The organism is Blautia sp. An249, assembly GCF_002159835.1.
GTDB lineage: Bacteria > Bacillota > Clostridia > Lachnospirales > Lachnospiraceae > Blautia_A > Blautia_A avistercoris.
Window position 1 is genome coordinate 112,630 of sequence record NZ_NFJL01000008.1, and the last position, 57,671, is coordinate 170,300.

At 45.8% G+C, this 57,671-nt stretch carries 57 protein-coding genes, 1 tRNA gene and 1 riboswitch (2 of these 59 only partly in view); of the genes, 49 read left to right on the forward strand and 9 right to left on the reverse strand.

What is annotated here, in order from left to right:
• The 6 genes from B5F53_RS09345 to B5F53_RS09370 all read left to right on the forward strand — a co-directional run.
• Positions 1-519: the 3' portion of an amino acid ABC transporter substrate-binding protein gene (locus B5F53_RS09345; protein WP_087222665.1), read on the forward strand. The gene continues 354 nt to the left of window position 1, outside the view; only the last 519 of its 873 coding nucleotides appear in the window; its start codon lies off the left edge, out of view; the stop codon is at positions 517-519.
• Between the two features lie 71 nt (positions 520-590).
• Positions 591-1,241: an amino acid ABC transporter permease gene (locus tag B5F53_RS09350; protein WP_087222667.1), complete on the forward strand. Its 651-nt coding sequence runs from the start codon at positions 591-593 to the stop codon at positions 1,239-1,241.
• An 11-nt stretch (positions 1,242-1,252) separates the two neighbouring features.
• Complete coding sequence (locus B5F53_RS09355; protein WP_087222669.1) at positions 1,253-1,948, forward strand: amino acid ABC transporter ATP-binding protein; 696 nt, start codon at positions 1,253-1,255, stop codon at positions 1,946-1,948.
• Between the two features lie 96 nt (positions 1,949-2,044).
• Positions 2,045-3,478, forward strand: coding sequence for an adenylosuccinate lyase (gene purB, locus B5F53_RS09360; RefSeq protein WP_087222671.1), 1,434 nt, complete (start codon positions 2,045-2,047; stop codon positions 3,476-3,478).
• A gap of 52 nt (positions 3,479-3,530) precedes the next feature.
• Positions 3,531-4,805: an adenylosuccinate synthase gene (locus B5F53_RS09365; protein WP_087222673.1), complete on the forward strand. Its 1,275-nt coding sequence runs from the start codon at positions 3,531-3,533 to the stop codon at positions 4,803-4,805.
• A 67-nt stretch (positions 4,806-4,872) separates the two neighbouring features.
• Positions 4,873-5,697: an HAD family hydrolase gene (locus B5F53_RS09370; protein WP_242970284.1), complete on the forward strand. Its 825-nt coding sequence runs from the start codon at positions 4,873-4,875 to the stop codon at positions 5,695-5,697.
• Between the two features lie 8 nt (positions 5,698-5,705).
• Here the strand turns inward: B5F53_RS09370 and B5F53_RS09375 are convergent, their stop codons facing one another.
• Positions 5,706-6,848 carry an ROK family transcriptional regulator gene (locus B5F53_RS09375; RefSeq protein WP_087222675.1) on the reverse strand — a complete coding sequence of 381 codons (1,143 nt, stop codon included), beginning with the start codon at positions 6,846-6,848 and terminating at the stop codon, positions 5,706-5,708.
• A gap of 154 nt (positions 6,849-7,002) precedes the next feature.
• On the opposite strand from B5F53_RS09375, the gene B5F53_RS09380 reads away from it, so the two are divergent.
• Together B5F53_RS09380 and xylB are read left to right on the forward strand one after the other, a co-directional pair.
• Complete coding sequence (locus B5F53_RS09380) at positions 7,003-8,469, forward strand: L-fucose/L-arabinose isomerase family protein (protein ID WP_087222677.1); 1,467 nt, start codon at positions 7,003-7,005, stop codon at positions 8,467-8,469.
• A gap of 17 nt (positions 8,470-8,486) precedes the next feature.
• The gene (gene xylB, locus B5F53_RS09385) at positions 8,487-9,944 is read left to right on the forward strand and encodes a xylulokinase (RefSeq protein WP_087222679.1); all 1,458 of its coding nucleotides are present in this window, start codon (positions 8,487-8,489) and stop codon (positions 9,942-9,944) included.
• 83 nt (positions 9,945-10,027) lie between these two features.
• On the opposite strand, the gene B5F53_RS09390 is transcribed toward xylB, so the two are convergent.
• Positions 10,028-10,240, reverse strand: coding sequence for a helix-turn-helix domain-containing protein (locus tag B5F53_RS09390; RefSeq protein ID WP_087222681.1), 213 nt, complete (start codon positions 10,238-10,240; stop codon positions 10,028-10,030).
• 94 nt (positions 10,241-10,334) lie between these two features.
• On the opposite strand from B5F53_RS09390, the gene B5F53_RS19835 reads away from it, so the two are divergent.
• The 13 genes from B5F53_RS19835 to B5F53_RS09450 all read left to right on the forward strand — a co-directional run bounded on the left by B5F53_RS19835 (position 10,335) and on the right by B5F53_RS09450 (position 24,547).
• Positions 10,335-10,511: a hypothetical protein gene (locus B5F53_RS19835; RefSeq protein ID WP_162610566.1), complete on the forward strand. Its 177-nt coding sequence runs from the start codon at positions 10,335-10,337 to the stop codon at positions 10,509-10,511.
• 95 nt (positions 10,512-10,606) lie between these two features.
• Complete coding sequence (locus B5F53_RS09395; RefSeq protein WP_087222683.1) at positions 10,607-12,127, forward strand: YifB family Mg chelatase-like AAA ATPase; 1,521 nt, start codon at positions 10,607-10,609, stop codon at positions 12,125-12,127.
• Between the two features lie 22 nt (positions 12,128-12,149).
• On the forward strand, positions 12,150-13,034 hold the full coding sequence (dprA, locus tag B5F53_RS09400) for a DNA-processing protein DprA (protein ID WP_087222685.1): 885 nt from the start codon (positions 12,150-12,152) through the stop codon (positions 13,032-13,034).
• A gap of 58 nt (positions 13,035-13,092) precedes the next feature.
• Positions 13,093-15,165: a type I DNA topoisomerase gene (topA, locus tag B5F53_RS09405; RefSeq protein ID WP_087222687.1), complete on the forward strand. Its 2,073-nt coding sequence runs from the start codon at positions 13,093-13,095 to the stop codon at positions 15,163-15,165.
• A 183-nt stretch (positions 15,166-15,348) separates the two neighbouring features.
• Complete coding sequence (gene codY, locus B5F53_RS09410; protein ID WP_087222689.1) at positions 15,349-16,134, forward strand: GTP-sensing pleiotropic transcriptional regulator CodY; 786 nt, start codon at positions 15,349-15,351, stop codon at positions 16,132-16,134.
• Positions 16,135-16,402: 268 nt separating this feature from the next.
• Positions 16,403-16,687, forward strand: coding sequence for a co-chaperone GroES (groES, locus tag B5F53_RS09415; protein WP_087222691.1), 285 nt, complete (start codon positions 16,403-16,405; stop codon positions 16,685-16,687).
• Positions 16,688-16,710: 23 nt separating this feature from the next.
• Complete coding sequence (groL, locus tag B5F53_RS09420; RefSeq protein ID WP_087222693.1) at positions 16,711-18,333, forward strand: chaperonin GroEL; 1,623 nt, start codon at positions 16,711-16,713, stop codon at positions 18,331-18,333.
• A 106-nt stretch (positions 18,334-18,439) separates the two neighbouring features.
• A complete protein-coding gene (locus B5F53_RS09425; RefSeq protein WP_087222695.1) occupies positions 18,440-18,940 on the forward strand; it encodes a DUF6106 family protein in 501 nt (166 codons plus the stop codon).
• Between the two features lie 79 nt (positions 18,941-19,019).
• A complete protein-coding gene (gene guaB, locus B5F53_RS09430; protein ID WP_087222697.1) occupies positions 19,020-20,474 on the forward strand; it encodes an IMP dehydrogenase in 1,455 nt (484 codons plus the stop codon).
• 63 nt (positions 20,475-20,537) lie between these two features.
• Positions 20,538-21,305 carry a peptidoglycan recognition protein family protein gene (locus B5F53_RS09435; RefSeq protein ID WP_242970285.1) on the forward strand — a complete coding sequence of 256 codons (768 nt, stop codon included), beginning with the start codon at positions 20,538-20,540 and terminating at the stop codon, positions 21,303-21,305.
• Positions 21,306-21,341: 36 nt separating this feature from the next.
• A riboswitch (ZMP/ZTP riboswitch) is annotated at positions 21,342-21,423 on the forward strand.
• Positions 21,424-21,485: 62 nt separating this feature from the next.
• Entirely contained in the window at positions 21,486-22,199 is a 714-nt protein-coding gene (locus tag B5F53_RS09440; protein ID WP_087222699.1) for an IMP cyclohydrolase, read from the forward strand.
• Positions 22,200-22,221: 22 nt separating this feature from the next.
• Positions 22,222-23,406, forward strand: a complete 1,185-nt coding sequence (locus B5F53_RS09445; protein ID WP_087222701.1) for a phosphoribosylaminoimidazolecarboxamide formyltransferase — start codon at positions 22,222-22,224, stop codon at positions 23,404-23,406.
• A 10-nt stretch (positions 23,407-23,416) separates the two neighbouring features.
• A complete protein-coding gene (locus B5F53_RS09450) occupies positions 23,417-24,547 on the forward strand; it encodes a phosphonoacetaldehyde reductase (RefSeq protein ID WP_087222703.1) in 1,131 nt (376 codons plus the stop codon).
• 68 nt (positions 24,548-24,615) lie between these two features.
• On the opposite strand, the gene B5F53_RS09455 is transcribed toward B5F53_RS09450, so the two are convergent.
• From B5F53_RS09455 to B5F53_RS09470, 4 genes are read right to left on the reverse strand one after another with little or no spacing between them, the layout of a single operon-like run.
• Entirely contained in the window at positions 24,616-24,927 is a 312-nt protein-coding gene (locus B5F53_RS09455; protein ID WP_087222705.1) for a YbjQ family protein, read from the reverse strand.
• A 57-nt stretch (positions 24,928-24,984) separates the two neighbouring features.
• On the reverse strand, positions 24,985-25,797 hold the full coding sequence (locus tag B5F53_RS09460) for a hypothetical protein (RefSeq protein WP_087222707.1): 813 nt from the start codon (positions 25,795-25,797) through the stop codon (positions 24,985-24,987).
• Positions 25,791-26,489, reverse strand: coding sequence for an ABC transporter ATP-binding protein (locus tag B5F53_RS09465; protein ID WP_087222709.1), 699 nt, complete (start codon positions 26,487-26,489; stop codon positions 25,791-25,793). The genes B5F53_RS09460 and B5F53_RS09465 overlap by 7 nt, the downstream gene beginning before the upstream one ends.
• Entirely contained in the window at positions 26,486-26,857 is a 372-nt protein-coding gene (locus B5F53_RS09470; RefSeq protein ID WP_087222711.1) for a GntR family transcriptional regulator, read from the reverse strand. The genes B5F53_RS09465 and B5F53_RS09470 overlap by 4 nt, the downstream gene beginning before the upstream one ends.
• A 135-nt stretch (positions 26,858-26,992) precedes the next feature.
• Between B5F53_RS09470 and B5F53_RS09475 the strand changes: the two genes are divergently transcribed.
• The 5 genes from B5F53_RS09475 to B5F53_RS19840 all read left to right on the forward strand — a co-directional run bounded on the left by B5F53_RS09475 (position 26,993) and on the right by B5F53_RS19840 (position 30,071).
• Positions 26,993-27,715, forward strand: a complete 723-nt coding sequence (locus B5F53_RS09475) for a lysozyme family protein (protein ID WP_087222713.1) — start codon at positions 26,993-26,995, stop codon at positions 27,713-27,715.
• Between the two features lie 65 nt (positions 27,716-27,780).
• Entirely contained in the window at positions 27,781-28,542 is a 762-nt protein-coding gene (locus B5F53_RS09480) for a nitroreductase family protein (protein ID WP_087222715.1), read from the forward strand.
• A gap of 14 nt (positions 28,543-28,556) precedes the next feature.
• Positions 28,557-29,618 (forward strand): DUF5067 domain-containing protein, encoded by a 1,062-nt coding sequence (locus B5F53_RS09485; protein ID WP_087222717.1) that lies wholly within the window; start codon positions 28,557-28,559, stop codon positions 29,616-29,618.
• 55 nt (positions 29,619-29,673) lie between these two features.
• Positions 29,674-29,892: a DUF378 domain-containing protein gene (locus B5F53_RS09490; protein ID WP_087222719.1), complete on the forward strand. Its 219-nt coding sequence runs from the start codon at positions 29,674-29,676 to the stop codon at positions 29,890-29,892.
• Between the two features lie 14 nt (positions 29,893-29,906).
• Positions 29,907-30,071, forward strand: a complete 165-nt coding sequence (locus tag B5F53_RS19840; RefSeq protein ID WP_162610567.1) for a hypothetical protein — start codon at positions 29,907-29,909, stop codon at positions 30,069-30,071.
• Between the two features lie 63 nt (positions 30,072-30,134).
• On the opposite strand, the gene B5F53_RS09495 is transcribed toward B5F53_RS19840, so the two are convergent.
• A tRNA-Gly gene (locus B5F53_RS09495) sits at positions 30,135-30,207 on the reverse strand.
• 86 nt (positions 30,208-30,293) lie between these two features.
• Between B5F53_RS09495 and B5F53_RS09500 the strand changes: the two genes are divergently transcribed.
• The 17 genes from B5F53_RS09500 to B5F53_RS09575 all read left to right on the forward strand — a co-directional run bounded on the left by B5F53_RS09500 (position 30,294) and on the right by B5F53_RS09575 (position 47,332).
• Positions 30,294-31,160 (forward strand): DMT family transporter, encoded by an 867-nt coding sequence (locus B5F53_RS09500; RefSeq protein ID WP_087222721.1) that lies wholly within the window; start codon positions 30,294-30,296, stop codon positions 31,158-31,160.
• A gap of 17 nt (positions 31,161-31,177) precedes the next feature.
• On the forward strand, positions 31,178-32,116 hold the full coding sequence (locus tag B5F53_RS09505) for an alpha/beta fold hydrolase (protein WP_087222723.1): 939 nt from the start codon (positions 31,178-31,180) through the stop codon (positions 32,114-32,116).
• A gap of 57 nt (positions 32,117-32,173) precedes the next feature.
• Complete coding sequence (locus B5F53_RS19845) at positions 32,174-32,329, forward strand: hypothetical protein (RefSeq protein WP_162610568.1); 156 nt, start codon at positions 32,174-32,176, stop codon at positions 32,327-32,329.
• Between the two features lie 59 nt (positions 32,330-32,388).
• Complete coding sequence (malQ, locus tag B5F53_RS09510) at positions 32,389-33,870, forward strand: 4-alpha-glucanotransferase (RefSeq protein WP_087222725.1); 1,482 nt, start codon at positions 32,389-32,391, stop codon at positions 33,868-33,870.
• A 5-nt stretch (positions 33,871-33,875) separates the two neighbouring features.
• Positions 33,876-35,618, forward strand: coding sequence for an ABC transporter ATP-binding protein (locus B5F53_RS09515; protein ID WP_087222727.1), 1,743 nt, complete (start codon positions 33,876-33,878; stop codon positions 35,616-35,618).
• Entirely contained in the window at positions 35,615-37,354 is a 1,740-nt protein-coding gene (locus B5F53_RS09520; RefSeq protein ID WP_242970286.1) for an ABC transporter ATP-binding protein, read from the forward strand. The genes B5F53_RS09515 and B5F53_RS09520 overlap by 4 nt, the downstream gene beginning before the upstream one ends.
• Before the next feature lie 29 nt (positions 37,355-37,383).
• Positions 37,384-37,764: a hypothetical protein gene (locus B5F53_RS09525; protein WP_087222729.1), complete on the forward strand. Its 381-nt coding sequence runs from the start codon at positions 37,384-37,386 to the stop codon at positions 37,762-37,764.
• 234 nt (positions 37,765-37,998) lie between these two features.
• Positions 37,999-38,823 (forward strand): transketolase, encoded by an 825-nt coding sequence (locus B5F53_RS09530; protein WP_087222731.1) that lies wholly within the window; start codon positions 37,999-38,001, stop codon positions 38,821-38,823.
• A 17-nt stretch (positions 38,824-38,840) separates the two neighbouring features.
• A complete protein-coding gene (locus tag B5F53_RS09535; RefSeq protein WP_087222733.1) occupies positions 38,841-39,794 on the forward strand; it encodes a transketolase family protein in 954 nt (317 codons plus the stop codon).
• Positions 39,791-40,672, forward strand: coding sequence for a 2-hydroxy-3-oxopropionate reductase (gene garR, locus B5F53_RS09540; protein WP_087222735.1), 882 nt, complete (start codon positions 39,791-39,793; stop codon positions 40,670-40,672). Before B5F53_RS09535 ends, garR begins: the two co-directional genes overlap by 4 nt.
• A gap of 19 nt (positions 40,673-40,691) precedes the next feature.
• Complete coding sequence (locus tag B5F53_RS09545; protein WP_087222737.1) at positions 40,692-41,498, forward strand: sugar phosphate isomerase/epimerase family protein; 807 nt, start codon at positions 40,692-40,694, stop codon at positions 41,496-41,498.
• A 36-nt stretch (positions 41,499-41,534) separates the two neighbouring features.
• The gene (locus tag B5F53_RS09550; RefSeq protein WP_162610569.1) at positions 41,535-42,578 is read left to right on the forward strand and encodes a TRAP transporter substrate-binding protein; all 1,044 of its coding nucleotides are present in this window, start codon (positions 41,535-41,537) and stop codon (positions 42,576-42,578) included.
• Positions 42,579-42,601: 23 nt separating this feature from the next.
• The gene (locus B5F53_RS09555) at positions 42,602-43,129 is read left to right on the forward strand and encodes a TRAP transporter small permease (RefSeq protein WP_162610570.1); all 528 of its coding nucleotides are present in this window, start codon (positions 42,602-42,604) and stop codon (positions 43,127-43,129) included.
• Positions 43,130-43,132: 3 nt separating this feature from the next.
• A complete protein-coding gene (locus tag B5F53_RS09560) occupies positions 43,133-44,410 on the forward strand; it encodes a TRAP transporter large permease (RefSeq protein WP_087222743.1) in 1,278 nt (425 codons plus the stop codon).
• A gap of 23 nt (positions 44,411-44,433) precedes the next feature.
• Positions 44,434-45,714: a hypothetical protein gene (locus B5F53_RS09565; protein ID WP_087222745.1), complete on the forward strand. Its 1,281-nt coding sequence runs from the start codon at positions 44,434-44,436 to the stop codon at positions 45,712-45,714.
• A gap of 22 nt (positions 45,715-45,736) precedes the next feature.
• Positions 45,737-46,546, forward strand: coding sequence for an SDR family NAD(P)-dependent oxidoreductase (locus B5F53_RS09570; protein WP_087222746.1), 810 nt, complete (start codon positions 45,737-45,739; stop codon positions 46,544-46,546).
• A gap of 78 nt (positions 46,547-46,624) precedes the next feature.
• Positions 46,625-47,332 carry a FadR/GntR family transcriptional regulator gene (locus tag B5F53_RS09575; protein ID WP_087222748.1) on the forward strand — a complete coding sequence of 236 codons (708 nt, stop codon included), beginning with the start codon at positions 46,625-46,627 and terminating at the stop codon, positions 47,330-47,332.
• A gap of 51 nt (positions 47,333-47,383) precedes the next feature.
• Here the strand turns inward: B5F53_RS09575 and B5F53_RS09580 are convergent, their stop codons facing one another.
• Positions 47,384-47,902: a VanZ family protein gene (locus tag B5F53_RS09580; RefSeq protein WP_087222750.1), complete on the reverse strand. Its 519-nt coding sequence runs from the start codon at positions 47,900-47,902 to the stop codon at positions 47,384-47,386.
• A gap of 90 nt (positions 47,903-47,992) precedes the next feature.
• Between B5F53_RS09580 and thyA the strand changes: the two genes are divergently transcribed.
• Both thyA and B5F53_RS09590 read left to right on the forward strand, forming a co-directional pair.
• Positions 47,993-48,841: a thymidylate synthase gene (gene thyA / locus B5F53_RS09585; RefSeq protein ID WP_087222752.1), complete on the forward strand. Its 849-nt coding sequence runs from the start codon at positions 47,993-47,995 to the stop codon at positions 48,839-48,841.
• Positions 48,842-48,862: 21 nt separating this feature from the next.
• Positions 48,863-49,357 carry a dihydrofolate reductase gene (locus B5F53_RS09590; protein ID WP_087222754.1) on the forward strand — a complete coding sequence of 165 codons (495 nt, stop codon included), beginning with the start codon at positions 48,863-48,865 and terminating at the stop codon, positions 49,355-49,357.
• 71 nt (positions 49,358-49,428) lie between these two features.
• Here B5F53_RS09590 and B5F53_RS09595 read toward each other — a convergent pair whose 3' ends face one another.
• Positions 49,429-50,454 carry a branched-chain amino acid aminotransferase gene (locus B5F53_RS09595; protein WP_087222756.1) on the reverse strand — a complete coding sequence of 342 codons (1,026 nt, stop codon included), beginning with the start codon at positions 50,452-50,454 and terminating at the stop codon, positions 49,429-49,431.
• Between the two features lie 168 nt (positions 50,455-50,622).
• Here B5F53_RS09595 and B5F53_RS09600 point away from each other — a divergent pair, with 168 nt between their 5' ends.
• The 4 genes in view from B5F53_RS09600 to B5F53_RS09615 are tightly spaced (at most 12 nt apart) and all read left to right on the forward strand, a layout consistent with a single transcriptional unit that may run on beyond the window.
• Positions 50,623-51,762: a 5-bromo-4-chloroindolyl phosphate hydrolysis family protein gene (locus B5F53_RS09600; RefSeq protein ID WP_087222758.1), complete on the forward strand. Its 1,140-nt coding sequence runs from the start codon at positions 50,623-50,625 to the stop codon at positions 51,760-51,762.
• Positions 51,759-52,880, forward strand: coding sequence for a toxic anion resistance protein (locus B5F53_RS09605; protein ID WP_087222760.1), 1,122 nt, complete (start codon positions 51,759-51,761; stop codon positions 52,878-52,880). The genes B5F53_RS09600 and B5F53_RS09605 overlap by 4 nt, the downstream gene beginning before the upstream one ends.
• Complete coding sequence (gene ispG / locus B5F53_RS09610) at positions 52,870-53,952, forward strand: flavodoxin-dependent (E)-4-hydroxy-3-methylbut-2-enyl-diphosphate synthase (protein WP_275532200.1); 1,083 nt, start codon at positions 52,870-52,872, stop codon at positions 53,950-53,952. The genes B5F53_RS09605 and ispG overlap by 11 nt, the downstream gene beginning before the upstream one ends.
• Positions 53,953-53,964: 12 nt before the next feature.
• Positions 53,965-57,671 carry the 5' portion of a PolC-type DNA polymerase III gene (locus B5F53_RS09615; RefSeq protein ID WP_087222764.1) on the forward strand. 736 nt of this gene lie beyond the right edge of the window, so the window shows 3,707 of its 4,443 coding nt (coding positions 1-3,707); it begins with the start codon at positions 53,965-53,967; its stop codon lies beyond the right edge, outside the window.

Sequence of the window (57,671 nt, forward strand, 5' to 3'; positions counted from 1 at the left end):
TGTATCTGGAACGGATTTACCATCAACGGCCGGGAAGACGATTATACCTGGAGCGAGCCTTATCTGAACAATGAACAGGTGATGGTAGTGGGAGCAGATTCCGGAATCGAATCTCTGGCTGATTTAAGTGGTAAGAATGTTGTGGTACAGGCTGCTTCCGCAGCGTTGGACGCATTGAACAGCGATGACAACAAAGAACTGACTGCAAGCTTTGCTTCCCTGACAGAGAACCCGGATTATAATACTGCCTTTATGAATATTGATTCCGGAGCGGCAGATGCAGTTGCTGTGGATATTGGAGTTGCAAACTATCAGTTGGCACAGAGGGAAGAAGGCAAATATGTGATTCTGGACGAGCCGATTCAGAGCGAGCAGTATGGAATTGGATTTAAAAAAGGCAATGAAGAGCTGAGAGATACTGTATGGGCCGAGGTCTTAAAGCTGAATGAAAGCGGAAAAGTAAAAGAGCTGGCTGATAAATATGACATCGACGAGAGCATGCTCTGTATTGAGGAATAATCAAATAAGAGAAAACGGACTGTTACAAATTTTTGCGACAGTCCCTTTCTTTGCGTTTAGGAGGATATAAGATGAACTTAAATGTAATGATTAGCCAGCTGGCGTCCGGAATGGTGGTGTCCATTGAAATTTTCTTTGTTACACTGATTTTTTCCCTCCCTCTGGGACTTCTGATCTGCTTTGGCAGAATGGCAAAGAACCCGGTTATTAAATGGATTACCAGCGCCTATATTTCCATTATGCGCGGAACGCCTCTGATGCTGCAGTTAATGGTAGTTTATTTCGGACCCTATTTTCTCTTTGGAATTCAGATTTCCAAGACCTACAGTCTGATAGCGGTATTTATCGGATTTTCCATCAATTATGCCGCTTATTTTGCGGAAATTTACCGGGGCGGTATTGAATCCATGGCTGTGGGACAGTATGAAGCGGCGAAGATTCTGGGATATAATAAAGTACAGACCTTCGTGCATATTATTCTGCCCCAGGTGATTAAACGGATTCTTCCTTCTGTTACCAATGAGATTATTACTCTGGTGAAGGACACCTCCCTTGCCTTCGTGCTGGCTGTTTCGGAAATGTTTACCATTGCAAAGCAGATTGCAAGTTCCCAGACAACCATGATGCCTTTCGTAGTAGCAGCCATTTTCTACTATGTATTTAATCTGTTGGTGGCAGTGGTTATGGATAAAGTGGAAAAGAAACTGAACTACTACCGTTAGGAGGAAAAAAGATGCAGTTATTTGAAATGAAAGATATTAAGAAAAGCTTTGGAGATCTGGATGTTTTGAAAGGGATTTCCCTGACGGTGGAAGAGGGAGAGGTTCTTAGTATCATCGGCCCTTCCGGTTCAGGAAAATCCACCCTGTTAAGATGCGCCACCCATCTGGAGACGCCGGATTCCGGAGAGATTAAACAATCGGGAGAGGTTGGGCTGGTATTCCAGAATTTCAATCTGTTTCCCCATTTTTCGGTTATGAAAAATCTGACGGACGCCCCCATACGGGTACAGAAAAGAAAGAAAGAAGAAGTCTTTCGGCAGGCCAGAGAACTGTTAAAGAAAATGGGTCTGGAAGATAAGGAGAAAGCATATCCCTACCAGCTTTCCGGAGGACAGCAGCAGAGGGTTTCCATTGCAAGAGCGCTTTGTATGAATCCGAAAATCCTGTTTTTTGACGAGCCTACCAGCGCCCTGGATCCGGAGCTGACCGGAGAAATTCTGAAAGTAATTAAAGATTTGGCTGCAGAGCATATTACCATGGTAATTGTTACCCATGAAATGAACTTTGCAAAAGAAATTTCGGATCGTGTTATTTTCATGGATCAGGGAGTGATTGCCGTAGAGGGAACGCCGGAAGTGGTTTTCTCTTCGGAAAATGCAAGAATGAAAGAATTCCTGGGGAAATTCCATCAGGGAATGTCAGATTAAGAGAAGTTTCGCGTTTTTTATTGCTTTTTATGCAGAGAGTGTTATATAATGCACCTGTAAAAATATGATTAGAAGAAAATGAGATGAGGTGTTTTAATGAGTACAGATAGATACCAGAGTCCCCTGTCAGAGCGTTATGCAAGTGAGGAAATGCAGTACATTTTTTCACCGGATATGAAATTCCGAACCTGGAGAAAACTGTGGATTGCCCTTGCAGAGACGGAGAAGGAGCTGGGACTTCCCATTACCCAGGAACAGATTGACGAACTGAAAGCCCATGCAGAAGACATTAATTATGAAGTGGCCAAAGAGCGGGAACGCCAGGTACGTCATGATGTCATGTCCCATGTATACGCTTACGGAGTGCAGTGCCCCAAGGCGAAGGGAATTATTCATCTGGGAGCGACTTCCTGTTATGTGGGCGATAATACGGATATGATTGTGATGAGAGAGGCTCTGGAGCTGGTTCGCCGGAAACTGGTGAACGTGATTGCCGAACTGGCCAAGTTTGCAGATTCCTATAAGGAACAGCCCACCCTGGCATTTACCCATTTCCAGCCGGCCCAGCCTACAACGGTAGGAAAGAGAGCTACCCTCTGGACCCAGGAATTTTTAATGGATCTGGAAGATCTGGAATATGTGTTAAGTACTCTGAAGCTGTTGGGATCCAAGGGCACAACAGGAACGCAGGCCAGCTTTCTGGAGCTGTTTGACGGGGATCAGGAGACCATTGACAAGATTGATCCGATGATTGCCGAGAAGATGGGATTCAAAGACTGCTATCCGGTATCGGGACAGACATATTCCCGTAAGGTAGATACCAGAGTGCTGAATGTACTGGCAGGAATTGCCGCCAGCGCCCATAAGATGTCCAACGACATCCGCCTTCTGCAGCATTTGAAAGAAGTAGAGGAGCCTTTTGAAAAGAGCCAGATCGGTTCTTCGGCCATGGCTTATAAAAGAAATCCCATGCGGAGCGAGAGAATTGCCTCTCTGTCCCGTTATGTGATGGTAGACGCTTTAAATCCGGCCATTACTTCTGCGACACAGTGGTTCGAGAGAACACTGGATGATTCCGCCAATAAGCGTCTGAGTATTCCGGAAGGGTTCCTGGCCATTGACGGAATTCTGGATCTGTGCCTGAACGTGGTAGACGGACTGGTGGTTTACCCGAAAGTAATTGAGAAACATATGATGGCAGAACTGCCCTTTATGGCAACGGAAAACATTATGATGGATGCGGTAAAGGCAGGGGGCGACCGTCAGGAACTCCATGAGAGAATCCGGGAACTGTCCATGGAAGCAGGAAAGACGGTGAAGGCAGAGGGAAAAGACAATAACCTTCTGGAACTGATTGCACAGGATCCGGCATTTAATCTCACACTCGACGAGCTGAAAAAGGCGATGGATCCTTCCAGATATGTGGGACGTGCCCCCATTCAGGTAGAAAAGTTCCTGAAAAATGTGGTTTCTCCGGTACTGGAGGAGCATAAAGAGCTGTTGGGTGTAAAAGCAGAAATCTTTGTCTGACAGACAAATAGAATACAGTTTGACAGAGTATAAACACAAGGAGGAAAAGTGTATGATTAAAGCAGTAGTTGGAGCAAACTGGGGAGATGAGGGAAAAGGAAAGATTACGGACATGCTGGCACAGGAAGCAGACATTATTGTCCGGTTTCAGGGAGGTGCAAATGCAGGACATACCATCGTCAATGATTATGGGAAGTTCGCACTTCATACTCTGCCGTCCGGTGTGTTTTACAATCATACAACCAGCGTAATCGGAAACGGTGTGGCGCTGAATATCCCTGTGTTTTTTAAAGAGTATCAGGAAGTGGTTGACCGCGGTGTTCCGGCGCCGAAGATTAAAATTTCTGACCGTGCCCAGATTGTAATGCCTTATCACATTCTGTTTGACCAGTATGAAGAGGAACGTCTGGCCGGGAAATCCTTCGGATCCACCAAGTCGGGAATTGCGCCCTTTTATTCTGATAAATATGCGAAAATCGGATTCCAGGTCAGCGAGCTGTTTGAGACAGAAGCTTTAAAAGAGAAAATCAACCGGGTCTGCGAGACTAAGAACGTACTGTTAGAACACTTGTATCATAAACCCCTGTTAAATCCTGATGAGATTTTCCAGGAAATGATGAAATATAAAGAGATGGTGGCTCCTTATGTATGCGACGTTTCTCTGTATCTGTGGAACGCCTTAAAAGAAGGAAAAGAGATCCTGCTGGAAGGCCAGCTCGGCTCTTTAAAAGATCCGGATCACGGTATTTATCCTATGGTTACGTCTTCTTCCACCCTGGCTGCTTATGGGGCTATCGGAGCAGGCGTGCCGCCATATGAAATTAAGAAAATCATTACGGTATGCAAAGCCTATTCCAGCGCAGTGGGAGCCGGAGCTTTTGTATCTGAAATTTTCGGAGAAGAGGCAGACGAGCTTCGCCGCCGGGGAGGCGACGGAGGCGAATACGGCGCTACCACCGGACGTCCCAGACGTATGGGCTGGTTTGACTGTGTAGCATCCAAATACGGCTGCCGTATGCAGGGAACCACAGACGTAGCGTTTACCGTGCTGGATGTGCTGGGCTATCTGGAAGAGATTCCTGTTTGTGTGGGATATGAAATTGACGGAGAAGTTACCACGGAATTCCCGACCACAGGAAAACTGGAGAAAGCGAAACCGGTGCTGGAAGTGCTTCCGGGATGGAAAGAAGACATCCGCGGTATCCGTAAATATGAAGATCTTCCGGAGAACTGCCGTAAGTATGTGGAGTTTGTGGAGAAACAGATTGGTTTCCCGATTACCATGGTATCCAATGGACCGGGAAGAGACGATATTATTTATCGCTAAAGAGCAGACCGCTGCAGAAAAGAAACCTTCTGCAGCGGTTTTATTCAATTCTTAAAGGAGGAAGCAGATGAGAGGAAAACGGGAGCGGATGTTCGCTCTGGCCGGCGTGGTGTTTTTGATCCTGGGGGCTCTTAGCACCCTTATTTTTGCAGTGACTGACGATCCGGCCACTATGACGAAATTTAAAATTTCTCTGGCCTTTATGATTGTGGTGCCGGTGGTGTTTTATGCATTTATTTTAGCCGAGCGCAGATGGGGCAGGAACAGAGAGGAAGCAGTACCCGCAGGAGAAATCCGGTCAGTGATTTTCGATGTGGGGATGGTACTGGTGGATTTTGACTGGAGAGGCTATCTGAAACAGCAGGGCTTTGAAAAAGAGAAAGAAGAGAAGCTGGCTGCGGCAATTTTTGAAAGTCCGGTCTGGGAAGAGCGGGATCAGGGACTGCTGGAAAATGAGGAATACGAGGAGAAATTTGTACAGAATGCCCCCGAGTATGAAAGGGACATACGGCGTATTTTAAGAGAAGACGGAAAGACGATCCGGGTGTTTGACTATGCCCAAAGCTGGGTGAAGTATCTGAAATCGAAAGGGTACCGGCTGTACATTCTGTCTAATTTCAGTGATAATATGTTAAGACAGGTCAGAAAGGATATGACCTTCCTGGAGTATATGGACGGGATTGTTTTTTCCTGTGAAGTAAAAGAAGTAAAACCAAAAGAGGAAATCTACCGGATTCTGCTGGATACTTATGGAATCCGGCCGTCTCAGGCCGTTTTCCTGGATGACCGCAGGGAAAATATCCAGGCGGCAGAAAAACTGGGAATCCACGGCATTTGTTTTAAGAACTTTAAGCAGGCCGTAAAAGAACTGGAGAAATTAGGAGTAAAATAACAGAACGCCTATAAAGGCAGGCGTTCCGTATGTTCCAGGAAATAGTCACGGATCAGAGTAACCCCTCCCAGTAAAATAGCGGTATCCTGCAGTCTGGAGGGAACCAGGCGGCAGTGCTTCTTCATGGAATTGGCCAGACAGTCGGTAATCTGCTGACACAACTGGGGAAAGTACATGGTAAAGGCGCTGTTTATAACAATCATTTCCGGATTTAATATCTGAAGGATATTATTAACGCCCACGGACAGATAGGTAACGAAATCATCGGCAGTGGAAAGGGCGTCAGCATCTTTTTTCTGATAGAGAACGGCAAACTCTTCAATGGAGATCTGCCGTCCTTTTTTTTGGGATAATTCCTTTAAAAGGGCGGTTTCCGAAGCATATTGTTCCAGACATCCCCGATTTCCGCAGGGACACTGCCGTCCCCGGATCTGGATAATGGAATGGCCGAACTCCCCGGCGTAGCCGTCCTGACCCTTTAAAAGCTGACCCTTCATATAAATACCCAGTCCGATTCCTGCATGGACACTGATATTGACCAGGTTCTCACAGGAAAAGGCAAAGGCGTGTTCGCCCAATACAGAGAGATTGGCTTCGTTTTCCAATTGAACCGGGCAGTGAAATTTCTCCTGCAGTGCAGCGGCAAAGTCAATTCCACTGTAGGGAGAATAGGGGATGAAGACGGGACGGTTTTCATGAACCACTCCGTGAAGCCCCAGACTGATTCCCACCAGGCCGTAAGGGGAGGGCGGAAGTACCGCCAGGGACTGAGTAATCAGGGAAATCAGACGGGGGAGAATCGTTTCCCGATCCGTATGGTTTTCCGTGCGTTTTAAAGCGCAGTGCTCCCCGGCCAGATTAGAGGTCAGAAGGGTAATGTATTCCGGAGACAAATCAATGGACAAAATATGCCCGCAGTCGGCGTTCAGCTTCAGCAAGATGGGTTTACGCCCTTTTTTTGTCTGTTCGTTTCCGATTTCTATGAGAAGGCCGGCGTCCAGAAGAGACTGTACAATAGAAGAGATGGTCGCCTTGGTCAGTCCTACCCTGGAGGCAAGAGCCGCCCGGGAAATGGGGCCTTCCTTCAGAACCGTCCGGATCACAAGCCTGGTATTTAAATTGCGGATTAATTCTTTACTTCCTGTAATCATGGTTTTCTCCTTTTCCTGTAGTATACCACAATTAGTTTAATAAATAAACAAATAAAATTGAAAAGGGGTTGAAATATTTGAAATAAGTGGTAAAATAAGCATAAAGTTTAATGACTGAACTAATTAAAAAGTATGAGAAAAAGGAGAAAACGCGATGAGTAATATGCCGGAAATCAAACTGGGAATTGTAGCTGTAAGCAGAGACTGTTTTCCAAAGGAACTGTCCGAAAACAGAAGAAAGGCCGTAGCCGCTGCATACAAAGGAGAACTGTATGAATGTCCTACTGTCGTGGAAAGCGAAGTGGATATGCAGAAAGCTTTAAAAGAAGTTCGTGAAGCCGGATGCAATGCCTTAGTTGTCTATCTTGGAAACTTCGGACCGGAAACAGCAGAAACACTTATGGTGAAATATTTCCATGGTCCCTGCATGGTTGTTGCCGCAGCAGAGGAAACAGGAGACAATCTGGTACAGGGCCGGGGAGACGCTTACTGCGGAATGCTCAATGCCAGCTATAACCTGAAACTGAGAAATCTGAAAGCGTATATACCGGAATACCCGGTGGGAACAGCAGAAGAAGTGGCTCAGATGATGGAAGAATTCCTTCCTGTTGCAAGAGCGATTGTGGCCATTAAGAATCTGAAAGTCATCAGCTTCGGACCACGCCCCCAGGATTTCCTGGCATGCAACGCACCCATTAAACGTCTCTACGATCTGGGAATTGAAATTGAAGAAAATTCAGAGCTGGATTTATTCGAAGCCTACCACAAACACGACGGAGATCCCAGAATTCCTGAAGTTGTGGCCGATATGGAAAAAGAGCTGGGAGAAGGCAATCAGAAACCGCAGATTCTGCCGAAACTGGCTCAGTATGAACTGACCTTGTTAGACTGGGTAGAACAGCACAAAGGTTCCAGAAAATATGTGACCATTGCCGGAAAGTGCTGGCCGGCCTTCCAGACTCAGTTCGGATTTGTTCCCTGTTATGTAAACAGCCGCCTGACGGCAAAGGGAATCCCGGTTTCCTGTGAAGTGGACATCTGGGGAGCAGTCAGTGAATTTATCGGAACGGTAGTCAGCCGGGATACAGTGACCTTACTGGATATTAACAACTCTGTACCGGCCGATATGTATGAGTCCGAAATCAAAGGGAAATTTAATTACACCTTAAAAGATACCTTTATGGGATTCCACTGCGGAAACACAGCGTCCGGAAAACTTTCTTTCTGCTCCATGAAATATCAGATGATCATGGCCAGAACCCTGCCGGAAGAAGTGACCCAGGGAACCTTAGAGGGAGATATTATTCCGGGAGATATTACCTTCTTCCGCCTTCAGAGTACTTCCGACGCAAAACTGAGAGCTTACATCGCTCAGGGCGAAGTTCTGCCGGTGGCTACCCGTTCCTTCGGAGCTATTGGAATCTTTGCAATTCCGGAGATGGGACGTTTCTACCGTCATGTTCTGGTAGAGAAAAACTATCCCCATCACGGAGCAGTGGCCTTCGGCCATTTCGGAAAAGAGCTTTACGAAGTATTTAAATACATAGGAATTGAAGTAGAAGAAATTAATTATAATCAGCCAAAAGAAGTTCGTTATCCGACGGAAAATCCGTTTGCTTAAGCAGAAAGGGGAAGGCTATGTATTACATCGGCGTAGATTTGGGCACCTCTGCCGTGAAACTTCTGTTGATGAAAGAGGACGGGAAAATTGAAAATGTGGTTTCCGAAGAGTATCCCCTGTATTTTCCCCGGGAGGGATGGTCCCAGCAGAATCCCCGGGACTGGTGGGAACAGACGGTTCTGGGAATCCGTAAGCTGACGGAAGGATTTGATAAAAGTCAGGTGGCCGGAATCAGTTTCGGAGGACAGATGCACGGGCTGGTGGTTCTGGATGAGAACGACCAGGTTATCCGTCCGGCCATTCTCTGGAATGACGGCAGAACCCAGGAAGAAACCGAATATCTGAACCGGGAGATAGGAAAAGAAAATCTGTCTGCGTATACTGCCAATATTGCTTTTGCCGGATTTACAGCGCCTAAGTTGCTGTGGATGAGAAAGCAGGAACCGGAAAATTTCTCAAAAATAGCAAAGATCATGCTGCCCAAAGACTATCTGGCTTACCGGATGACAGGGGTTCACAGCACCGATTATTCCGATGCGTCCGGGATGCTTTTGCTGGATGTGAAGAACAGGCGCTGGTCTGAGCCGATGATGGAAATCTGCGGAATCAGCAGAGAACAGCTTCCGGATTTATATGAAAGCTATGAGGTTACCGGAACTCTTACAAAGGAAGCGGCAAAGGAGCTGGATCTGCCAAAGACCTGTAAGGTAGCGGCCGGGGCGGGAGACAACGCCGCCGCTGCTGTGGGAACCGGAACCGTGGGAGAAGGAAAATGCAATGTCTCTCTGGGAACCAGCGGAACCATCTTTATTTCCAGCAGAGAGTTTCAGGTGGACAGTCATAACGCCCTCCATGCCTTTGCCCATGCGGACGGCCATTACCATTTAATGGGATGTATGTTAAGCGCAGCTTCCTGCAACAAATGGTGGATGGATGAGATTATCCGGACCAAAGAATATGGGAAAGAACAGGAAAAGATTCAGGAACTGGGGAACAATCATGTGTATTTCCTCCCTTATCTGATGGGAGAGCGTTCCCCCCATAACGATCCGAAGGTGAGAAGCATGTTCCTTGGAATGTCTATGGATACTACCAGGGAGGATATGACCCAGGCGGTACTGGAAGGGGTTGCCTTTGCTATCCGGGATTCTCTGGAAGTGGCGAAAGCCCTGGGAATTGCCGTAACCCGTACCAATATCTGCGGCGGGGGAGCAAAAAGCCCTCTCTGGAAAAAAATCATGGCAAATGTCTTAAGGATACCGGTGGATATTGTAAAAGAGGAAGAAGGGCCGGCTCTTGGCGGGGCCATGCTTGCAGCCGTAGCCTGTAAAGAGTACGCGACTGTAGAAGAAGCAGCGCAAAAAATCGTAAAGATTGTCGATACCGTATACCCGGATCCGGAATTGATGGAACGTTATGAGAAAAGATACCAAAGTTTTGTCCGGTTATATCCGGCTGTACGGGGACTTTTCTGAATAAAAAAGTAATTAAAACGGAAAAAACAAAAGCACAATCAGAATTTGGTTGTGCTTTTGTCTTTTTCTATTTAAAATAATGGTTAGAAAGGTTCTCGGCGATTGGTACGTCCTACCAGATAATCCACAGAAGTATGATAATAATTGGCAAGGCGTATCATAGTTTCAATAGGAATATTGCGAGTACCGTTTTCATAGTGAGAATATGTCCGTTGAGAAATATGAAGGTATTCACTGATTTCCTTCTGAGTAAGATCAGCGTCTTCTCTTAGATTTTTCAAACGTTCATATTTCATAACCTCACCTCATGAAAGAGTATATCCCAGAACAATTTGTTCTATTGCGAATTGGAACAAAATGGTCTAAAATGGAAGGAAGGAGGAAGAATTCATGAAAGAAAAGGATTTTGTACAGGAGCTCTATCAGGTTTTAAACCGTACCAGAAGAATTCACATTGAGACTTTAATTATTGACGACAGAACAGAAATTCCGGATCTGCTGGTGGAATTAAGCTCCGGTGAAAAATTTTCAATTAGTGTTAAAAAGCTTGAGAATATTATATTTTAGTTAATTCTTATCTTATTTCTGAAATTCCGGACTTTCGTCCCCAAGATCCCATGAAGCTGCTTGAAAATTGAATAGAAAACAGAAAGGAAAATGGAATGTTTAGTAAAGTATTATCTGCATCCATTCTGGGGATGGAAGTTTGCCCTGTCCAGGTGGAAGCAGACATCAGCAACGGCCTTCCTTCTTTTATCATGGTCGGATATGTATCAAGTCAGGTAAAAGAAGCCCAGGACCGGGTGAAAACCGCGTTAAAAAACACGGGCATCTATCTCCCGCCCAAAAAGATTACGGTAAACTTTTCCCCCTCTAATATAAAGAAAGAAGGCGCCGGCTTTGATCTCCCTGTGGCCGCCGCTGTACTGGCCGCCGCCCAGCTCTATCCGGGCCAGAGGCTGGAGGGGATGTTTCTGGCCGGGGAGCTGAGTTTAAGCGGAAAGGTCAACGGCATATGGGGAATCCTGCCCATGGTTGCCAAAGCCAGAGAACTGGGCTGCCATACCTGTCTCATTCCCCGGGAAAATGTAAAAGAAGGGAGAATGATAGAAGGCATTCGGGTTATCGGCATTTCTTCGGTAAAAGAAATGCTGGACTATCTGAGAGGAAAAGAGATTCCCAGTGTCCCTTTGCAAAAGGAAAAGGCCCCTGAAGAGACATACCGGGAGGATTTCTCCCACATTCAGGGACAGGCAGCGGCGAAAAGAGCGCTGGAAATTGCAGTCAGCGGGTTTCACAATCTGCTTCTGGTGGGGCCTCCCGGCTGCGGAAAAAGTATGATGGCCCGCTGTGTGCCGTCCGTCTTTCCTCCCTTAAGCCGGGAAGAATCTCTGGAGCTTACAAGAATCTACAGTATTGCAGGCCTTTTGTCCGCCGAAAATCCTGTGATGAGGAACCGTCCTTTTCGGGCGCCTCATCATACGGCTTCGCCTCAGGCCATGGCCGGAGGCGGAAGAATTCCCAGACCGGGAGAGATCACCCTTGCCCACAGAGGCGTCCTCTTTTTAGACGAGATGCCGGAATTTTCCAGAGGGAGTCTGGAGATTCTCAGACAGCCTCTGGAAGAGAAGAAAATCCGGCTTTCCAGAGCCAGCGGGACCTATACGTTTCCCGCGGACTTTCTGCTTCTGGCTGCCATGAATCCCTGCCCCTGCGGGCATTATCCGGACGTGGAGCGGTGCAGCTGCACCCGGCAGGAAATCGAAAGGTATACAAAGAAAATCAGTCATTCCCTGTTAGAGCGCATGGATTTATGTGTGGAGACAATGCCTGTGAAGTTTCAGGAGGCGGCCGCAGGAAGAAAAGAGGAGACGTCCCGGGAAATCCGAAAGAGGGTGGAGCGGGTGCATCAGATTCAAAGTGAGAGATACAAGGATAGGAGTATCCGGTTTAACGGGGAGCTGTCTGCAGCGGATATTTCCAGGTACTGCAGTCTGTCGGCAGAAGGAAAAATCCTGATGGAGCAGGCCTATGAGAGTCTGCATCTGAGCGTACGCTCCTATCACAGAGTCTTAAAAACAGCCAGAACCATTGCCGACATGGAGGAGAGAGAAGAGATTGGCGTAAGCCATTTAACAGAGGCGCTGACGTACCGGATGTCCGGCTTTAGGAGCTGGGAGTAGGAAAGAGGAGGATGAGAATAATATGGAAGAAATGCAGAGCAGACGCATAGAATGTATTACCCGCCGGGACCGGAGATACCCGGAGAGAATGAGAGAATTGCCGGACATGCCCGAGAGAATCTATGTTCTGGGAAATCTTCCCCGGGACGATGTTCCCTCCATTGCCATTATCGGAGCCAGAAAATCCAGTTACTATGGAAGATCCCAGGCGTCTGCCTACGCCCGGTACTTCAGCAGTCTGGGGATCCAGGTAATCAGCGGTATGGCTCTGGGGATTGACGGAGAAGCACATCGGGGCGCTCTGGAGGCCGGGACTCCCACCTATGCAGTATTGGGATGCGGGGTGGATGTCTGCTATCCCCGATCCAATGAGATACTTTACCAAAAGATCCAACAGAAGGGAGGAATCATCAGTGAACAGCCGCCCGGACAGGGAGCCAGACCCGGATTTTTTCCCCTGCGCAACCGAATCATCAGCGCCCTGGCCGATGTGATCTTAGTGATCGAGGCAAGAGAAAAAAGCGGTTCCTCCATTACGGTCAACTATGCCCTGGAACAGGGAAAGGCAGTGTATGCCCTGCCGGGGCCGGTGGGGAAGGAGCTGAGCGTGGGGTGCCACAGGCTGATCGACGAGGGTGCAGGGATTGCCTACACTCCGGAAATTATCCTGAGAGAATGGGAACATAAGACGAAAAAAGAAGAAAACCCTCTGAAAAAAAAGAAGATAGGACTTGCAGGAGATAGGGATTTGGTGTATAGTGTACTCGATTTACAACCCAAAAGTCTGAATGAACTGGCCAAAAAGTCTCAGATGTCTTTACAGAAAACAGCGCAGGCCTTAATAGAGCTGGAACTTTTGGGCATGATAACTGAAGTTGGCAAAAATTATTATAGAAGGAATCCGTAAGAATGAGAAGAAAAGCTGGAAACAGCTTTGTAGATTCCATGATTACAGGAGAGGTAACATGGCAAAATATCTGGTAATCGTTGAGTCACCGGCTAAGGTGAAAACAATTAAGAAGTTTTTAGGAAGTAATTATGAGGTGGAAGCCTCTAACGGGCATGTAAGAGATTTGCCCAAAAGTCAGTTGGGAATTGATATTGAAAATGATTATGAACCGAAATATATTACAATCCGGGGAAAGGGAGAACTTCTGGCAAAGCTGCGTAAATCAGCAAAAAAGGCCGATAAAATCTACCTGGCCACCGACCCTGACCGGGAGGGAGAGGCGATCTCCTGGCATCTTACCAAGGCTTTGAAAACAGAAGAAGACAAAATGTACCGGATTTCTTTCAATGAAATCACGAAATCCGCTGTAAAAGCTTCCATTAAACAGGCCAGAGACATTGATATGAATCTGGTGGACGCCCAGCAGACAAGACGAATCGTAGACCGGATGGTGGGATATACCATCAGTCCGATTCTGTGGGCCAAAGTAAAACGGGGATTAAGCGCAGGAAGGGTCCAGTCTGTTGCTCTTCGGATTATAGCTGACCGGGAAGAAGAGATTAATTCTTTTATTCCCGAGGAGTACTGGAGCCTGGAGGGAGATTTTCACCTGAAAGGGGAGAAGAAACCTCTGACTGCCAAGTTCTACGGAACCGATAAGAAAATTGTGATTCGAAACAAAGAAGAGATGGATGAACTCCTGGAAGAGTTAAAAAACGTTTCCTATGAAATTACAGAAGTAAAGAAAGGAGAGCGGATGAAAAATGCCCCTCTTCCCTTTACCACCAGTACCTTACAGCAGGAAGCTGCCAAAACTCTGAATTTTTCCACCCAGAAGACCATGCGTCTGGCACAGCAGCTTTATGAAGGAATTGACATTAAAGGGAACGGAACCGTTGGTTTAATTACCTACCTGCGTACAGATTCCACCAGAATTTCTGAAGAGGCAGATGCAGCAGCCAGAGAATACATTCAGGAAGAGTATGGAGAGGAATACGTGATGGCAGCCCCCAAAAGCGGCAGTAAGGATAAGAAAATCCAGGACGCCCATGAGGCTATCCGTCCCACGGACATCCGCCGTCTTCCCCTTTTGATAAAGGAATCCTTAAGCCGGGATCAGTACCGTCTGTATCAGCTCATCTGGAAACGGTTTGCAGCCAGCAGAATGAGCCCTGCCAGATACGAGACGACTTCTGTGAAAATTTCAGGAGGAAAGTACCGTTTCACCGTATCTGCATCGAAGATAAAATTTGACGGATTTATGTCCGTCTATACCCAGGAAGAAGACAAAAAGAAAGAGGGCAACCTGCTGTCAAAAACCCTGGAAAAAGGCATGACCCTTACTTTAAAAGAACTGCTTCCGGAACAGCACTTTACGCAGCCTCCCGCTCACTATACAGAGGCTTCTCTGGTAAAGACTCTGGAAGAGCTGGGAATCGGGCGCCCAAGCACGTATGCGCCTACCATCACTACGATTTTAAGCAGACATTATGTGTCAAAAGAGAATAAGAACCTCTATATTACAGAACTGGGCGAAGTTGTAAATAATATTATGAAGCAGGCCTTCGCCAGCATTGTGGATGTGAACTTTACGGCAACCATGGAAGGACTTCTGGACTGTGTGGCAGAAGGAACTGTACAGTGGAAAACGGTGGTCCGCAACTTTTACCCGGATTTGAAAAAAGATGTGGACGCAGCCCAGGAAGAACTGGAAAAAGTGGATATTGCAGATGAAGTCACGGATGTAATCTGTGAGAACTGCGGAAGAAACATGGTGATTAAATACGGCCCCCACGGACGTTTTCTGGCCTGTCCCGGTTTTCCCGAGTGCCGCAACACAAAGCCGTATTACGAGAAGATAGGAGTGGCCTGTCCCCAGTGCGGCAAAGAGGTGGTAATGAAGAAGACCAAGAAGGGCCGCCGCTATTACGGATGCGAAAACAATCCGGAGTGCGATTTTATGTCCTGGCAGAAACCTTCTGCTAAAAAATGTCCGAAATGTGGAAACTATATGGTAGAAAAAGGAAATAAACTGGTCTGCAGCCAGGAAAACTGCGGCTATGTGGAAACAGTTTCCGAAAAGAAATAGAACTTCCAAAAGAGGAGAGTCTGATAAGTCAGACTCTTCTTTTAATGTAAGGAATATATATAATTTAAAAAAAAGAAATAAAATTCTGAAAAGTGACAAAAAATATATTGCATTTTCAAACGAAAAAGAGTAAGATGATTATATAGTATTATAATTGTAAAGTATTAAGAAAGGAGGCCACGAATGAGCGTTCAACTGTTAGACAAAACTAGAAAGATTAACAAACTTTTACACAATAGCAATTCCAGTAAAGTGGTGTTTAACGACATTTGTCAGGTCTTAATGGAAACCTTAAGTTCCAATATTCTGGTTATGAGTAAGAAAGGGAAAGTACTGGGAGTCAGTCTGTGTCCGGGAGTGGAAGAAATTACAGAATTGATTGAAGATAATGTGGGCGGTTTTGTGGATCAGCTCTTAAATGAGAGATTTCTGGGAGTTTTGTCTACAAAGGAAAACGTGAATCTTCAGACACTGGGATTTGAACATGTTTCACCCTCCTATCAGGGAATTATCAATCCCATTGACATTGCCGGAGAAAGACTGGGAACCGTGTTCATGTACCGCAACGATAAACCTTACGATATTGAAGATATTATAGTCAGCGAATACGGTACTACGGTAGTTGGCCTGGAAATGATGCGCGCGGTACATGAGGAGAATGCAGAAGAAGATCGGAAACAGCAGGTAGTGAAATCCGCTTTCAACACGTTGTCATTTTCTGAACTGGAAGCAATCATTCACATTTTTGACGAGCTGGACGGAGATGAAGGCATTCTGGTGGCAAGCAAGATAGCAGATCGGGTAGGAATCACCCGTTCCGTGATTGTAAATGCCCTCAGAAAGTTTGAAAGCGCCGGGGTGATTGAATCCCGTTCTTCCGGTATGAAGGGAACGTACATTAAAGTTTTAAACGAAGTAATTTTTGACGAGCTGGAAGAGATTAAGGCACAGAGAAATAAAAAAGCATAACAGAACATGCAGAATACCAAAGAGGATCAGAACATGAAATGTCTGGTCCTTTCTCTTTGTCTTCATAGATTTTTTATAAATTTATTTGAAAAATGAGAAAAAATGAGAATTACAAAGAATATAAGAGATTAAAAGAGTATATAATGAAAATGGTAGGGTTGTAAGGAGTTGCAGAAAAACGATAAATTCACTAATATTAATCACAGAGTTAGCACTCACCTAAAATGAGTGCTAGTAAAGTCAGAGATTTAAAAGGAGGAAATAGATTATGAAGTTGGTACCATTAGGAGACAGAGTTGTATTAAAACAGTTAGAAGCAGAAGAAACAACAAAATCAGGAATTGTATTGCCGGGACAGGCACAGGAAAAGCCGCAGCAGGCAGAAGTAGTAGCAGTAGGACCGGGCGGCATGGTTGACGGAAAAGAAGTAAAGATGGAAGTGGCTGCAGGCGATCAGGTAATCTATTCCAAATATGCCGGTACCGATGTGAAGATGGATGGCGAAGAATATATTATTGTAAGACAGAGCGACATTTTAGCAGTAGTTAAATAAGAAAAGATCAGGAGGAAACAGCAATGGCAAAAGAAATCAAATACGGGGCAGAAGCAAGAGCAGCCCTGGAAAGCGGCGTAAATAAATTAGCAGATACAGTAAGCGTAACACTGGGACCGAAAGGAAGAAACGTAGTGCTGGATAAAGCCTTCGGCGCTCCGCTGATTACCAACGACGGTGTTACCATTGCAAAAGAAATCGAACTGGAAGACGGATTTGAAAACATGGGAGCACAGCTCATTAAAGAAGTTGCTTCCAAGACAAACGATGTAGCCGGCGACGGTACTACCACAGCAACTGTTTTAGCTCAGGCAATGGTACATGAAGGAATGAAGAACCTGGCAGCAGGCGCAAACCCGATCATTCTGAGAAAAGGAATGAAGAAGGCTACAGAGAAAGCCGTAGAAGCGATTGAAAACATGAGTAAAAAAGTAAGCGGCAAGAAACAGATCGCAAACGTAGCTGCAATTTCCGCAGCTGACGAAAAAGTAGGCGAACTGGTTGCCGATGCAATGGAGAAAGTATCCAACGACGGCGTTATTACCGTAGAAGAATCCAAGACTATGCATACAGAACTGGATTTAGTAGAAGGTATGCAGTTTGACAGAGGTTATATCTCCGCTTACATGTCCACAGATATGGAAAAAATGGAAGCGGTTCTGGAAGATCCGTACATCCTGATCACAGATAAGAAGATCAGCAACATTCAGGAGCTGCTTCCTCTGTTAGAGAAAGTGGTTCAGGCAGGCGCCAAACTGCTGATCATTGCAGAAGATGTGGAAGGAGAGGCTCTGACCACCTTAATCGTTAACAAATTAAGAGGTACTTTCCAGGTAGTAGCTGTAAAAGCACCGGGATACGGCGAAAGAAGAAAGGAAATGCTTCAGGATATTGCCATCTTAACAGGCGGTCAGGTTATTTCTGACGATCTGGGTCTGGATCTGAAAGAAGTAGATATGAATCAGCTTGGTCGTGCAAAATCTGTAAAAGTTGCAAAAGAGAACACCGTAATCGTTGACGGATGCGGAGACAAAGGAGAAATCTCCAACCGTGTTGCACAGATTCGCGCACAGATCGAAGAGACAAAATCTGATTTCGACAGAGAAAAATTACAGGAAAGACTTGCAAAATTAGCAGGCGGTGTTGCTGTTATCCGTGTAGGCGCTGCAACAGAGACAGAGATGAAAGAAGCGAAACTTCGTCTGGAAGACGCTTTAGCTGCTACCAGAGCTGCGGTAGAAGAGGGAATCATCGCAGGCGGTGGATCTGCTTATATTCACGCTGCAAAAGAAGTTGCGAAAATGGCAGCCGATCTGGAAGGTGATGAAAAGACAGGTGCAAACATCATCCTGAAAGCTCTGGAATCTCCGTTACACCACATTGTAGCCAACGCAGGTCTGGAAGGCGCAGTGATTATCAATAAAGTGAAAGAATCTGAAGTAGGCGTTGGATTCGATGCATATAAAGAAGAATATGTAGATATGGTGGAAGCCGGAATCCTGGATCCTACAAAGGTTACAAGAAGCGCTCTGCAGAACGCTACCAGCGTTGCATCTACATTACTGACAACAGAAGCTGTAGTTTCTACAATTAAAGAAGAAACTCCTGCAATGCCGGCCGGAAATCCCGGAATGGGCATGATGTAATAAAAAAGTAAGAATATGGCTGTTGCGAATTTTTCGCAACAGCTTCTTTCTTTTTGTGATTTGTGTTACACTATACAGAAAGAAAAATACATAAGGAGTAACGGCTATGGGAGATTTGTATTCAGAATTGTTAGTGAAAAAAGAAAAGACGGGCAAAGATACGGGACTTCGGGTGCTGGTCATCGGGGCGGCCGTGGTCTGTTTCCTGATTGGTTTCTTTTACAGCATGTATTTCCTGATTCCGGCAGTCCTTCTGGGGGCAGGATCCTATTTTGTCTATCAGAGAACCGATTTGGAGTTTGAATATCTCTATGTGAACGGGGATCTGGATATTGATAAGATTATGGCCAAAGTAAAAAGAAAGAAGGGAGAGTCCCTGAATATGAGCCAGACAGAAATTGTAGCTCCGGTGGGCTCTCACAGACTGGACTCTTACAAAAGAGGAAGCGTGCAGGTAAAAGACTATTCCTCCGGAAATCCCTCCCATAAACGGTATGCAGTGATATACCGGGGAGACGGACAGACCAGAGAAATTATCATTGAACCGGACGAAGATCTGATTCAGAAAATGAAATACAGCGCGCCGGGCAAGGTTTTTTTCGATTGACACCATTTGAGATTTTTGTTACACTATGGAACAATAACAATTTAAATTAAACAATATACCACACAAGGGAGGAAATGCAATGGGTACTATCATTGGCGAGGGCATTACATTTGACGACGTGCTGTTAGTTCCGGCATATTCAAAGGTAATTCCAAATCAGGTAGATGTCTCTACTTATTTAACAAAGAAGGTAAGGCTGAACATTCCTATGATGAGTGCAGGAATGGATACCGTTACAGAACACCGGATGGCAATTGCAATGGCCAGACAGGGAGGAATTGGAATTATCCATAAAAATATGTCCATCGAGGCGCAGGCAGAAGAAGTTGACAAAGTAAAGCGTTCAGAAAATGGAGTTATCACCGATCCATTTTTCCTGTCTCCAGAGCACACCTTACAGGACGCAAATGAGTTAATGGCGAAATTCAGAATTTCCGGAGTGCCGATCACAGAAGGAAAGAAACTGGTGGGAATCATTACAAACCGGGATCTGAAATTTGAAGAGAATTTCAACCGGAAGATTAAGGAATGTATGACATCAGAGGGGTTAATTACGGCGAAAGAAGGAGTAACCCTTGAAGAAGCGAAGAAAATTCTTGCAAGATCCAGAAAGGAAAAACTTCCTATTGTTGACGATGATTTTAATCTGAAAGGATTAATTACCATCAAGGATATTGAAAAACAGATTAAATATCCTTTATCGGCAAAAGACGGCCAGGGACGTCTCTTGTGTGGAGCAGCGGTTGGAATTACCGCTAATGTACTTGCCAGGGTAGATGCACTGGTAAAGGCGAATGTGGATGTTATTGTAGTGGATTCCGCTCATGGTCATTCAGAAAATATTCTGAAAGCGGTTCGGGAGATCAAAGAGAATTATCCGGAAGTACAGGTAATCGCCGGAAATGTGGCAACCGGGGAAGCCACAAAAGCCCTGATTGAAGCAGGAGCAGACGCGGTGAAAGTGGGAATCGGACCGGGATCCATCTGTACAACCCGTGTGGTGGCAGGTATTGGCGTACCGCAGATTACAGCAGTGATGGACTGTTATGCAGTAGCAAAGGAATATGGAATTCCGATTATTGCAGACGGAGGAATTAAATATTCCGGAGATATGACGAAGGCCATTGCAGCCGGAGCCAACGTATGTATGATGGGAAGCATCTTCGCGGGCTGTGATGAAAGTCCGGGAACCTTTGAACTGTATCAGGGAAGAAAATATAAAGTATACCGTGGCATGGGCAGTATTGCAGCTATGGAGAACGGCAGCAAAGACCGTTATTTCCAGCAGGATGCAAAGAAACTGGTTCCGGAAGGCGTGGAAGGACGCGTGGCATATAAAGGCCATGTGGAAGACACCGTCTTCCAGTTAATCGGCGGTATCCGTTCAGGTATGGGATATTGCGGAGCAAAAGACATTGAAACGTTAAAAGAAACCGGAAAGTTTATTAAAATTACTGCAGCTTCTCTTAAAGAGTCCCATCCTCATGATATTCATATTACAAAGGAAGCGCCTAACTACAGCGTAGACGAATAAAGACAGGGGACTGTTGCAGAGTTTTATTCTGTAACAGTCCTTTTTTTGAAGGAATGACGGAAAATGCAAAAGAAACCAGACAGAAAGAAAAAGGGAAGAAAACCGGCATCCCAAAGATCCCGGAAGAAGAAAAAAGATAACCGGCTTCTCTATTTGCTGATAGGAGTCCTCTGTGTGGGAATGCTGGCGGCAGGAGGACTGATGATCCGGAAAATGGTGGATGTTTCCCGGGAACGGGAGGCCCGTATTCTGGCAGAGCTGGCAGCCCAGGAAAATGAAAGCGGGCCGGCGGTGTGGATGGAGCAGGGGGCGCCCTATATTGATGTGGAGCTTTTAACACCTAATGAATATTCCAGACCCCAGATTCCCATAGAGGAGATAAGGGGAATTGCCATTCACTATACGGCCAATCCGGGAGCAACAGCGATGAATAACCGGAATTATTTCGAAAATCTGAAGGATACCCATGAGACGAAAGTAAGCAGCCATTTTGTAGTGGGACTGGAGGGAGAAGTGGTACAGTGCATACCTACCAGCGAGATTTCCTATGCCACCAATTCCAGAAATGTGGATACGATTTCCATCGAATGCTGTCATCCCGACGAAACCGGACAGTTTAATGAAGCCACTTATGATTCTGTGGTAAAACTGACCGCCTGGCTGTGTCTGCGGTTCGGACTGGATACGGAGGATGTGATTCGCCATTACGATGTAACAGAGAAGAACTGTCCGAAATACTATGTGGAGCATCCCGACGCCTGGGAAGAGATGAAAGCAGACATCGGAAGACAACTGGAAGAAGACAAAAATCGGATCGGAAATGAAAATTAGGACTTGTAAAAAGAAATAACTTATTGTACTATAAAGACAGATTTGTACGACTGGCGGAAGTAGAAGAAACTACAGGGAGTACAAGGATGAATATGTGTCGACCGCCTGGGCAACCATTTAGAAGGTTATCCAGGCATTTTTTTATATCATAGGAAAGTATTTTATCAAAGGAGGAAGAAAATGGAAGTATTATCTTTGCAAAAAGAACTGAAAGAAAACGCATATCCGGGAAGGGGGATTGTCCTTGGACGTTCCGATGACGGAAAGTATGCAGTCGCCGCTTATTTTATTATGGGAAGAAGCGAAAACAGCAGAAACCGGGTCTTTGTGGAAGACGGGGAAGGTATCCGTACCCAGGCCTTTGATCCGGCCAAACTTACCGATCCCAGTCTGATCATCTACGCTCCGGTACGCGTACTGGGAAATAAAACCATTGTAACAAACGGGGATCAGACGGATACCATTTATGAAGGAATGGACAGACAGCTTACCTTTGAACAGTCTCTGCGCTGCCGGGAATTCGAGCCGGACGCTCCCAACTATACACCGCGTATTTCCGGAATCATGCATGTGGAAAACGGAAAATATAATTATGCAATGTCCATTTTAAAGAGCAATCACGGAGATCCGAAAGCCTGCAATCGTTATACCTTTGCCTATGAAAACGCTGTGGCAGGAGAAGGCCGTTTCATCCATACTTATAAAATGGACGGAAATCCTCTTCCAAGTTTTGAGGGAGAACCGAAACTGGTTGCCATTTCCGGAGACATTGACACCTTCGCTAAAGAAATCTGGGAAAGCTTAAATGAAGAAAACAAGGTATCCCTGTTTGTAAGATACATTGAGATTGAAACCGGAAAATACGAGAGCAGAATCATCAATAAAAATCAATAAGAGAGACAGGAGGAGACACACAATGAAAGAGCTGGAATTAAAATATGGATGCAACCCCAACCAGAAACCGTCGAAAATTTACAAAGCAGACGGCAAAGAACTGCCGATTCAGGTTCTGTCCGGAAGACCGGGATACATCAATTTCCTGGATGCCTTTAACGGCTGGCAGCTGGTACGGGATTTAAAAAAGGCTACCGGACTTCCGGCAGCGACTTCCTTTAAGCATGTATCTCCTGCAGGCGCCGCCATTGGCCTTCCCCTGACAGACGTTCTGGCAAAGATTTACTGGGTGGACGATATGGACTGGAAGAATTTCTCACCTCTGGCCTGCGCATATGCACGTGCAAGAGGCGCAGACAGAATGTCCTCTTTCGGAGATTTTATTTCCCTGTCTGATGTGTGCGATAAAGATACCGCCCTGTTAATTAAGAGAGAAGTCTCCGACGGCGTTATTGCTCCGGGATATACCGATGAAGCGCTGGCCATTTTAAAGGAGAAGAAAAAAGGCAATTATAACGTTATCCGGATTGATGAAAACTATGAGCCGGCTCCTCTGGAACATAAAGAAGTATTTGGAATCACCTTTGAACAGGGAAGACAGGATCTGGCCATTGACGACGCACTGATTTCCGATCTGGTAACAGAGAATAAGGAACTGCCCGAAGAAGCGAAACGGGATATGAAGGTGGCGCTGATTACTCTGAAATATACCCAGTCCAATTCGGTATGTTACGTAAAAGACGGACAGGCCATCGGCGTTGGGGCAGGACAGCAGTCCCGCGTACACTGTACCCGTCTGGCAGGACAGAAAGCAGACAACTGGTTTTTGCGTCAGTGCCCGAAGGTGCTGAATCTGCCTTTCCGTTCCGACGTAAGCCGTGCAGAGAGAGACAATGCCATTGACGTTTATATTGGCGAAGAATATATGGATGTTCTGGCGGACGGCGCCTGGGAGAATATTTTTACGGAAAAGCCGGAAATCTTTACCAGAGAAGAAAAGAGACAGTGGCTGGATAAACTGGAGGATGTGGTTCTGGGATCCGACGCCTTCTTCCCATTCAGCGATAATATTGAAAGAGCTTATAAAAGCGGCGTAAAATACATTGCAGAACCAGGCGGATCCGTAAGAGACGACGCAGTGATTGCAACCTGCAACAAATACCAGATGGTAATGGCGTTTACCAAAATCCGTTTGTTCCACCATTAAGGGAGGCGCTATGGAAGAGCTAAAGACACTGGAAGAAAGTCAGAAGTATTTCGGGGATTTTTTAAAGGAAAATAAAATTCAAAAGCTGCTCTGGGTATGCGGAAATTCCTGGAAAAACCAGAAACTGTGTCAGATTCTGGAAGAGACAGCCAAAGAGCAGAACGTATCTATTTTTTATTTTTCAGATTTTAAGCCGAATCCCACATACGATTCTGTGCTGGCAGGCCTTGGGTGCTATCGGGAGAACGGCTGCGACGCTATCGCCGCTGCCGGAGGAGGAAGCGCCCTGGATGTGGCAAAGTGTATTAAACTGTTTTCCACCATGGATGAAGAGATGGAGGCCCGTAAAGAGGGCAGTTATTTAAAACAGAAAAGCGCAGAAAATCATGTGCCTTTTTTAACCATTCCCACCACCGCCGGTACGGGAAGCGAGGCAACCCGTTATGCCATTATTTATTATAAGGGAGAAAAGCAGTCGGTCACAGAGGATCTACTGCTTCCTTCTCACGTAATTCTCTGTCCTGACGTTCTGGAAGGGCTGTCAGACTACCAGAGGAAAGCGACCATGCTGGACGTTCTCTGTCATGCAGTGGAATCTTACTGGGCTGTAAGTGCTGATGAAACCAGTCAGAATTATGCGGCAGAGGCCATGAAACTGCTTGTTGAGAACAAAGACGGTTATTTGGAGAATACCCGGGAAGGAAATGAGGGAATGCTGGAGGCAGCCAATCTGGCAGGAAAAGCCATCAATATTTCCAGAACTACAGTTCCCCATGCCATGTGTTATAAGATTACCTCTTTATTCGGCGCTTCTCACGGACATGCAGCCGCTTTATGTCTTCCGGTTGTATGGGAGTATATGCTGGATCATATGGAACAGGTGTCTTCGCCCAAAGGCCGGGCCTATGTACAGAAGAATTTTCAGGAACTTGCCCGCTGTCTGGGATGTGAAGAACCGAGAAAGGGAGTGCAGTGGATGAAAGATCTGCTGAAGGAATTAAAGATGGAAGTGCCGGCCATAAAAGAAGAACAGATGGAACTTCTGGTTTCTTCCGTAAATCCGGCAAGACTGAAAAATAATCCCGTGGCCTTTGACCGGGAAGACTTAAAGAAACTTTATGAAAATGTAGGGAATCTGTAATTTCCCATAATAGAAGAAGAGCCTCACAGACTGTAGACAGTTCTGTGAGGCTCTGCATTTCTCTGATTCTAAATAAATTTAACAGCCGTACCATAGGCCAGAATTTCTGCTGCTCCCTGGGTAATGGAATTGGTGGTATATCTTACGCAGATAATTGCATCGGCGCCCATGTTTTTGGCGTCGTCAACCATGCGGCCGGTAGCAATCTCTCTGGCATCCGTCATCATTTCATTGTAAGAAGTCAGTTCTCCTCCCACCAGGGTTTTGAAACTATTCATAATATCTTTTCCAACATGGACACTCTGAATAGTATTTCCCTTACATATTCCAAGTTCGGTATACTGTTTTCCCACCAGTTCATCTGTAGTTACAAGAATCATAACGCTCCCTCCAATCTTTCCGGATTTAAAATAATATAAATGTATTTTATCAGATACTTATTCCAGATTCAATTTTTTATTCAGGATATAATGGCTAATCAGGTAGTAAATGACACTGAAGATCACTGTCAGAATCACCAGGCCGATAAAGTAAGCAGTGAAGGAACGAATGACAGCCTCAGCAGCCGGAGACTGGGCTCCGATTTCTATCTGTGCGGAATAGATTTCTGTTTCCAGAAACAGATCTTTTCCCATAGTAACAAGGATTAAAACCAAAACCACTGCCTGATTAATAAAATACCAGAGCACATAGGACACGATGGATCCCAGAACCTTTTTCCCCGGGAAAAGACTTCCCAGAGAGATGGAACAGTACAGCTCCAGGATAGTGCTTATAAAACTGAAAATCACCAGGACAATCCCGAAAATGACAAAAGGAAGATAACCTGCCTTTATTGCCGTTTGAAACAGATCCAGGAAATCCCTGAAGAAATTGCGCTGGAACAAAATGCAGCAGGAAATCATCAGGATGAAAGCATCCAGCACACTCCACAAAAGGGCAATGATAAATTTAGACCACAGAAGCTGTCCTGAAGTTACGGGAAGCGTATTGGTCAGATACCCTTCATCCGTATAGATGTTCCGATAATAGCGGATAGCCAGATAAATGTAGGTGAAAAAGTAAATACAAACAATACTCAGGAAGAAAACAGTGGTATACAGACCGCCGAAAATTCCTTCCAAGGGTTTGGTCTGCAGGATGGTCATAATAAGAAATCCTGTGATACTTAAAAGAAAAACAACGGTATGGGTGATTCCCAGCATAGGGGAAACAGCCTTCCATTCATATTTTAACAATTTCTTTAACATTTATATACCTCCCGGAATAATTCGTCTACCGATTTTCCCTTCACAAACCGAATATCGTCTACAGCTTCATGAAGACGGATTTTGCCTTCGTGAATGAAGACCACTTCGTCTAAAATCGTTTCCACATCGGAAATTAAATGAGTAGAAATTAAAATGGTAGCATTTTCATCGTAATTATTAATAATGGTATTTAAAATGTAGTCTCTGGCGGCCGGGTCCACACCGGCGATGGGTTCATCCAGGCAGTAAAGTTTTGCCCGACGGCTCATGACCAGAACAAGCTGCAGTTTCTCTTTCGTTCCCTTGGACATGGTTTTAATCCGGGAGGAAAGATCGATGGAAAGCTTCTGCAGCATGTTTTCTGCCCGGCTCCGATCGAAATCTTCATAAAAATCTGCAAAGTAGTCAATCACCTGATAGACCCGCATATGTTCGTCCAGATAGGTGCGCTCCGGCAGATAGGAGACAATGGATTTGGTTTCCGCTCCGGGAGCTTTCCCGTCAATAAAGATTTCGCCGGAAGTGACGGTCAGAAGCCGGTTAATGATTTTAATCAGTGTGGTCTTTCCGCTTCCGTTGGGACCCAGAAGACCGATGATTTTACCGGATTCCAGGTTTAAATTAATGGAATTTAAAGCGGTTTTGTATCCGAATTTTTTGGATAAGTTTTTACATTCCAAAATGGTACTCATGATTTATCCTCCCTCAAGATTTTTTCGATTAGTTGCAGAGTTTCTTTTTTATCAAAGCCCATCTGATTCATTTTTTCCAGAAATTCCTGAATTTGGGTGGAAGCAAGGGTTTCCTTTAATTTCTCAATCATAGTAATGTCCTCCGTAATAAATCGTCCGCTGGTTCTCTGGGAATAGACCAGACCGGTTCTCTCCAGCTCCGAAAGGGCCTTCTGCATGGTATTGGGATTTACGGATGCGTCAGAGGCCAAATCCCTTACAGAAGGAAGTTTGTCTTTGGGTTTATAGCGTCCTGAAACAATATCCAGTTGAATTTTCTCAATGATTTGGGCGTAAATAGGACGGTTGGAATCTAAGTTCCATGTCATACATGCTCCTCCTTTCCTGTTTTTGTATTACTGTACTAAGTGATTAATACAATAATACAAGGGCGAGGAGATTTTGTCAATAGGGTTTTCAAAAATTTCATTCTGTATTAAAATGACATCAGAAAGGAAGCGGATATGATACAGAGAAGAAAGAAGAGAAGATACCCAGGAACCAAAAGGAAACCAAGGCGTTCTGCCAGAAGAGTTTCCAGAAAAATACAGGTAAGAAGGCAGAAAGCGGCTCTGGCCGCAGTGATAATGATTCTTCTGCTGGCTGTGATTTTTGTGGTAATAAGCAAAAAAGCGCCTTTACAGGAAAATCAGGAAGAGAAATATTACATTAATGCAGACTGTGAAGCTTACCGTCCCCAGGTGGAGGAAACTGCCGCCAGGTACGGGATGTCTTCCTATGTGGATTTGCTGATGGCTTTAATGATGCAGGAAAGCTCCGGACAGGGAAAAGATGTCATGCAGTCATCAGAAGGAAAGTATAATACCAAATATCCTCAGAAGCCCAATGGGATTACGGATCCGGAATATTCCATAGAATGTGGAGTTCAGGAGTTGAAATATGCCCTGGAGCTGACAAAATGCCAGGGAGCAGATGACAGAAAAGGAATAGAATATGCTCTGCAGGCGTATAATTTCGGCGCCGATGCATATGTTTCTTTTGTGGAAGAAAAGCAGGAAGACGGATGGAGCGTGGAAACGGCAGAAGAATTTGCCAAAATGGCCAGCGGGGGAAAGAAGCGTTCCCAGGACGATCCCTACTATGAAGCGGCAGGTCCATGGGACTATGGGGATCAGTATTATCCGGAGCATGTGCTGCGTTATTACCAGGTTTTCCAGGAAAATTAGAAAAAGGTGTTGCATTTCTATTTTTATATGTTACAATATTGTTACAAAAAAATGAAGGTGACAGGATGAATATATATGAAGCAATCTTTGCCAGAAAATCCGTGAGGAACTACCGGATGGAGGCACTGGCGCCCCAGGTTCTTACAGATATTTACAAATTTTATGAAAGTATCCGGGGTCTTTTCTCAGGAATCCCAACAGAGATTTCTATTATAGAAAATGTGGAAGGTCTCAGACACATGGGTATATTTGGTAGAAAAGCCCCCTATTATCTGGCCATTTATTCTGCAGAAGCGGAGAAAAGTATGATGAATGCAGGATTTATCATGGGACAGATGGGTCTGTATCTGTGTATGCGGGGACTGGGAAGCTGTTTTGCGGGGATGGGGAATCCGCCCCGTTCTTATCGTTTCAAAAACGGGAAGAAGCTGGTAATTCTGATGGCCTTTGGAAAGGCAAAGGGAACCTGTACCCGCAATCCTCAGGAGGCAAAGAGGCTGGATTTACAGGCTCTGTGTGTGATAAAGGACACCCCCGGACAGTGGGTACAGAAGTTATTGGAGGCGGCCCGGATGGCGCCGTCCAGTTATAACAGTCAGCCCTGGAGGTTTCTGGTATACGGCAGCCGAATCCATGTGTTTGCAAAAAAGGAAAAAAGAGGAATTTTAGGGAAATACCGGGAATTTGATTTCGGAATTATGTTCAGCTATATTGTGCTGGCGGCAGAAGAATTCTGGGTGGATGTGGATTTAATCCGGCTGGGAAATTTAAGCCAGAAGGTATTTGTAAACTCACAGTATATTTTAAGCGTGATTTATAATAAATAAAAACGGAGGAAAGTATGGAAGAAAAACAGATAGAAAAAGGAAAATCAAAAAAAAGCAGGAAAAAACTGATCGTCACTCTGGTAATTCTGCTGGTTTTGTTTGCAGCCGGAGGGACTTTTGTGTTTATTCAGTACCAGAAACCTAAGAAAGCGCTGGAAGAGTTTCTGGAAGCCTGTAAAGTGCTGGACTATGATACCATGGGAACCAGGGTAAAAGCCGCAGATCTTTCTGTCATTGAAGATTCAGATCTGGGAGATGAGGCTTACCAGGATTTCTTTAAAAAAGTAAACGAGCATATGACCTATGAAATAGAAGGAATGGATTTTAACGGTAAGACGGCAACTGTTACGGCAAAAATTAAATATGCCGACGGCAGCGGGGTTTACAAGAACGTTATCAGCCAGTATCTGAAAAAAATTGTGGGAACCGCTTTTTCCGGACAGGAGATGAGCGAGGAAGATAATCAGGAACTGTTAGGAGCCGTACTGGATGAAAATTCAGGAGAACTGGGCAGTACTTTCTCAGAGATTATCATTGACTATCCAATGGAGAAACTGGGAAAAAACTGGGTCATTACCCAGTTGGATAATAACACGGTGACTTTCCTGTCCGCAAACTTCTCTTCTGTGAAAGAAGAACTGAATTCTCAGGAAGCGGGAGGCGAAACCGGAACAGTAGAGATGGAAAACGCTGTAACGGAAACCAGTAAAATTGATTTGGAGACGGAGAAATTTTCTGTGAAATACAAGAGCCACAAGACCGGAACCGACTACGACGGAAATCAGTGTCTGCTGGTTTACTATGATTATACCAATCTGGGAGAGGAAGCCTCTTCTCCTATGGTAAATGTAACGCTGAAGGCGTACCAGAACAAAGAACAGCTTGAAGTGGCAATTCCCAGCAATAACGAAGAAGCCATTGACAATTTTACAAAAGAAATCACGCCGAAGACCACAGTCACTGTCTGCCAGGCATTTGCCCTGAAGGATACTTCGAATGTGACCCTGGAGCTGTCCGAATCCTTCTCCTTTGGCGAGGGACAGACCACAGGCCAGATTTTAAAATTAACAAAATAAAAGGTATAAGATTCCCCATATGTGAAACACTATCCGTTAGAAAGGATGGTGACATATGGGGAATAAATTTTTAAGCTATTTTACACTGACCATTGTGGTCATCGGAGCTATTAACTGGGGACTGATCGGATTTTTTGATTTTAATCTGGTATCTCTCCTCTTTGGAAAAATGTCATGGCTGTCAAGAATTATCTATGCCCTGGTAGGTCTTTGCGGTTTATACCTTTTAACCTTTTATACGGCGATCGGAGAAAGAGAGACGGCAGATCATTAAGGAGAGCAGCGCGCATGAATCATAGAGAAGACAGACATGCAGATTCGGGGGCAGCAAAGGAATTTGAAGTTGCCGAACTTTCAGAGGGATGTCAGGAAAAATTAAAAGAATTTGAGAAAGAGCTGAATCGGATGGGGTGCTGGAATATTGCGCTGGTGGCCTATCAGATGAAAAATTAAACAATGTCACAAAAAGGGCTGCTACAGGTATCTGTAACAGCCCTTTTTGTGATGTTCTAAAAGAGCGATAGACGGGGCTCGAACCCGCGGTCTCGACCTTGGCAAGGTCGCGCGTTACCAACTACGCCACTATCGCAAAATGATTTGCTTTTTGGTGCAGAACATAATATACTATAAAATCAGAGACTTGTCAAATACTTTTTTCAAAAAAGGAGAAAATAAATGGGACAGCGGTATAAAGGAATTATTTACATTATCATATCCTCCTTTTGCTTTGCACTTATGAATATGTTTGTAAGACTGTCAGGGGATCTGCCATCCATACAGAAAAGCTTTTTCAGAAACTTAATTGCCCTTCTCTTTGCCCTGATTCTGATGAAGAAAAACCATGCAGGGTTTTCCGGGGAGAAGTCAAACTGGAAATATCTGATTTTAAGGGCCGGCTTTGGAACCATTGGTATTCTGGCCAATTATTATGCCATTGACCGGCTGGTTCTGGCAGACGCGTCGATTTTAAATAAGATGTCCCCGTTTTTTGTGGTCATCTTCAGTATTTTTATTCTGAAAGAAAAGGCGAAACTGCCTCAGCTTCTGGCAGTTTTCGGAGCCTTTGCAGGCTGTTTATTCGTAATTAAGCCCACATTTGCCAATGTGGATTTCCAGCCTGCCCTGATTGGACTTCTGGGAGGAATGGCGGCCGGAGCGGCGTATACCTTTGTACGGCTTCTGGGAAACCGGGGAGAGAAGGGACCGTTTATTGTATTTTTCTTTTCCGGTTTTTCCTGTCTGGTGACCCTGCCGTATCTGCTGTTTCATTATGCCCCCATGACCCTCTGGCAGCTTGGAATGCTGCTTCTGGCCGGTCTTTCGGCGGCCGGAGGACAGTTTTCCATCACGGCGGCTTACTGCTATGCGCCGGCCAGAGAGATTTCCATCTATGATTATTCCCAGATTATCTTTTCCACTGTGCTTGGATTTCTGGTTTTCGGCCAGATTCCTGATGTATTAAGCTGGATTGGATATGCTGTTATCTGTACTATGGCAATTTTAATGTTTTTCTATAATAACCGGAAAAAAGCAGAAGCATAAGCAGAAAGGAGCCGATGATGGACGAAAAAAGGAAAGTGAACCAGTGGGAATGTATATCAGATGCAGACGGTCTGAAATTATCTGTACTGGAGGTGGTTCCCCAGGGAACCCCAAAGGGATTCTGCCAGATTGTCCATGGGATGTGCGAACACAAAGAGAGGTATCTTCCCTTCATGGAAATGATGGCAAAGGCAGGATATGTCTGTGGGATTCACGACCACAGAGGTCACGGAAAGAGTGTAAAAGATACGAGAGATTTAGGGTATATGTATGAAGCGGGACCGGATGCGGTTTTAAAGGATTTACTGACCGTTGTAACAGCAGAAAAAGAACGGTGGCCCGATCTTCCCTATTTTATGCTGGGACACAGCATGGGCTCCCTTGCAGCCCGGGTGTTTGCAAAACGGTTTGATTTCTTTCTGGACGGCCTGATCTTAAGCGGTTCTCCCAGTAAAAACCCACTGCTTCCCGCAGGAAAAGGGATTGCCTGGCTAGAGGGAAAAGTAAGGGGAGCCGATCATCACAGCCGCCTGCTGGAAGCGCTGTCCTTCGGAGCTTATGCAGCAAAATTTCCAGAGGAAAAGCACCGGGCTTCGGCTTGGATCTGCTCAGATGAAGAGGTAACCAGGGAATACAGCAGCTCCCCCTTATGCAGTTTCACTTTCACCGACGACGGTTACAGGACGCTGTTCTGGATGATGGGAGAAACTTACAAAGTAAAGGGGTGGATTTGCACCAATCCGGATCTGCCGATCCTGTTTTTAGGGGGAAGAGAAGATCCCTGCATCGGCGGCCCCGGAAAATTTGCAGAGGCAATTCGTACCATGAGAATGGCCGGATACCGGAATGTAAAAGGGAAACTCTATCCGGGAATGCGCCATGAAATCCTGAATGAAATAGAGAAAGAGCGGGTTTATAGGGACATCCTTGCCTGGCTGGGAAAACAGGGACTCTAAGGAAGCGTATAGTCTTCTGAAGGGATGGAGATGATAAGAAAAAAAGGAGTGTCATCTATGAAAAAATTTCTTGTATGCTGTCTTCTGGCATCGGCGATCTCCATTCTGTCTGCAGGATGCCAGGACAAACCCAATACCCGGGAGGGAGACGAACTGGTCCGGACATGGGAACAGAATATCAAAGACACAGAAACCGGCGGTCTGCTGTCTTGAATTAGGGTGAGGTTTTTGTTATGATAAATCAAATGTAAAAAATACCGGGGGATAAAAACATGAGAGCATGTGGAGTACTATTACCAATATCCGGCCTTCCGTCTGCTTACGGAATCGGCTGCTTTTCAAAAGAGGCTTATGACTTTGTGGATCAGTTAATTGCAGCAGGACAGAAATACTGGCAGATTCTGCCCCTTGGCCCTACCAGCTACGGGGATTCGCCCTATCAGTCCTTATCCACCTTTGCAGGAAATCCTTATTTCATCGATCTGGAAAGGCTGATTCAGGAAGGACTTCTGAAGGAAGAAGAATGTAAGGCCGTAGACTTTGGAGATAATGAAAGCTATGTAGATTATGAAAAGATTTATCTGGGACGTTACAAAGTCCTGTATCAGGCTTTCCTGCGCTATGACTGCGCCGGGGATGAAGCCTTCGGCGAATTTGTAAGAAATAACGGGTACTGGCTGGAGGACTACTGTCTGTATGTGGCCATTAAGGAGCAGCAGGGAGGTATCAGCTGGAATCTGTGGCCTCAGGAATTAAGGGACCGTCATCCAAAAGCTCTTCAGGAGTGCAGGGAAAAGCTGGCAGAAGAGATTCAGTTCCAGAAATTCCTTCAGTATCTGTTTTATAAACAGTGGGGATGGCTGAAGAATTATGCCAATGAAAACGGGGTTCAGATTATCGGGGATATTCCCATTTATGTGGCCTTTGACAGCGCCGACACCTGGGCGAATCCTCTTTTGTTCCAGTTCAGTGAAGAGAATGTGCCTGTGGCTGTGGCCGGCTGTCCGCCGGACGGATTCTCACCGAAAGGCCAGTTGTGGGGAAATCCCCTGTATAGCTGGGAGTACCACAGAGAAACCGGCTATAGCTGGTGGCTGCAGAGGGTGAGTCATTGCTTTAAAATGTACGATGTGGTAAGGATTGACCATTTCCGTGGCTTTGACGAATATTATTCGATACCCTACGGGGATCAGACGGCAGAATTCGGCCATTGGGAAAAGGGGCCGGGGCTGGAGCTGTTCCATGTTCTGAAAGAACGTCTGGGCAGTCTGAATGTGATTGCAGAAGATCTGGGCTTTTTAACAGACAGTGTGATAAAGATGGTGAAAGATACCGGGTATCCGGGTATGAAGATTCTTCAGTTCGCCTTCGATGAAAGCGAAAACAGCGCCTATCTGCCCCACAAATATGACAGAAACTGTGTGGTTTATACAGGTACCCACGACAATGACACCACGAAAAGCTGGTTTCAGTCTTTAAATGATCACGATTTGAATTTTGTAAAGATGTATATGAACGAAACAGGAAATGATATAGACGAGGCTGTCTGGAGTTTAATCCGCCTGGCTGTCTCCAGTGTGGCGGATACCGCCATCATACCTGTTCAGGATTACCTGTGTCTGGGGGCTGAGGCGAGGATGAATACCCCTTCCACCCTTGGGGATAACTGGAAGTGGAGAATGAAGAAAGGCCAGCTCTCCAGAGAGATAATAGAAAGGATGCGCCTTCTGGCCAGACTGTACGGAAGGCTGTAATTAGAATGAGAAAATTATTGCGCTACTTAAAAGGATACAGAAAGGAGAGTGTACTGGCGCCTCTTTTTAAAATGCTGGAAGCCACCTTTGAACTGATTGTTCCTTTGGTGGTTACCCAGATTATCGACGTTGGAATCGGGACCGGAAATACACCGTATATCTGGAAGATGTGCGGTGTTATGGTTCTTCTGGGAGTCGTGGGACTGGTCTGTTCCCTGACGGCCCAGTACTTTTCAGCCAGGGCTGCCATGGGGTTTTCCACAGCTTTAAGGGAGGATTTGTTTGCCCATATTAACCGTCTTTCTTACAGAGAGCTGGACATTCTGGGGACGCCCACCCTGGTGACCCGGATTACCAATGATGTGAATCAGGCCCAGACCGGGGTGAATCTGGTGCTCCGGCTGTTTTTACGTTCTCCGTTCCTTGTGGTGGGAGCCGTAATTATGGCCTTTACCATTGACGCAAAGACAGCGGTTCTCTTCCTTATAGCGGTGCCGCTGATTTCCCTTGTCATTTACTGGATCATGAAGTCAACGGTACCTATTTACAAACAGGTGCAGAAACTTCTGGACAGAATCTCTTTGCTTACCAGAGAGAATCATGTGGGAGCCAGAGTGGTGCGGGCTTTTTGCCGTCAGGAAGAAGAGACGGAAGATTTCAGCAGAGAAAATGAAGAATATACCAGAATTCAGATCGAAGCGGGTAAGATTTCCGCTCTGCTGAATCCGGCCACCTGCGTGATTATGAATCTGGCGATTATGGGAATTCTGTGGGTGGGCAGCAGACAGGTGGACAGCGGGGCGCTGACCCAGGGCGAGGTGGTAGCGCTGGTCAATTACATGACCCAGATTCTGCTGGCTCTATTAGCCCTGGCCAACTTAATCGTGGCGGTTACCAAGGCAACTGCCTCAGGCATCCGTCTCAACGAAGTATTTGACACCTATCCTTCTCTCACAGAAACAACAGCGGAAACCCTATCTGACAGGAGGAAGAAAGGGAGCCCCAGGGTGGAGTTTCAGGATGTGACTTTTACTTATGCCAACGGCCAGGAACCGGCCCTGTCCCATATTGATTTCCGGGCCCGTCCCGGAGAAACCATAGGAATCATCGGGGGAACCGGCTGCGGAAAATCCACGCTGGTTCATCTGATTCCCAGGTTCTATGATGTGAATCAGGGGAAGGTGCTGGTGGATGGAATACCGGCAGAAGAGTATTCTTTTAAAGAACTGAGAACCAAGGCAGGAATGGTTCCCCAGCATGCCGTTTTATTTAAGGGCACCATTCGTGACAATATGAAATGGGGCAAAGAAGACGCCACAGAGGAAGAAATCTGGAAGGCTCTGGAGACTGCCCAGGCCAGAGAGTTTGTAGAGGCAAAGCCGGAGAAACTGGATACCATGATTTCTCAGGGAGGAACCAATCTTTCCGGAGGACAGAGACAGAGGCTGACCATTGCCAGGGCTTTAGTGGGAAATCCTGAAATTCTGATTCTGGACGACAGCGCTTCCGCCCTGGACTTTGCCACGGACGCGGCTCTTCGCCGGGCCGTGAGCCGTCTGGAGGGAGAGATGACGGTCTTTATTGTATCCCAGAGGGCGGCTTCCATCCGGCAGGCAGATCAGATTCTGGTTTTGGACGACGGAAAACTGCAGGGGAAAGGAACCCACAAAGAGCTGATGGAGAACTGCCCGGTTTACCGGGAAATCTGTCTGTCTCAGTTATCAGAGAAAGAGGTGAACCGGTCGTGAAACAAAAAGAAACTTTAAAAAAGGTATTGAGGCTGGTGAAACCCTATAAACTGCGCCTGGCAGGGATGCTTCTTCTGGCAGTCATTACGGTGGCCCTTACATTATATACGCCCATTCTTATCGGAGAAGGGGTGGATCAGATCGTCGGGCCGGGAGAAATCCATATGGGCCGGCTGACAGAAGTTTTGATTTTACTGGCTCTGGCAGTAGCAGGAACGGCTGTGTCTCAGTGGCTGATGAATCTTCTTACTAACCAGATTACGTATCAAGTGGTGGAGGACTTAAGGGACAAGGCCTTTCGCCATTTACAGGAAGTGCCCTTAAGCTATATTGACAGACATCAGCCGGGAGATATTTTAAGCCGGATTGTAACCGATGTCAGTCAGTTTTCCGATGGACTGTTAATGGGATTTACCCAGCTTTTTACCGGCGTGCTTACCATACTGGGAACGATTTTATTTATGATGTCCATCAGTGTGAAGATTTCCCTTCTGGTCATTGTATTAACCCCGGTGTCTCTGTTTGTGGCAAGCTTTATTGCCGCCCGTACCTATCATATGTTTCGGGTACAGTCGGAGACAAGGGCAGAGATGACTTCCCTGGTGGAGGAACTGGTGGGAAACCAGAAGGTGGTTCAGGCTTTTTCCTATGAGGACAGAGCCATGGAGCGTTTTCGCAGGGTAAATGAAAAGCTGCGGGTATGCGGAATCAAAGCCCTGTTCTTTTCTTCCATTACCAATCCTTCTACCCGGTTTGTCAACGGACTGGTTTATACGGGAGTGGGAGTTTTCGGAGCGTTTATAGCCATTGGGGGCGGCATTACGGTAGGCCAGCTTACCAGCTTTTTAAACTATGCCAATCAGTATACCAAGCCCTTTAATGAAATTTCCGGAGTGGTAACGGAACTGGAAAATGCTCTGGCCTGTGCCAAGCGGATTTTTGATTTTATTGAAACACCGGCTCAGACGCCGGATAAGGAAGATGCCGGTGAACTTCAGGAGGCAGACGGAAGTCTGGCGCTGTCAAAGATTTCGTTTTCTTATCAGCCGGAAGTTTCCCTTCTTAAGGACATCAGCCTGGATGTGAAGCCGGGACAGAGAATTGCCATTGTAGGTCCCACAGGATGTGGAAAAACTACGTTGATAAATCTGTTGATGCGGTTTTACGATGTGGATAAAGGGCAGATTTTTGTCAGTGGATTTCCGGTGGAAAATCTTACCAGAGACAGTCTGAGGAGAAGCTTTGGAATGGTGCTGCAGGAAACCTGGCTGAAGTCAGGAACCATCCGGGAAAATATTGCCTACGGAAAGCCGGATGCATCCCTGGAAGAAGTCATTGAGGCGGCAAAGCAGGCCCATGCCCACAGTTTTATTAAACGAATGCCTAAAGGTTACGATACGGTGATTGCAGAGGACGGAGGAAACATTTCCCAGGGGCAGAAACAGCTTCTGTGCATTGCCCGGGTGATGCTTCTGCGTCCCAAGATGCTGATTCTGGATGAGGCCACCTCTTCCATTGACACACGTACAGAAAGAAAGGTACAGCAGGCTTTTGAAAAGTTAATGGAAGGAAGGACCAGTTTTATCGTAGCCCACCGCCTTTCCACCATTCAGGAGGCGGATCGCATTCTGGTTATGAAGGACGGAAATATTATTGAACAGGGAAAACATGAGGAACTGCTGGCCAGAAAAGGCTTTTATGCGAAGCTGTATGAAAGTCAGTTTGCAGTTTCCTGAAAATAGAAAAACAGAGGAGGAATAAGAGTATGAAATGGAGCTATACAATTCGGTCACTGGCAGGGATTTACCTGCTTTGGACCACCTTCGGGATGGTACAGGGGTTACTTGACGGGACTGCGTCGACCCAGTGGTTCTGGTTATTCTCCATATTTTTCGGAGTAATGGGTGTGATTTTTCTTTATACAGGCATGAAGGGCTGGGCAAAAATCAATAAAGAAGAAAAAGAGCAGCAGGCGAAAGCAATGGAAGAGGCTAAAGCGAAAAAGAGCCAGCTCCTGGCCGGACAGCATGTGGAAGAAATTCCGGAAGAGCCGGAGGAAATGAATGAAACAGAGGAAAGCCAGGAAGTAGGAGAAGAGCCCGCGGAGGAAGAAGACCGGGACGAGGATCTGAATCAGGATAAATAAAAATAGCAAATGGATGAAAAGGCTGTTTACAGAGTTTGGATAATTTCTGTAACAGTCTTTTTTTGTGTGAATTTACATAAAACAGAAAAGAAATATTAGTAATATTCATGAAATGACAGGAGAAAAGAAAGAAGTTATTGATTCTTTTTGGAGTGTATATTATAATTCAGTTACAACTTGTAATACAACTAACAGGTTACAACATACAACCTGCAAGTAAACGGAGGAGTAGGTATGGAACATGGGAAAGAATTTATTAAGAATCTGGAAAGGATGGGGCAGAGGCTGAGGCGGGATGTGATACTCAGTATCGGAACAGGAGTGGCGGGACATCTTGGCGGTTCCTGTTCATCGGCAGACCTTGTGGCGGCTTTGTATTTTTACAAGATGAAACATGATCCCCAGAATCCACAGTCTGAAGACCGGGATCGGTTTTTGCTGAGTAAAGGGCATGTGGCAATTTTGCAGTATGCGGCTCTGGCAGAAAGCGGTTATTTTCCGGTGGAAGATCTGAAGCATACGAAGGAAATCGGATTTTATCTGCAGGGACATCCGGATTTCCTGAAGACGCCGGGGATTGAGGCAGGCACTGGCTCTTTGGGACAGGGACTTTCCATCGGCCTGGGAATGGCGCTTGGAATGAAGCTGGATGAAAAAGAGAGAAAGGTTTACGTTCTGTGCGGAGACGGCGAAATTGCAGAAGGACAGATATGGGAGGCGGCCATGGCAGCCAGCGCCTATAAGGCAGATAATCTGGTGGCCATTGTGGATCAGAATCACCTTCAGGCCAATGGAAGAATTAAAGAACGGATGGACTCAGGCAGTATTTCCGCAAAGTTTTTAAGTTTTGGATGGCATGTGATTGAGATTAACGGCCACGATATGAAGGAAATTATCAGGGCATTGGATGAAGCGGATACCATAAAAGGAGCGCCTACAGTTATTATTGCAGAAACAGTGAAGGGAAAAGGAATTTCCTTTGCTGAGAATGTGGTGAAATTCCACAATGGAATGTTAAATGAAGAAATGTATCGGCAGGCATTGGAAGAGCTGATCTGAGAAAGGGAGGGAAAGGTATGAGCTGTACAAATCAGAGGACAGCATATGGAAACACTTTGGTAGAGCTGGGGGAAAAGGATGACAGAATTGTGGTTCTGGATGCAGACCTGGGAGGTTCCACTATGGGGAAAATGTTTGAGGAAAAGTTTCCCAAAAGGCATTTTGAAATGGGAATTGCAGAAGCGAATATGACAAGCGTGGCGGCTGGTCTGGCTCAGACGGGAAAAATCCCTTTCACCAATTCTTTTGCAGTATTTTCCGGAGGGAGGGCATTTGATCAGATTCGTCAGACCATTGCAATCGGAAAACTAAATGTGAAGATCTGCGGCTCTTCCTCCGGGATGTCGGACTTTGGAGACGGAGCCACCCATCAATGCATTGAAGATATGGCAATCTTCAGAGCCCTTCCCAATATGACAGTACTCTGTCCGGCGGACGCCAATGAGACGGCAGAGGCGGTAAAGGCTATGGCCAGAATGAAGGGTCCCTGCTATATCCGGCTGAACAGGAATGATTACCCCAATGTGACAGAGGAAGGGAAACCGTTTCAGATAGGGGTACCTGCAGTCCTGAAAGAGGGAAACGAGATTGCCGTTTTTGCAACCGGGTATATGGTGGGCCTGGCGCTGGAGGCCGCCGGGGAACTGGAAAAGGAAGTCTCAGTAAAGGTTATCAATATTTCCACCATTAAACCCATGGATGAGGAACGGGTAAAAGAACTTGTAAAGGACTGCCGGGGAATTGTGACAGCAGAAGAGCACAATGTGAAAGGCGGAATGGGAAGCGCCGTAGCGGAAGTATTAAGAAAAGAGTGTAAGCCCATAGAATTTGTGGGCGTACAGGATACGTTTGGAAGCAGCGCCCATAAGTATCAGGAGGTATTGAACTACTACGGACTGACCAAAGAAGAAATTTCCAGAGCCATCCGGGAAATAAATGAACTGACAAAAGAAAGGAGCAGCAGAAAATGAGAATCGGATTTATCGGATTAGGGATTATGGGGAAACCGATGGTGAAGAATCTGCTGAAAGCAGGCCATGAGGTAATCGCCTATGATATTTTAAAAGAGAATGTGGCAAAGGCAGTGGAAATGGGAGCTGCCGGGGCGAAATCATCCAGAGATGTGGCAGAACAGTGCAGCCTGATTATTACCATGCTGCCGAATTCGCCTCATGTAAAGGCAGTAATTATGGGAAAAGACGGGGTACTGGAAGGAGCAAAAGAAGGAACCATCCTGATTGACATGAGTTCCATTGCCCCCCTGGCTTCGAAAGAAATCTGCCGGGAATGCAAAAAGAAAAAAGTTAAAATGATAGATGCTCCTGTTTCCGGGGGAGAGCCTAAGGCCATTGACGGAACCATGTCCATCATGGTGGGAGGCGACAGGGAAGTGTATGAAGAAGTCTATGATGTGTTGATGGCTATGGGCGGAAGCGCTGTTTACTGCGGGGAGACAGGAGCCGGAAACACCACCAAGCTGGCTAACCAGGTTATTGTAGCTTTAAATATTGCGGCGGTATCGGAGGCGTTTATGCTAAGTACAAAGGCGGGCGTAGATCCCGGCCAGGTCTTTGAAGCGATCCGCGGCGGACTGGCAGGTTCTACCGTTATGAATGCCAAAGTACCAATGATCACAGCAGGAGATTATCAGCCGGGATTTAAAATTGATTTACATATTAAGGATTTAAATAACGCTCTGGAAACGGCCCACCAAGTGGGAGCCCCGCTGCCGCTGACCTCTGTGGTCATGGAAATGATGCAGAATCTGCGGGCTGATGGCTATGGGCAAAAGGATCACAGTGCAGTTGCAAAATTTTATGAAAAGCTGACAGGAACCAGGATTAAGTAAACAGATCGGGAGGAAAGAAATGAGATACGGCTGTTGCCTGAATATGGTTGCAAAAGGCGAGGACAAAACAGGAATCGAATGGATAGAAAAGCTGGCAGAGATGGGATTCGATTATGCAGAACTTCCCCTGGCAGAAATAATGATGTTATCTGAAGCAGAGTTTAAAGCATTTAAAAAGAAAGTCCGTAAATCCGGAATTGCCTGCGAAGTGTGCAACAACTTTTTCCCTGCTTCTCTGCGCCTGACAGGAGAACAGGTTTCCGGCAGGGAAATGAGAAACTATGTCAGAAAAGCCTTAAGGCGGGCAAGGGAAATGGGAACACAGATCCTTGTATTCGGAAGTGGTCCGGCCAAAAACATACCGGAAGGTTTTCCGTTTCAGAAAGGGTATGAACAGATTGTAAATCTGCTGCGGGAAATCAGCCGGCCGGCACGGGAATGCGGGATTACCATTGTAATCGAACCGCTTCGTAAGGAGGAATGCAATATTATCAATACTTTTGAAGAAGGCTGCCGGCTGTCCAGGAGGATCAACCAGGAGAATGTGAAGGTACTGGTGGATTTCTACCATCTGTCAGAAGAGAAGGAACCTGTGGAACATATCGCAGAAGAAGGAGAGACTTATTTACGTCATGTGCATTTTGCTGAGCCAATGGGGAGAGTTTATCCCAGGCAGGCAAAAGAGAGCAGTTATCAGCCGTTTTTTCAGGCGCTGAAAACAGCCGGATACGACGGAAGAATAAGCCTGGAGGCTTACAGCCGGGATTTTGAAAAAGATGCGGCCGTATCTCTTGCTCTTTTGAAAAAGGCAGAAAAAGGATTTTAACATTTGTTTATGGGTGAAGGTACAGGAGGAGAATGTATGTTAAAAAAATTAGCGGGTGTAGTACTGGCATTTATACTGACAGTTTCTTTTGCAGGGTGCGGGGGAAATTCTGAAGAACCAGGTGCGGGGGAAGGAACCTCTGGCACAGGCAGCGGATATTCCGGACAGGAATATACGCTGAAACTGGCGCATCATTTAAACGATACCCACACAGCCAGTGAGTTTGCCCAGGAGTTTGCAGATCTTGTAGAGGAAGAAAGCGGAGGAAAAATTAAGATAGAGCTGTACGGAAACAGTCAGCTGGGTAACCAGTCAGAAAACGCAGAGGCAGTCAGAATGGGAACCATAGATATGTGTCTGAATGACTTTCCGACACTGGCCACCGTTTATCCGAAAGCAGATGTAGTGGCTCTGCCCTATGTATTTCAGGACTGGGAAAATGTAGAGGCTTTCTATGAAAGTGATCCCTTCAGGGAAATGATTGAAGACATGGCCGGCGAGATTGGCGTAAGAGTAATCGGCCCGAGCATGGACGCATTCCGCTACATTTATTCAAAAGAGAAAATTGAAAATTTAGATGATATGAAAAGTATGAAGATAAGGGTACCGGATGTACCGTTGTATGTTTCTACTTTCGAGGCATTAGGATGCGCGCCCACGCCGATTTCTTTCAGCGAGATGTACACTTCTCTGCAGACGGGAGTCGTAGACGGCCTGGAAAACTCCAATAATACCGTATATACCAGCGCCTTATATGAACAGGTAAAATATGCGGCAAAAACAGGACATATTTTCTGTGATATGAGTCTGATGATCAATGAGAGCGTGTACCAGGGAATGGAGGAAGAGGCCAGAACCATTGTTGCACAGTGTGCAGAAAAGGCAGCGCAGAATCATTATCAGAGAGCCATTGAGGCAGACAGTGAATATGAGAAACTTCTGGAAGAGGAAGGAATGGAATTTGCAGACGTAGATAAAGAAGAATTCCGGGAAGCCTGCCAGGGTGTCTGGAAGGAATATACAGATAACGTGGAAGGCGGACAGGAGTTAATTGACTGTATTCAAAGTCTGACAGAATGAGAGAACCGGAGGGAGGTGGTCTTATGAATCTGTTAAAAAAGGCAGACGGGTATCTGGATAAGTTTTTCAAAGTTTTGTATTACCTTGCAGGGTATCTGTTAATGATTCTTTTAATTGTCTGTGCAGCCAATGTTGTTACCAGGACAGCCGGTCATCCCCTGGCCTGGGCTGACGAACTCCAGAGATTTGTGATGATCTGGATGACCTTTCTGGCAGCCCCGGTTTTAATCGTCAGGAAAGAGCATCTGGTAGTAGATTTAGTGGCAACCTTTGTACACAATGAAAAAGCAAGAAGAATCATGTATCTGACAGGAAATGTGATTTTACTGGTCTTTGTAATTTATTTTACGGGCCCCTGCATTGAACTGGTAACGAAAAATCTGATTGCAAAATCTGCAGCCATGCGAATTCCCATGGGATATGTCTATCTTTGTATGCCAATCGGAATGATCCTGTGTGCCGTGGGACAGCTGAAAAATATTCTGGGGGAGTTTTGGCAGATGAAAGAACAGGAAACAGGGGGAACTGCAGAGGAAGAAGGGAGGAATTAAAAGATGGCAGCAGCGGTTTTATTCCTGATTTTTATTATGATGCTGATTTTTGCAGTGCCACTTGCTTTTGCTATGGGAGCGGCAGGTTCTGTTGCGGTGCTGTTGGACGGAAACGTGGATATTTTAGGAATTGTTCCCCGTGTCTTTGCGGGAATGAATTCGGTAGCTATGATGGCAATTCCATTTTTTATACTTTCCGGTTCCATTATGGAGGCGGGAAATATATCTAAGGAGCTGGTGAATTTTGCCAAAGCTCTGGTGGGCCATTTAAGAGGAGGACTGGCTCATGTGTGTGTGGTATCCTGCATGCTGTTTGCCGCTGTTTCCGGCTCTTCCGTGGCTACAGCCCTTGCATTTGGAAATATCTTAGTGCCGGCGATGAATAAGGACGGATATGATAAGTCTTTTACGGCCACGCTGCAGGCCTGCGGGGGAACCATTGGACCCATTATTCCGCCCAGTATCCTGATGGTTATGTATTGTTCGATTGCAGGAATTTCTGTAGGTTCTATGTTTATGGCCGGCGTGGTACCCGGGATTTTAATGGGTATCGCTCTGATGATTGTTTCCTATTTCTACGCGAAGAAAAACAACATTCCTAAAAGTGAAAAGATGCCGGCAAAGGAAAAAGTGAGGGTTATCTTAAAGGCCGTCTGGGCGCTTTTGATGCCGGTTATTATTATCGGGGGAACCATGAGCGGATTCTGCAGCCCTTCCGAGGCCGGAATGCTGGCCTGTATTTACGGATTAATTGTAGGCAGGGTGGTCTATAAAGGCTTCCGACTGAAAGATTTACCGGAAGTTTTTGCAAAAGGAGCTTTAAGCGGCGCTACGATCCTGATACTCAATGGCATGGCTAACATTATGGGATGGCAGCTTGCAAGGGTAAACTTCCCCACGATGGTCAGTGAATTTTTAGGAAACATTACCCACAGTTCTCTGGGCGTTTTATTTATTGTAGTTATTTTCCTGATGATTCTGGGAATGTTCATGGAAACCTGTGCGGCTACGGTTATTTTCGCCCCGGTGCTCTATCCTATGGCGATTCAGTTTGGAATTGATCCCATTCAGTTTGGTTTGGTGGTAGTGTTAACTCTGGTCATCGGGCAGATCACACCCCCTGTGGGAGTCCTTCTGTCCACAACCACCTCTCTAATCGGAGTGCCCATGCAGTCTACCTTTAAATATTTAGTACCCTGTTTAATTTCGCTGCTGGTGGTATTGGTACTTTGTGTACTGATTCCCCAGTTTAGTTTAATACTTCCTGAAATCGTATATTAAGAGAAAGAGAGGGATAAAAGAATATGGCTTATAGAGTCAGAAGCGAAGATGTGGCGCGTTTAAGGGAACTGGGGAAGAAAGTGGCGGAGATTGCCGCAGATCCCATACAGAAAGAACATATTCAAATCTGGAAAAATGTCAATGATTTTCATATGACAAAGCCGGCGCTGCTGGTCAGAGATTATCCGGTTTTTTTAATGAACGTGGGGGCTGAACTGACTACAACCATAGAGGATGAATTTTTAAAGACAGTGGAACAGGATTTGCTGCTGAAGATTTATGAGTGGAAACATATGCGTCTGCACCGGGTAATCCTTCCGGAAGTACGCTGTCCCGTATGTGTATCGGACAGCCTGTTCGGACTGGAACCAACGGCGCCGGACGCAGATAAAATCACAGAACAGAAGCAGGAAGCCGTGTCCAGATCCAAACATTTTGAGAGGGTTCTGGATACGGAAGAAGATCTGGAGACCAAAATCCAGTTTCCGGAAATTATCTATGATGAGAAAAAGACCAGGGAGCGGCTGGAACTGATGCAGGAAATTTTTCAGGGGATTCTGGAAGTGAAGCTGTATGGAATTGATTATTTTAAATTCGTGCCCTGGGATGACATGCTTCCCTGGATGAATATTGAACAGGGAATGTTTGATTTTGTTATGAATCCGGAATTTATGCATAAAGCCGTAAGAAGATATGTGGATGTATCGGTTTTCCGCGCCAGGGAATATGAACGCCTGGGCCTGATTACATCCAACAATACCAACACCTGCGTAGGACCCGGCGGTTACGGTTATACAGACACTCTGCCCGGCCCTACCCGGACAGGTATCGGCGGAAGGCTGAAAGACAACTGGGGAGACGCGGCAGATCAGATTCTGACCTGTGTGGATCCCGGCCGGACGAAAGAATTCGCCTTTGATTATGAGAAAGAATGGGCGGATATGTTTGCTTATATTTATTACGGATGCTGTGAGAGGCTGGATAATAAGGTGCCGGAGCTTCATACATTTTCTAATCTGCGTAAAGTCTCCATGTCACCTTTTGCAAAGCTGGAGAATGGAATGGAGAAAATCGGAGGAAATACCGTAATATCCTTTAAACCCAATTCTAATTATCTGACCCTGGATACGCCGGCCTGGGATCTGCTGGAAAAGGAGCTAAAAGAGGCCTGCCAGTGGGCGCAGAAGTATCACTGTCATCTGGAAATTATTATGAAAACCATTATTACTCTGCGGGGAGAACCACAGCGTCTGTGGAAATGGTGCGAGCTCGCAGAGCAGGTGATAAATAGATATTACAACTAAGCAGGCAGAAAGGACGAAGAATATGAAAGAACAGGTGAAAGACAAACTGTATGAACTCTTTTCCCTGGAAGGAAAAGTAATTCTTATGACCGGAGCTGCAGGAGCCATCGGAAGGGTCCTGGCAAAGGGGATGGCACAGGCAGGAGGAACCATGATGCTGTGCGACAGAGAAAAAGACGGCCTGGAAGAGCTGAGAAAAGAGATTCTGCAGGAAGGAGGCAAAGGAGAAACTTACGTATTAGATGTAACGGACTTAGCCAATATAGAAGAGACAACAGAGAAAATCATCAGAGAGTACGGACAGATAGATGTGCTGGTGAATCTGGCCGGAATTAATAAAAGGGTTGCTCTTTTAGAAGGAGATGAGGAGACCTTTGACCGGATTATAGATGTGAATTTAAAGGGAACTTATTTCATGAGTCAGGCCGTGGCAAAGCATATGAAAGAAAAACAAAAGGGAAGTATTATTAACGTAACTTCCTATAATGCGGTAATGATGTTAGGGGGAAACGGGGTCTATTGCGCTTCCAAAAGCGGGGTGGCAGCCCTTACCAGATCTCAGGCCATTGAATGGGCCAAATATGGAATCCGCTCCAACGCTCTGTCCCCGGGACACATCAGTACCAGACTTACGGCTCAGCTCTGGGAAGATCCAATGCGTTCCAAATATATGCTGGATCGAATTGCCATGGCCCGTCCCGGAAAACCGGAAGATTTGCTGGGGATGACTATTTTGCTTGCCAGTGATGCTTCGGCTTATATGTCTGGTATGATGTATCATGTGGATGGAGGATGCCTGGCAGGAGGACAGCCCTGGGAGATCAAAGGGTGAAGATTTAGAAGTATCAGGTTCTCGACAGCATTTCTCAGAAATGGTATAATATGGCTAGAATTTCGGAGGAAAAAACTAATGGGAATAAAACCAATTCAGAGAGTTCATGTGGGAGAACAGGTATTTGAACAATTAAAGAAACTGCTGATTCAGGGCGAATGGAAACAGGGCGAGAAGATTCCGTCGGAAAATGAACTGGCAGACATGTTCGGCGTAAGCAGAATTACAATACGTCAGGCTCTGCAGAAATTAAGCACTTTAGGGCTGATTGAAACAAAGCTTGGGGAAGGATCTTTTGTAAAAAAGGTGGATGTGGGAGACAACATGAATCTGTTAATCCCAACGGTCTATTTAGGAGAGAATTCGAATATGCAGGTGTTTGAGTTCCGTGAGATTATTGATGCGGAGGCAGCAGGCCTTGCCGCACTGCGGGCAGATCAGAAAGGGATAGAAAGGCTGAGAGAAATCCTGGATCAGATGATTGACAGCGCGGAGAAAGACGACAGTAAAGAATTTGCCAGACAGGATTTGGAATTTCATATGCAGATTGGCAAAATGACAGGAAATTCGCTGATCATCCAGACCAATCACATTCTCAGGGAAATCCTGATGGAATCCATGGAAGATGTCATTAAGCGCATGGGATACATTGGTGTACATTACCATGAATTGATTCTGGATGCCATAGAAAAACGAGACAGAAAAAGAGCCATGGATTTAATGCGGGAACATATTTATAAAAATATGGAATACTTCGAAGACGAAAGTCAGAAAAAAGCGGAGTAAGATGGAAAAAAGGAAGTTGCTGCAAAGTGCAGCAGCTTCCTTTGATTTTTCTTATCGTCTCTTCTTTCTCTTATATTTTTTCCTGCGGCCCGGACTGTGCAGGGTGGACCAGCAGAACATCTGTACCAGGATAACCCCCACAAACACGCCCACACTGTCAATGAACACATCCTTAACGGCAGGACTGCGGCCTCCCACAAAGGACTGATGATATTCATCCAGACAGGCAAAGGCCACACAGAATCCTCCCGCCAGGATCAGAAGCCAGATCCCTCTGACTCCATAAACATAAAGGGGCAGAGAAACAGCCACAGCCAGAAGAAAATATTCTGTCATATGGGCAGCCTTTCGTACATAATAATGGATACCGTCAGCTCTTGCGGCCATCTGGCCCTCATCCATATTTTTATCCAGAAGAATGTTTTCCGCTTTTACAATCTGATAGCTGACTTTATAGCTCAGTTCTCCTGAAATCTCTCCCGTCTGGCCGGAAAAGGAATAAATCATATACATCATCAGCAGAGCCGGGAGAAAAGATAATGGTTTTAATAATGTAATCAGTACTCTCATGCCTAATAATATAGCATAAAGTTTCGTGTTGCACAACAGGCAGGGCTATATTATAATTGAAACAAAACTGCAGAATGAGGTGAAAAAACGATGAGTTATGCAGATCAGATTTTTATACAGATGTGTGAAGATATAATTGAAAACGGAACCAGTACCGAAGGAGAAAAGGTCAGACCCGTATGGGAAGACGGAACTTCTGCTTATACCATTAAACGGTTTGGGGTGGTGAACCGCTATGATTTAAGAAAAGAATTTCCGGCTCTGACTTTAAGGAAAACCGCTTTAAAAAGCGCCATGGATGAAATACTCTGGATCTGGCAGAAGAAATCCAATAATATCCATGATTTACACAGCCATATCTGGGACAGCTGGGCAGATGAAGACGGTTCTATAGGAAAGGCCTATGGTTATCAGATGCAGGTTAAGCATCCGTATAAGGAAGGCATGATGGATCAGGTGGATCGGGTATTATACGATCTGAAGAACAATCCTTACAGCCGGAGGATTATGACGAATATTTACGTGCATCAGGATCTTCATGAGATGAATCTGTATCCCTGCGCCTATTCCATGACCTTTAATGTGACAAAGGAACCGGACAGGGACAAGCTGGTGTTAAACGCCATTTTAAATCAGCGTTCCCAGGATATTCTGGCAGCCAATAACTGGAATGTGTGCCAGTATTCCATCTTACTGATGATGTTCGCCCAGGCCTGCAGCATGGAGGCCGGAGAACTGGTTCACGTGATTTCCGACTGTCACATTTATGACAGACATGTTCCCGTGATTAAAGAACTGATAAGCCGGCCCACATATCCGGCACCCACCGTAAAACTGAATCCGGACGTGAAGGATTTCTATGAGTTTACCGTGGAGGATCTAATCGTAGAGAACTATCAGGCAGGGCCGCAGATTAAAAATATTCCCATAGCAGTTTAAGAGAAAAGAAAGGGTGTATGTATGAATCTTATTGTAGCAGTAGATAAAAACTGGGCCATTGGCAAAGAAAACAAACTTCTGGTAAGTATTCCCGCAGATATGAAATTTTTCCGTCAGGAAACCACGGGGAAAGTGGTTGTAATGGGAAGAAAGACCCTGGAAAGTTTCCCCGGAGGACTTCCTTTAAAAAACAGAACCAATATTGTACTGACCAGGGATAAGAATTATCAGGCAAAGGGAGCCGTGATTGTCCATACCCTGGAAGAACTTTTAAAAGAGCTGGAAAAATATCCCGCAGAAGAAGTTTACTGCATCGGCGGTGAGAGCATCTACCGCCTGCTGCTTCCTTACTGCGATACGGCTCATATTACTAAGATCGATTACGGATATGAAGCGGATCGGTATTTCCCTAATCTGGATGAGAGCGGGGAATGGGAGGTTACGGCATCCAGTGAAGAACAGACCTACTTTGATCTGGAATACCGTTTTGTAAAATATGTCAGAAAAGCAAAATAAATAAAAAAAGCAGGAAGAATAAAAAATCTCCGGGCAGGTGCTAATACCTGCTCCGGAGGTTTTTTGTACAATTATTTGATTTCCTGAATCCAGCCTTCCGGGGCTTCGATTCGTCCCATCTGAATACCGGTTAAGGTATCGTATAATTTCTTGGTGACAGGTCCCATTTCGCTCATGCCGCTTGGGAAACAGATTTCCTTTCCATGATCCACGATTTTTCCAACCGGGGAAATAACGGCAGCCGTACCGCAAAGGCCGCACTCTGCAAAATCGTAAACCTCTTCCAGAGTAATTTCTCTCTCCTCAGCTTCCATTCCCAGATACTTCTGAGCCACATAAATCAAAGAGCGGCGTGTGATGGACGGAAGGATACTGTCAGATTTCGGGGTAACAATCTTCTGATCCTTTGTAACAAACAGGAAGTTGGCTCCTCCGGTCTCCTCCACCTTCGTTCTGGTAGCAGCGTCCAGGTACATGTTTTCATCGTAACCCTGATTGTGGGCATCCACAATTGCGTGAAGGCTCATAGCGTAGTTCAGACCGGCTTTAATATGTCCGGTACCGCGGGGAGCGGCACGATCGAAATCGCAGACACGGATGGTCAGAGGTTTGATGCCGCCTTTAAAGTAAGGGCCTACAGGGGTTGTGAATACACGGAACTGATATTCATCGGCAGGTTTTACACCGATAACAGAATTGGTTCCAAACATGTAAGGACGGATATATAACGTAGCGCCTGTACCATAAGGAGGTACAAAAGCGGCATTTGCCTTTACCGTTTCCTTAACAGCTTCTACAAATCGTTCTTTTGGAAAAACAGGCATCTCCAGTCTTGCGGCAGAAGCCTCCATACGCTCGGCGTTTAAGTCGGGGCGGAATGTAACGATACGTCCATCCTCAGTGGTGTACGCTTTCAGTCCTTCAAATACGGTCTGGGCATACTGAAGGACGCCGGCACACTCATTAATCACCACGTTGGCGTCTGTGGTAAGACCTCCCTCGTTCCACTTGCCGTCTTTGAAATCAGCTACATAACGGTATTCTGTTTTCTGATAGTCGAAACCAAGGTTGGACCAGTCAATCTTCTTTTTTTCCATAATAACTTCCTCCCAGTAAACAATTTATCTGTTTACCATTGTAAAACTTTTCAGCGAAATGTGCAATAAAAAATAAAATTTATGGAGCTGCCCGGCCGGCGTCCTTGTCAACGGCAGGTAACTTCGTTATAATGATTTTATCAGAGAGAAGGAGTGCGGGAGGAAGACATGAGAAATCAGGAATGGATGGATCTGGGCGAAAAAATACAAAATCTCGTCCAGGATGCAGTAAAATCCAGAAACTATCAGGAATTAAACAGAACCATTCATCAGACTATAAATAAAACGGTCAGTCAGGCGGTAAAAAAAGGCAACCAGGTCCTGGCAAAAGAGCCGCCCAGACAGCGGCCCAGACCTCCGGTCAGATATAAACATGTTTCCGGGGAGCAGATGAAAGCCTACATGATGGCCATTACCGGAGGAATTTTAGTAAGCGGTACCAGTCTGGGAATATTAGCGGCAGTCATCGGCTACGCAGTGGGACATGCCAACGGCCTGTGGGCAGGCGCCATGGCCATTTTAGGAACCGGAGACATCCTGGGGATGATTTTGCTGACCGTGGGAATCAATAAGGCAGGGTTTTTGAAACGGTTCAGAGCATACCAGGCTATTCTGGCGGATAAGACTTACTGTGAATTTGAAAAATTTGCACAGAGAACAGGAAAGTCTGTGAAATTTATAAAAAAAGACATCAAGAAAATGCTGGGGAAAGGCTGGTTCTTAGAAGGACATATGGATTTGCAGGAGACCTGTCTGATTACCAGCAATGAGACCTATTCCCAGTATGAACAGCTCCAGAGACGGATGAGACAGAAAGAAGAAAGAGAAGAAATTCTGGAAGAATCTCTTCCGGCAGAGGCAAGGGAGATTCTGAAAAAAGGGGAAAGATACAGAGAAAGACTGCAGCAGTGCAGGCAGGAGATTGATCAGCCTCAGATGACAGAGAAAATCTGTCATATGGAAGTGGTAGTTCAGAAAATCTTTGAACGGCTGGAAGAACATCCGGAGGTTTTACCGGATTTAAAACAGATGATGGACTACTACCTGCCCACCACAGTGAAACTGCTGGAGGCATATGAGGAGCTGGAAGAACAGCCGGTTCAGGGAGACAATATTGCATCTGCCCGGAAAGAGATCGAGGAGACGCTGGATACCCTGGTGTTTGCTTTTGAAAAGCTGCTGGATTCTATTTTCCAGGATACTGCCTGGGATATTTCCAGCGACATATCCGTGCTGCATACCATGCTTGCCCAGGAAGGGCTGACAGAAAACGCATTTGCAAAACCCAGAAAAGGAGAAAACGTATGAAGGACATATTTGAGGAGCAGGGAATTTCCCTGACGTTAGAGCCGGATAATCTGGAAAAACCCAGTGTGCAGCCCAGGGAAGAAGCCGTATGGGAAGAACCGAAGCTGACAGAAGAAGAACGGCAGATGGTGGAACAGTTTGCAGAAAAAATCGATGTGACAAACACCGGACAGATTCTGCAGTACGGGGCAGGAACCCAGAAGAAGATGGCAGACTTCTCCGAGGCTGCTCTGGAAAATGTGAAAACACAGGATCTGGGAGAAGTGGGAGAACTGATTTCCCATGTGGTAGGTGAATTAAAAGACATAGACAAAGAAGAAGAAAAAGGATTCTTCGGATTCTTTAAAAAGCAGGCCGATAAAATTGAAACCATGAAAATGAAATACGGAAAAGCAGAGGAAAATGTGGACAGAATCTGCGAATCTCTTCAGAAGCACCAGGTACGGTTACTGAAGGATTCGGCCATTCTGGATAAAATGTATGATCAGAATCTTACTTATTTTAAAGAGCTTTCCATGTACATTCTGGCCGGAAAGAAGAAACTGGCAGAGACAAAGCAGGGAATGCTGAAAAATCTGGTGGAAAAAGCCAGAATAACCGGACTTCCGGAGGACGCCCAGGCGGCCAGGGATCTGGAAGAGAAATGCAGCCGCTTTGAGAAAAAAATTCACGATCTGGAGCTTACCCGGATGATTTCCATTCAGACGGCGCCTCAGATTCGGCTGGTACAAAATAACGATACAGTGATGGTAGAAAAGATACAGACCACCCTGGTAAATACCATTCCCCTGTGGAAAAGCCAGATGGTACTGGCTCTTGGAATCGCTCATTCCCAGGAAGCGGCAAAGGCACAGAGACAGGTCACAGATCTGACCAATGAGTTGTTAAGGAAGAATGCGGAAACGCTTCGGATAGCTTCTGTGGAAACGGCCAGGGAGTCGGAGAGAGGAATTGTGGATCTGGAAACATTAAAAGCGACCAATCAGTCTTTAATTCAGACCCTGGACGATGTTCTGAAAATACAGAAAGAGGGCAGGGAGAAACGCCGTCAGGCGGAAGCCGAGATGGGAAAAATGGAACAGGAACTGAAAATGAAACTGCTGGAAATTGCCAGATAAGGAGAGGGAGAGAGAAATGCATCGGACGCAGACCAAGGTAATTCAGATAGGAAATCAGGTTATCGGAGGGGGAAATCCCATTTTAATCCAGTCCATGACCAATACAAAAACAGAGGATGTCAGACAGACGGTAAAACAGATTTTAGAGCTGGAGGCTGCAGGCTGCCAGATCATCCGCTGCGCCGTTCCCACCATGGAGGCGGCAGAGGCGTTAAAAGAGATCAAAAAACAGATTCACATTCCCCTGGTGGCGGATATTCATTTTGATTATCGTCTGGCAATTGCCGCCATGGAAAACGGGGCGGATAAGATTCGGATTAATCCCGGAAATATCGGAAGCAGAGACAGAATCCAGGCGGTAGTTGACTGTGCCCGGGAGAGAAACATTCCCATCCGTGTAGGGGTCAACAGCGGTTCCCTGGAAAAGGAACTGGTGGAAAAATACCATGGAGTTACGGCAGAAGGACTGGTGGAAAGCGCCTTAGATAAAACCAGACTGATTGAAGATATGGGGTATGACAATCTGGTAATCAGCATTAAATCCTCAGATGTAATGATGTGCGCCAAAGCCCATACCCTGATTGCAGAGAAAACCAATTATCCCCTCCACGTGGGAATCACAGAGGCGGGAACTTTATATTCCGGAAACATTAAATCGGCCGTGGGACTGGGGATCATTTTGTCTCAGGGCATCGGAGATACCATCCGGGTATCCCTTACGGGAGCCCCTCTGGAGGAAATCCGTTCCGCCAAACGGATTTTAAAAACTCTGGGACTTTATCAGGGGGGAATTGAAGTGGTATCCTGTCCTACCTGCGGCAGAACCCGGATCGATCTTATCGGACTGGCCAATCAGGTAGAGAAAATGGTGGAAGATATTCCCCTGGATTTAAAAGTGGCCGTGATGGGATGTGTGGTAAACGGACCGGGAGAGGCCAAAGAGGCGGACATCGGAATTGCAGGAGGCGTAGGAACAGGACTTTTGATTAAAAAAGGAGAAGTGATAAAAAAAGTTCCTGAAGAAGAACTTTTAACCTGTCTCAGAGAGGAACTTCTGCACTGGGAGGAATAAGGAAGGAACAACATGGATAAAGATTTTTTAGAAGTATTTCCCCATTTAGAGACGGATGAAGAACTGGAAAAGCGGCTGCCGGAAGTTCTGGTTACCAAAGTGACCTGCAACGCGGATCGGACACTGCTTCGGGTCTATATTAAATGTACCCGTTGGATCCATAAGAAGCACATTATGAAGCTTGAGCAGATGATCGAGCGGCAGTGTTTCCCAGGACTTCCGGTGAAAGTGAAAATTATTGAGAAGTTTCGTTTATCCAGTCAGTATACGCCGGAGAACTTTTTTAAGGTCTATCGATCCAGTATGCTGTTGGAACTGAAAAACTATAATATGCTGGAATACAATCTTTTTTCCAGGGCCAGGATTTCCTTTCCCTCAGAGGAGGAACTGCAGCTTGTCCTTCCGGATTCGGTAATTGCCAGAGAAAAAGGGAAAATTCTCATCGAGTATCTGGAAAAAGTGTTTTGCGAACGATGCTCTATGAATCTGAAAGTAGAACCGGTTTATGAGAAAACGACGGAGAGCAAATACCGGAAAAACGCCCGGCTTCAGATGGAACAGGAAGTGCGTCAGGTAATAAAAAACGCCCATCTTTACGAGGAAAAGCCTGTAAAAGAGGAAGTCAGAGAAGAGAAGGAAACACCCGGAGAAACCAAAGGAGAAACGAAAGGAAAGTCCTTTAAGTCCGGAAACTGGAAAGGGAGTTTCCGCAAAGATCCCAATCCTGATGTTGTATACGGACGGGATTTTGAGGAAGAAGCCATCCCTCTGGAAACCATTACCCAGGAGATGGGGGAAGTGGTAATCCGGGGGCAGGTACTGGATCTGGAACAGAGGGAAATCCGAAATGAAAAGACTATCCTGATCTTCCCGGTGACAGACTTTACAGATACCATAGTGGTAAAAATGTTTCTGCGAAACGAGGCAGTATCCGAGGTCTGCGAAAGCGTTAAGAAGGGAGCCTTCCTGAAACTGAAAGGTGTTACCACCATTGACCGGTTCGACAGCGAGCTGACCATCGGATCCGTTATCGGCATTAAGAAAATCAGCGACTTTACCAACAGCCGGATGGATACCAGTCCCCAGAAAAGAGTCGAGCTGCACTGTCATACGAAGATGAGCGATATGGACGGAGTGACCGATGCCAAAGCCCTGGTAAAACGGGCCTATGAATGGGGACACAAAGCCATTGCCATTACGGATCACGGAGTGGTTCAGTCCTTCCCGGAAGCGAATCACTGTTTTGATTCCTGGGGCGGCTGTGTGCCTCCGGATGCAGATTTTAAGGTTTTATACGGAATGGAGGCCTATCTGGTAGACGACAGTAAGGGAATTGTCAATAACGGAAAAGGCCAGAGCCTGGACGGGAATTTCGTGGTATTTGATTTGGAAACTACGGGATTTTCCCCTCTTAGCTGCGAGATTATTGAAATCGGGGCAGTGCGTGTGGAAAAGGGAAAAATAACAGGAAGATTTTCCACCTTCGTAAATCCGCAGGTACCGATACCGTATCGGATTGAAGAGCTGACCAGCATCAATGACAGTATGGTTATGGACGCCCCTGTGATTACTCAGGTGCTGCCTGAGTTTATGGAGTTTTGCAAAGATGCAGTCATGGTGGCTCATAATGCAGATTTTGATATGAGCTTTATCCAGGAAAACTGTAAAAGACAGGGAATCGAGAGAGAGTTCACCTATCTGGATACGGTGGGAATCGCCCGCTTCCTTCTGCCGTCGCTGAACCGGTTTAAGCTGGATACCGTAGCCAAAGCGCTGAGTATTCCTCTGGCTCATCATCACCGGGCTGTGGACGACGCAGCCTGTACGGCAGAGATTTTTATAAAGTTTATTGAGATGTTAAAAGACAGGGGAATCTGTGATGTGGATGCCCTGAATGAGGAGGGGGCTGTATCGGAAAATACCATTAAGAAGCTGCCCACCTACCATGCCATTATTTTCGCTAAAAATGAGATTGGAAGAATCCACCTTTATAAGCTGGTTTCTCTGTCCCATCTGAAATATTATAACCGCCGTCCCCGGGTACCCAAAAGCGTCTTTGAAAAATACAGGGAGGGACTTTTAATCGGAAGCGCCTGTGAAGCAGGAGAATTGTATCAGGCCCTTCTGCGGGGAGCGCCGGAACAGGAAATTGCAAGGCTGGTCAACTTCTATGATTATCTGGAAATCCAGCCCCTTGGAAATAATTATTTTATGATTGCCAGCGATCGGCACGACATGATTCATTCAGAAGAAGATTTAAAAGAATTAAACCGTAAAATCGTAAAACTGGGAGAGCAGTTTAACAAGCCGGTAGTGGGGACCTGCGACGTTCACTTTATGGATCCCCAGGATGAAATCTACCGCAGAATCATTATGGCGGGGAAAGGGTTTGACGATGCAGACAACCAGGCGCCGCTGTACCTGAGAACCACACAGGAAATGTTGGATGAATTTGCTTATCTGGGCAGTGAGAAAGCAGAAGAAGTGGTAATTACCAATACCAATAAAATCGCAGATCAGATAGAGAAGATTTCTCCTATTCATCCGGATAAATATCCGCCGGTTATCGAAAATTCCGATCAGGATTTAAAGGAGATCTGTTATCAAAAGGCCCATGAAATCTACGGGGATCCGCTCCCCAAAATCGTAGAAGAGCGTCTGTCAAAGGAACTGAACTCCATTATCTCCAACGGCTATGCGGTGATGTATATTATTGCCCAGAAACTGGTATGGAAATCCAATGAGGACGGCTATCTGGTAGGATCCAGAGGATCCGTAGGTTCTTCTTTTGCGGCTACCATGTCGGGAATTACTGAGGTAAATCCCCTTCCGCCCCATTATGTGTGCCCCCACTGTAAATACAGTGATTTTGATTCAGAAGATGTGAAAAAGTTCGTGGGAAAAGTCGGCTGTGACATGCCGGATAAGAAGTGCCCGGTCTGCGGTTCTCCTTTAAGAAAAGACGGATTTGATATTCCCTTTGAAACTTTCCTGGGATTTAAAGGAGACAAGGAGCCGGACATTGACCTGAACTTTTCAGGAGAATACCAGGCCAGTGCCCATAAATATACAGAAGTCATTTTTGGTGAAGGCCATACTTTTAAGGCGGGGACCATAGGTACCCTGGCGGAGAAGACAGCCTTCGGATATGTAAAAAATTATTTTGAGGAGCGGGGGCAGCGGAAGCGTTACTGTGAAATTAACCGGATTGTAAAAGGCTGCACCGGTATACGAAGAACCACCGGACAGCATCCGGGAGGAATCGTGGTTCTTCCCCACGGAGAGGAAATTGAGAAATTCACCCCGGTACAGCATCCGGCCAACGATGTGAATTCTGATATTATTACGACCCATTTTGATTACCATTCCATTGATGGAAACCTGTTAAAACTCGATATTCTGGGACACGACGATCCGACGATTATCCGTATGCTGGAAGATTTAACGGGAACCGACGCCAAGGAAGTTCCCCTGGATAATCCGCAGGTGATGTCTTTGTTTTCCGGCACAGAGGCATTAAACATAAAGCCGGAGGACATTGGAGGATGCCCTCTGGGATGTCTGGGAATTCCCGAGTTTGGAACGGACTTCGTTATCGGAATGGTGCAGGAGGCAAAGCCCGCCTGCTTTTCTGATTTAATCCGGATTTCCGGTCTGTCTCACGGAACCAATGTATGGCTGGGGAACGCCCAGGAACTGATTCGGACAGGAAAAGCGAC

Bases quoted from the DNA above. Each gene is read 5' to 3' on its own strand.
- B5F53_RS09475 (WP_087222713.1), top strand. From the start codon at position 26,993: ATGATACAGAGAAGAAAGAAGAGAAGATACCCAGGAACCAAAAGGAAA.
- B5F53_RS09460 (WP_087222707.1), bottom strand. From the start codon at position 25,797: ATGTTAAAGAAATTGTTAAAATATGAATGGAAGGCTGTTTCCCCTATG.
- B5F53_RS09355 (WP_087222669.1), top strand. From the start codon at position 1,253: ATGCAGTTATTTGAAATGAAAGATATTAAGAAAAGCTTTGGAGATCTG.
- B5F53_RS09580 (WP_087222750.1), bottom strand. From the start codon at position 47,902: ATGAGAGTACTGATTACATTATTAAAACCATTATCTTTTCTCCCGGCT.
- B5F53_RS09550 (WP_162610569.1), top strand. From the start codon at position 41,535: ATGTTAAAAAAATTAGCGGGTGTAGTACTGGCATTTATACTGACAGTT.
- B5F53_RS09590 (WP_087222754.1), top strand. From the start codon at position 48,863: ATGAATCTTATTGTAGCAGTAGATAAAAACTGGGCCATTGGCAAAGAA.
- B5F53_RS09515 (WP_087222727.1), top strand. From the start codon at position 33,876: ATGAGAAAATTATTGCGCTACTTAAAAGGATACAGAAAGGAGAGTGTA.
- B5F53_RS09485 (WP_087222717.1), top strand. From the start codon at position 28,557: ATGGAAGAAAAACAGATAGAAAAAGGAAAATCAAAAAAAAGCAGGAAA.
- B5F53_RS09545 (WP_087222737.1), top strand. From the start codon at position 40,692: ATGAGATACGGCTGTTGCCTGAATATGGTTGCAAAAGGCGAGGACAAA.
- B5F53_RS09390 (WP_087222681.1), bottom strand. From the start codon at position 10,240: ATGAAATATGAACGTTTGAAAAATCTAAGAGAAGACGCTGATCTTACT.
- B5F53_RS19835 (WP_162610566.1), top strand. From the start codon at position 10,335: ATGAAAGAAAAGGATTTTGTACAGGAGCTCTATCAGGTTTTAAACCGT.
- B5F53_RS09480 (WP_087222715.1), top strand. From the start codon at position 27,781: ATGAATATATATGAAGCAATCTTTGCCAGAAAATCCGTGAGGAACTAC.
- malQ (WP_087222725.1), top strand. From the start codon at position 32,389: ATGAGAGCATGTGGAGTACTATTACCAATATCCGGCCTTCCGTCTGCT.
- xylB (WP_087222679.1), top strand. From the start codon at position 8,487: ATGTATTACATCGGCGTAGATTTGGGCACCTCTGCCGTGAAACTTCTG.
- B5F53_RS09370 (WP_242970284.1), top strand. From the start codon at position 4,873: ATGAGAGGAAAACGGGAGCGGATGTTCGCTCTGGCCGGCGTGGTGTTT.
- thyA (WP_087222752.1), top strand. From the start codon at position 47,993: ATGAGTTATGCAGATCAGATTTTTATACAGATGTGTGAAGATATAATT.
- B5F53_RS09455 (WP_087222705.1), bottom strand. From the start codon at position 24,927: ATGATTCTTGTAACTACAGATGAACTGGTGGGAAAACAGTATACCGAA.
- B5F53_RS09465 (WP_087222709.1), bottom strand. From the start codon at position 26,489: ATGAGTACCATTTTGGAATGTAAAAACTTATCCAAAAAATTCGGATAC.
- B5F53_RS09440 (WP_087222699.1), top strand. From the start codon at position 21,486: ATGGAAGTATTATCTTTGCAAAAAGAACTGAAAGAAAACGCATATCCG.
- B5F53_RS09435 (WP_242970285.1), top strand. From the start codon at position 20,538: ATGCAAAAGAAACCAGACAGAAAGAAAAAGGGAAGAAAACCGGCATCC.
- B5F53_RS09565 (WP_087222745.1), top strand. From the start codon at position 44,434: ATGGCTTATAGAGTCAGAAGCGAAGATGTGGCGCGTTTAAGGGAACTG.
- B5F53_RS09575 (WP_087222748.1), top strand. From the start codon at position 46,625: ATGGGAATAAAACCAATTCAGAGAGTTCATGTGGGAGAACAGGTATTT.
- dprA (WP_087222685.1), top strand. From the start codon at position 12,150: ATGGAAGAAATGCAGAGCAGACGCATAGAATGTATTACCCGCCGGGAC.
- groES (WP_087222691.1), top strand. From the start codon at position 16,403: ATGAAGTTGGTACCATTAGGAGACAGAGTTGTATTAAAACAGTTAGAA.
- B5F53_RS09395 (WP_087222683.1), top strand. From the start codon at position 10,607: ATGTTTAGTAAAGTATTATCTGCATCCATTCTGGGGATGGAAGTTTGC.
- B5F53_RS09365 (WP_087222673.1), top strand. From the start codon at position 3,531: ATGATTAAAGCAGTAGTTGGAGCAAACTGGGGAGATGAGGGAAAAGGA.
- B5F53_RS09530 (WP_087222731.1), top strand. From the start codon at position 37,999: ATGGAACATGGGAAAGAATTTATTAAGAATCTGGAAAGGATGGGGCAG.
- purB (WP_087222671.1), top strand. From the start codon at position 2,045: ATGAGTACAGATAGATACCAGAGTCCCCTGTCAGAGCGTTATGCAAGT.
- B5F53_RS09500 (WP_087222721.1), top strand. From the start codon at position 30,294: ATGGGACAGCGGTATAAAGGAATTATTTACATTATCATATCCTCCTTT.
- guaB (WP_087222697.1), top strand. From the start codon at position 19,020: ATGGGTACTATCATTGGCGAGGGCATTACATTTGACGACGTGCTGTTA.
- garR (WP_087222735.1), top strand. From the start codon at position 39,791: ATGAGAATCGGATTTATCGGATTAGGGATTATGGGGAAACCGATGGTG.
- B5F53_RS09570 (WP_087222746.1), top strand. From the start codon at position 45,737: ATGAAAGAACAGGTGAAAGACAAACTGTATGAACTCTTTTCCCTGGAA.
- codY (WP_087222689.1), top strand. From the start codon at position 15,349: ATGAGCGTTCAACTGTTAGACAAAACTAGAAAGATTAACAAACTTTTA.
- B5F53_RS09380 (WP_087222677.1), top strand. From the start codon at position 7,003: ATGAGTAATATGCCGGAAATCAAACTGGGAATTGTAGCTGTAAGCAGA.
- B5F53_RS09525 (WP_087222729.1), top strand. From the start codon at position 37,384: ATGAAATGGAGCTATACAATTCGGTCACTGGCAGGGATTTACCTGCTT.
- B5F53_RS09445 (WP_087222701.1), top strand. From the start codon at position 22,222: ATGAAAGAGCTGGAATTAAAATATGGATGCAACCCCAACCAGAAACCG.
- B5F53_RS09535 (WP_087222733.1), top strand. From the start codon at position 38,841: ATGAGCTGTACAAATCAGAGGACAGCATATGGAAACACTTTGGTAGAG.
- B5F53_RS19840 (WP_162610567.1), top strand. From the start codon at position 29,907: ATGAATCATAGAGAAGACAGACATGCAGATTCGGGGGCAGCAAAGGAA.
- B5F53_RS09490 (WP_087222719.1), top strand. From the start codon at position 29,674: ATGGGGAATAAATTTTTAAGCTATTTTACACTGACCATTGTGGTCATC.
- groL (WP_087222693.1), top strand. From the start codon at position 16,711: ATGGCAAAAGAAATCAAATACGGGGCAGAAGCAAGAGCAGCCCTGGAA.
- B5F53_RS09505 (WP_087222723.1), top strand. From the start codon at position 31,178: ATGGACGAAAAAAGGAAAGTGAACCAGTGGGAATGTATATCAGATGCA.
- B5F53_RS09450 (WP_087222703.1), top strand. From the start codon at position 23,417: ATGGAAGAGCTAAAGACACTGGAAGAAAGTCAGAAGTATTTCGGGGAT.
- B5F53_RS19845 (WP_162610568.1), top strand. From the start codon at position 32,174: ATGAAAAAATTTCTTGTATGCTGTCTTCTGGCATCGGCGATCTCCATT.
- B5F53_RS09600 (WP_087222758.1), top strand. From the start codon at position 50,623: ATGAGAAATCAGGAATGGATGGATCTGGGCGAAAAAATACAAAATCTC.
- B5F53_RS09560 (WP_087222743.1), top strand. From the start codon at position 43,133: ATGGCAGCAGCGGTTTTATTCCTGATTTTTATTATGATGCTGATTTTT.
- B5F53_RS09555 (WP_162610570.1), top strand. From the start codon at position 42,602: ATGAATCTGTTAAAAAAGGCAGACGGGTATCTGGATAAGTTTTTCAAA.
- topA (WP_087222687.1), top strand. From the start codon at position 13,093: ATGGCAAAATATCTGGTAATCGTTGAGTCACCGGCTAAGGTGAAAACA.
- B5F53_RS09605 (WP_087222760.1), top strand. From the start codon at position 51,759: ATGAAGGACATATTTGAGGAGCAGGGAATTTCCCTGACGTTAGAGCCG.
- B5F53_RS09595 (WP_087222756.1), bottom strand. From the start codon at position 50,454: ATGGAAAAAAAGAAGATTGACTGGTCCAACCTTGGTTTCGACTATCAG.
- B5F53_RS09425 (WP_087222695.1), top strand. From the start codon at position 18,440: ATGGGAGATTTGTATTCAGAATTGTTAGTGAAAAAAGAAAAGACGGGC.
- B5F53_RS09375 (WP_087222675.1), bottom strand. From the start codon at position 6,848: ATGATTACAGGAAGTAAAGAATTAATCCGCAATTTAAATACCAGGCTT.
- B5F53_RS09350 (WP_087222667.1), top strand. From the start codon at position 591: ATGAACTTAAATGTAATGATTAGCCAGCTGGCGTCCGGAATGGTGGTG.
- B5F53_RS09470 (WP_087222711.1), bottom strand. From the start codon at position 26,857: ATGACATGGAACTTAGATTCCAACCGTCCTATTTACGCCCAAATCATT.